This window comes from Micromonospora sp. CPCC 206061 (genome assembly GCF_036906915.1).
Taxonomy (GTDB): domain Bacteria; phylum Actinomycetota; class Actinomycetes; order Mycobacteriales; family Micromonosporaceae; genus Phytohabitans.
The window spans coordinates 1-57,671 of sequence record NZ_JBAKHX010000017.1 but is presented as its reverse complement, the minus strand read 5'-3'; the positions used below and the strand labels follow the sequence as shown (position 1 = coordinate 57,671).

Sequence of the window (57,671 nt, the reverse complement as noted above, 5' to 3'; positions counted from 1 at the left end):
AACTCGGTGATGACCAGCGTCAGCGTGGCGACGACCGCGGCCAGGCCGCCGATGACGACGAGCGCGGTAGCCAGTGACTTCGGAAACCTGGCCCGCAGCAGCGACTGCACGGCCGGCGCGAGCAGGGCGGTGAGCAGCAGCGCGATCACCAGCGGGACGACCACGATGTGCAACCTACTGATCACTCGGAGGAGCGCCCATCCGAGTACACCGATCACGATCAGCCGCCACGACCAGGCGGCGGCGATGCGAAGCCCGTGCGGGACGTCGGCGTCGTCGCGACTCGCCGTCGTCGGGTGCAGTTCGGTGGACGGGGCAACGTCCGGCGGCGGCTCGTCGCGGTATCCGCCGTTGCCGTTGCCGGCCTCGGCGCGGCGCGCGCGCACCGACTCCTTACCAGCCTCGTACGCCCGGCGCAGATTTGCCCGCACCCGCTCTACCCGGCTCAAGGGCTCCTCCTCGCTGGAGAAATCAGCTTCCTAACGTTAGCCCGGGGTAACCGGCCGATCCCGCCCATCAGACCCTGAGTCTTCCCCCACATCATCAGGGGCTACACCCGCAGCGGCCAGGTACTTGACACGGTAGCGTTCGGTCGTGACCGCCGATTCCGACATCGAGCACGGCCTGCCGATCCGGCTCCTGCACGACCGCGTACTCGTCCGACTGGAGGGCAACGAGGGAGAGCGCCGATCGAGCGTCGGCATTGTCATCCCCGCCACCGCCTCGATGGGGCGCCGCCTCTCCTGGGCGACGGCCGTGGGCGTGGGCCCGCACGTCCGGTCCATCGTGGCCGGTGACCGGGTGCTCTTCGACCCCGACGAGCGGTCCGAGGTCGAGTTGCACGGCCGGGAGTACGTGCTGCTGCGCGAGCGCGACGTGCACGCCGTGGCCGCCCAGCGCGTCGAGCCCGACTCGACCGGCCTTTACCTATAAGTCGGGTAAGGCGGTGGAGGCGGGGGCGGGGGCGCCATCACAACCGGGATCGGCACGACCGGCTCGTCGGGCGCGTCGACCATGCGGGTGACCCCGTCGGGAAACGTCAGGTGATACCGAGCGCCGTCCCAGACCGCACGTGGCGCCTGCGGGTCGCGGCCCACGAAGACGCTGCGGTACCCGGCGATCTCGTCGAGCAGCCGGCGCTCCTCGGCCGCTGCCCGGGCGGCGCCCTGTGGGGTGCGGTCGAGGCCGCGCCGCATCTCGTCGCGCAGCAGTGCCAGCCGGGTCGCGGCGAACTGGTACCCGCGCATCGCCCGGAGGCCCGCGTCACCCGCCACCCGGCGGGCCCACCGCCGCGCGGAGTGCCGCCGCCCGAGGCTGCCGAGCGCGGCGACCTCCGGCGGTGACAGCCACCCTGCCTTCACGTAGTCGGGCAGCGTGCGCTCGGTCAGCCGGCCCTCCCAGCCGCGCAGCCACACCGCGAAGCCCACCATCGCGAGGAAGATCGGCACCATCACACCGATGTAGCCGTACAGCAGGATCAGGTTCTCCCCCGTCACCTGCACCAGCGTCGGCACCAGGTTCCACGTGCCGTGCAGGATCATCGCGAGCAGCAGCCCGGCGACCGGGGCGAGCAGGCGCACGCGGCGGTCGCCGGAGCGGGCGGCTATGCCGAGCCCCACGCCGGTCATCGAGGTGAAGAGCGGGTGGGCGAACCCGAAGACCAGGATGCGGCCGATGAACAGCGCGAACACCATCTGTGCCCCGGTCGCCGGCCCGTACTCGTCAGCGCCGGCCGCATAGCCGTGCCCGCCCAGGTACAGGATGTTCTCCACCATCGCGAACCCGACGGCGGAGAGCCCGCAGTAGACGATGCCGTCCGTGATGCCGGACCACTCGCGGCGCCGAACGAGCAGCAACAGCAGCGGCCCGAGTGCCTTGGTGATCTCCTCGATGAAGGGCGCGACGAGCACCGCGACCAGCGCGTCCGGTATGCCCTCGCGCTTGAAGAGCCACGACATCGTCGAGTTCACCGTCAGTGACGCCAGGGTCGCTACGAACGCACCCCAGGTGAAGCAGAAGGCGAGATAGCGGACGGGCTCCGGCTCGTACCGGTCGAGCCACATGAAGCAGGCGATCAACGCGGGCACCGGCAGGATGGCCGCCACCAGGCCGACGATCAGGCCGGTGACCCCGATGTTGTATCCGAGGAACACCAGCATGCCGATCGCGCAGATCGCGATGAAGGCGATGACCGCCCCGATCTGGAGCCCGCGCTTCAGCCCGCGCCGCGCAGGCGTGGTCGGCAGCGGCGGCGGAAGGGGCGGAGCTGCGACGGCCATGCGGCCAGCCTAGCGAGCGCGCGCCGTCCGCAGACCGCACCAAGCGTCGGGAGCGAAGCGACCAGAGCGACTGCGGTCTACAGGACGGCCCCCAAGCGCGCGAGCGACCCGAGCGCAGCGAGGGCATCAGACACAGCGAGCGCGCGCCGTCCGCAGACCGCACCAAGCGTCGGGAGCGCAGCGACCAGAGCGACTGCGGTCTACAGGACGGCCCCCAAGCGCGCGAGCGACCCGAGCGACCCGAGCGCAGCGAGGGCATCAGACACAGCGAGCGCGCGCCGTCCGCAGACCGCACCAAGCGTCGGGAGCGCAGCGACCAGAGCGACTGCGGTCTACAGGACGGCCTCCGGGAGCCGGCCGGTCGCCCGAGCCGCAGGCTATGCTGGCCCTCAGGTCACGAGCGCCAGCGTCAAGCCCCGGCTTGCTGGCCGGCAACCCTCGTCGAGTTCGCGGTGGGGTGCCCCGGGTGATGACCGGGTCCGGCTGGACGGTCCGCCGGACAAGCGTGGACTCGGAGGCATCATGACCGCCGTTCTTGGCGTACCCGACCAGATCAACCTCGACTACGCCGCCACCGCGCCGTGCGCCCAAGCCGCCGCGGACGCCGTCGCCGAGCTCCTGCCCTGGTACGGCAGCGTGCACCGGGGCGCGGGCGCGCTGTCGCGCAGGTGCACGCTGGCCTATGAACGGGCGCGGGAGGCTGTCGGCGACTTCGTCGGTGCCCGGCCCGACGATCACGTGATCTTCACCCGCAACACCACGGACGCGCTCAACCTGCTGGCTCGCGCGCTGCCCGCGGGTACTCCGGTGGTGACGTTCGGCGCAGAGCACCACGCCAACCTGCTGCCCTGGCCGGTGGGTTCGGTGCGGCTGCCGGTACCCGACTGTCCCGGCGCGGCGATCCGCTCCGTCGATGCCGCCCTGCGCGAGCTGGACCGGCCCGCGCTCGTCGCGGTCACCGGCGCCAGCAACGTCACCGGCGAGCGCTGGCCGATCGCCAACCTGGCCACCATCGCACGGCGGCACGGCGCCCGGATCGCGGTCGACGCTGCGCAGTTGGCTCCGCACGCGCCGATCGACATCGCCGCGCTGGGCGTCGACTACGTGGCGCTGTCAGGGCACAAGCTGTACGCGCCGTTCGGCGCGGGCGTGCTCGCGGGGCGCGGCGACTGGCTGGACGCCGCGCCGCCGTACCTGGCCGGCGGCGGCGCCACGACGCATGTCGGCGCCGCGACTCACGACGTGCGGTGGGCGGCGGGTCCGGCCCGGCACGAAGCGGGTACCCCCAACCTGCTGGGCGCCGTCGCGTTGGCTGCCGTGTGCACCGCACTCGACTTCGAGGCGCTGCACGAGCGGGAGCAGGTTCTTCTGCACCGGCTGCGGTCTGGGCTGGCGGATATCCCGGGCGTGGCCGAGCTGCGCATGTTCGCGCCGGACGCCGACCGGGTGGGCATCGTGTCCTTTGTGGTCGCCGGGCGGGACTCCGCCGAGGTGGCCGCCGAACTGGCCCGTGACCACAACATCGGCGTTCGGGATGGGCTGTTCTGCGCGCATCCACTGGCCCGCCGGCTGATAGCAGAGGCCGCCGCGCGCGCCGGGCGCCGCGATCTCCCACCGACCGCGCTGCGCGCCAGCATCGGACTGGGCACCTCACCGTCCGATGTAGACGCACTGCTCGGCGCCCTGGACCGGCGGCGAGGGCTACGACTTGTCGCCTGAACGATCGGGCACGTGGCGGCCGACGGCCCGGCGGACCAGGCGGCGTGCCTCGTCGGCGCCGACGCCGGACGCGCGTACGAGGTCGATCGCCGTCGACCGCACCTGCGCCACGATCACGCTGCCGGAGAAGCCCACCCCGGCGGCGTACGCGAGACCGGCCTCGCTCGCCGCCCGCAACGCCCGCTCCCGGCACGCCACCGGTTCGGCCGCCTCGGCCAGTTCCTTCTCCAGCCAGGTCACCGACTCGCCGAGCGACCGGACGGCGTCCACCAGATGCTTGGGCGCGTCCTCACCGTCGCCGATCAGCGCGATCGCCCGCCGGACCAGTACCCGGCCGTTGCGCAGCGCCCGCGCAGCGTGTTCCGCCCCATCGACGTACTGGTTCAGGGCGCCCCTGGTCCGCCACCTCGCTGGCGCGAGCGCCGCCGTCTCGCTGGCCGCGTCGATGGCCTCCTGGAGGCGCCGCACGTCCCCCTCTGAGGTGCGCAACCGGGCCAGCACGGCCTCCGCCCGCTCGCCGTCGCGTGCCGCCAGCGCATCGGCGATTTCGATCAACCCATGAGCGAGTACGCCCAGCGCCGGTCGCGCCGCCCGACCGACGACCGTGAGCGGGTTGAGCGGCAGGAGCAGCGCCATCACACCCAGGCCGACGAGGCCACCGACCATGGCGTCCACGAACCGCCCGTACGAGATGCCGTTCGACGGCGGGGTGAGCGTCGCCACGAGAACCGCCGAAGAGGCGGCCTGGGTGATCAGCGCCGACCCGCTGCCGACGAAGATCGCGGTGACGATGGCCAGCGCCACCACCAGTCCGATCTGTGCCGGTCCGGTACCGATCAGGTAGATCAGCACGTCGCCGACCGCGATGCCGATCGCCACACCGAAGACGAGCTCGAACGCGCGCCGCAGCCGCTGCCCGACGGACACAGCGAGCGTGATGACCGCGGCGATCGGCGCGAAGAACGGCGCCCGGTGACCCACGACGTCGTGCGCCACGAACCACGCCAACCCGGCCGCGACACCGGTCTGCACCGCCAGCAGCAGGTTGACCCGTACCCGGCGCAGGCGGTCGCGCAGTCGGGCGCGGGTGCGCCTGACCAGTGTGTCCGTGCCTGCGGTCATGCGCCCTCTCCCGCAGCCGCCACCAAGCGCAGGGAGCACAGCGACCGGAGCGACTGGCGGCTACAGGGAGACCCAAAGGGCGCATGACCTGCGCGAGCGCAGCGAGCGCCGGTTAGCTCGGCCATGCCGGCACCCTACCCGGCATGATCGGGTAATGACCCTGATCGACCGGTGGCGGACCGCGCTGCGGGACGCCGGTTGCCCCTCGATTTCGGTGGACGGCGCCGGCGAGGCCCTGCTCGACCGATGGCGCGAGCCCCACCGCCGGTACCACGCGGTGGCTCACCTCACGGCCATGCTGTCCATTGTGGAGTCGGATCGTGGCTCGGCTCCGGTGCGGCTGGCAGTCTGGTATCACGACGCGGTGTACGACCCGCGGGCGCCAGGCGACGCCAACGAGCGGGCCAGCGCCGCACTCGCCGAGCGCGAGCTGACCGCCCTCGGGCTGCCGGCACCCGTGGTGGCGGAGGTGAGCCGGCTGGTCCTGCTGACCGCCACGCACGCCGCCGAGCCGGGCGACGCCAACGGTGCCCTGCTCTGCGACGCCGACCTGGCGATCCTGGCTTCACCACCGGCGGACTACGACGCCTACGCCGCCGCGGTCCGCGAGGAGTACGCCCACGTCCCCGACGACGCCTTCCGCGCGGGCCGGGCGGCCATCCTGGAGGCGCTCCTGTCACTTCCCGCGCTCTACCGGCTGCACACGGATTGGGAGGAGCTCGCCCGCGCCAACCTGGCACGCGAGTTAGCGGTGCTTCGGCCTTCGTAGTCCGGCGCCGTGCAGCAGACGGACGATCTCCCGACTGGGTACCACTTGGGCGCCAAGCCACACCGCCGCCGCGAATCGCTCCGACGGTATGTCGTAGTGGTCCCGGTCGAAGCCACGCCGAGGCGCGCCCAGCATCTCCGCGAACGCGTGCAACTCGGCGTACGACACGTCACTGATCAGGTGTGACCACAGCCGTCCTCGGGCCGGCCAGGCGGGTGGGTCGACGTACACCATGGTCGTCACCGTAACGCGAAGGCTAGCCTGCGAGACATGGCCGACCTCATCGACGATCTCCGCGCGGCGCTGCCGGACGGTGCCGTCCTGACCGACCCCGACCTGCTGCGCGGGCACCAGCGCGACGAGGCCGACCTGTGCGAGTACGGCACGCCGGCCGTGGTCGTCCGGCCGCGGACCACCGAGGAGGTGGTCGCGGTGATCCAGATCGCGGCTGCCCTTGGCGTACCGGTCGTTCCGCAGGGCGCTCGCACCGGGCTGGCCGGCGCCGCCAACGCGGTCGACGGCGCGATCGTCCTATCCACCACCGCCATGGACCGGATCATCGAGGTCGACCCCGTCAACCGGATCGCGGTCGTCCAGCCCGGCGTGATCAACGCGGCGCTGGCGGCCGAGGTGGGCCGGCACGGGCTGCGGTACCCGCCCGACCCGGGCTCGTGGGAGTCGTCGACGATCGGCGGCAACGTGGCCACCAACGCGGGCGGCATGTGCTGCGTCAAGTACGGCGTCACCGGCGAGTACGTGCTGGGGCTGGAGGTCGTGCTGGCTTCCGGCGAGGTGCTGCGCACCGGCCGGCGCACCGCCAAGGGCGTGGCGGGGTACGACCTGACCCGACTGTTCGTGGGCTCCGAGGGCACGCTGGGCGTGATCACCGAGATCACTCTGAGCCTGCGGCCGGCTGCCGAAGACTCGCTGACCCTGGTCGCGGTGTTTCCATCCACGGCCGCCGCGGGTGCCGCTGTCGCCGCGATCTCCGCCCGAGGGCTCACGCCCAGCCTGCTCGAACTGCTCGACCAGACCCATCTGATCGCGCTGGAGGCGTACCGGCCGATGGGGCTGCGGACGGACGCCAAGGCGCTCCTGCTCGCAGCCTCCGACACGGGCCTGCGAGCCGCAGCCGACCTCGAACGGATCGCGGAGCTGTGCGGGGAGGCCGGGGCCGACGAGGTGTACGCCGCCACCGACGCCGACGAGGCAGCCGCCCTCCTCCAGGCCCGCCGAAACGCGCACGGTGCGATGGAGAAGTACGCGGCGGAGGCGTTTCCGGGCGGCAACGGCGGTCTGATCATCGACGACGTCGCGGTGCCGCGCTCCGCGCTGGCGGCGCTGCTCGACGGCACCGAGAAGATCGCCGCCGAGCACGGGGTGGCCATCGGCGTCGTCGGTCACGCCGGCGACGGCAACATGCACCCCAACATCGTCGTCAACCGCGCCGACCCGGCCAGCGTGACCCAGTGCCGCCGCGCCTTCGACGACATCATGGCCCTCGGCCTGTCCCTCGGCGGCACCTGCACCGGCGAACACGGCGTCGGCCTGCTGAAACGCGACTGGCTAGCCCGAGAGTTGGGTCCGGTGGGCGTGGGCGTCCACAAGTCCATCAAGGCGGCACTCGACCCGGCCGGCCTCCTGAACCCCGGCAAGATCCTGACCTAGAGCGGCGTCGCGTCCGCCAGGAGCGTGACGATCTTCGTCGCCGTCGGCGGGGTGGTGCCGCCGCAGTCGCTCCAGATCACCCGGGTCGAGCCGGTCACCAACGTGTACGAGAAGGCGTCCGCGCAGCTCCGGTCCAGGCCGCCGCCGGACTCCCGGCGCAGCGCTGGGTCCGCGAGCAGCTTCCGCAGCTCCGCACGCTGTGCCGACGTGAGCTGGCCGGTCGCGGGGCCGGCGCCACCCCCGTCGCCCTGGTACTTCCACGCGCCGGCGGAATCCACGACAACGGCCTGCGTGACGCCCGCGAACCCTCCGCTGCGCTCAACCGCCACCCCGGCGGCGCCGCCAGGCTGCGCGGACGGCGAACTACTTGGTGTCGCGGACGCGGTTGGAGCCGGGGTGGTCGGCGAGGCTGGCGTCGCCGCAGGCGGCCACGCCGAAGGGGAGGACCAGGTCGGTGACGGCGTCGCGGCATCCGAGCCACCACACCCCGCGAGCGCGACCAGACCCGCAGCCGCTACCAGGACAACCCACCGCACGCCCATCCGACGCACCGTACGCCGCCGTCGTTCCCGTTCCCCGCTGCCGTCCGGCCGCTCGCGCTCGCCGATCAAGGGCAACCTCATCGATCAAGGGCAAATGCACGCGGAAATGAGATCAAATCACGTGCATTTGCCCTTGATCGGCGGGAGGGGGCCCCGCGCGGAGCGCAAGGGCCCGCGCGGAGCGCAAGGGCCCGCGCGGAGCGCAAGGGCCCGCGCGGAGCGCAAGCGCGCGCGGAGCGGAGCGGGGCCCGCCCGGAGCGCAGGGCGCGCGCGGAGCCGCGAGCGGTGCGCTACGTCGGGAGGGCGCCGCGGTCGGCCGCGAAGCCGCGCACGTCCGGTGCGCCCAGGCGGGCCGCGTCCGCGGTCGCGTCGTCGGGCATCGTCTGGGACTGCCGCTCCGCCGCCACCCGGGCCAGGTAGTGCTCGACCTCCCGAGCCCGCACAGCCGCGTCCCACCCGAGCACCCGCCCCATGATCTCGGCGGCGTGCTCGGCCGACTCGGCACCCCGGTGCGCGGTCTCGAACGAGATCCGGGTGCGCCGGGTCAGCACGTCGTCGACGTGGAGAGCGCCTTCGGCCTGCGCCGCGTACGCCACCTCGGCGGCCAGGTACTCCGGTGCCCCGGCCAGCGGGCTGGCCAGCAGTGGCTCGGCCTGGATCATCGTGAGCAGGTCGAAGGAGAGCGTGCCGTACCGCTCCAGCAGGTGTTCGAGGACGCCGGCCTGTATCCCGTGGCGCCGTGCCAGGTCGAGCCGGTCGCGCCACGTCGCCTCGAACCCGTCGGCGCCGAGCAGCGGCAGCTGGTCGGTGCGAGACGGCCGGTTCACGCCGAGCCGCCGGGCCGCCCGGTCGACGACGTCGGCGGCCATCACGCGGTACGTCGTGTACTTGCCGCCGGCCACCAGCATCAAGCCCAGCATCGGCTCGACGACGGCGTGCTCCCGGGACAGCTTGGACGTCGAGTCGGCCTCGCCGGACAGCAATGGGCGCAGCCCGGCGTACACGCCCTCGATGTCAGCGGTCGTCAGTGGCCGGTCGAGCACGGTGTTGACGTTGTCGAGCAGGTACTCGATGTCGCTCGCCGACGCGGCCGGGTGCGCCCGGTCGAGCCGCCAGTCGGTGTCGGTCGTGCCGATGATCCAGTGACCGCCCCACGGCAGTACGAAGAGGACCGACCGGGCAGTGCGCAGGATCAACCCCGCGTCACCGGTGATCGCCGAACGGGGCACGACCAGGTGTACACCCTTTGACGCGCGCACCCGCAGCCCGGGCCGCACGCCTACGTCGCCGAGCATGGTCGACATGTCGTCGCTCCACACGCCGGTGGCCGCGATGACGGTGCGCGCGCGTACTTCGAACTCGGTGCCGGACTCCATGTCGCGTACCCGCACACCCGTGACCTCACGCGCCTGCCGGACCATGCCGACGGCGCGCGTGCTGGTCACGACCGCCGCGCCCAGGCTGGCCGCGGTGCGCGCCAGGGTGACCACCAGGCGGGCGTCGTCGACCTGCCCGTCGTAGTACCGGATCGCACCGGTGACGACGTCTGGCCGCAGGCTCGGGAAGAGCCGCCGCGCGCCGTCGCGGGTGAGGTGCTTGTGCAGCGGCATCCCGCGCCCGCCGCCGAACACTCCCGCGAAGGCGTCGTAGGCCGCCACTCCCGCCCCGTAGTACGCGCGCCGCCACGCCCGTGCGGGCAGCTCGCGCACCGAGTGGTCGCCGGGCAGCGGCACGAGGATCGGCACCGGCCGCACGAGGTGCGGCGCCAGCCGGGTGGCGAGCAGGCCACGCTCGGTGAGCGCCTCGTGCACGAGCCCGAACTCGAGCTGCTCCAGGTACCTCAGCCCACCGTGGATCAGCTTGCTCGATCGGCTGGACGTGCCCGCGGCGAGGTCGCGCGCTTCGACGAGGGCCACCTTGAGCCCGCGCGCCGCCGCGTCGACCGCCGCACCGGCACCGGTCACACCACCGCCGATGACGAGCACGTCGAAGCGCTCAGACTGGAGCCGGCGCAGGTCAGCGGCCCGGCGAGCCGGGGAGAGCTGGCCAGCGACGTTTCGAGATACGGCTGGATCACGCACCCCACCACGGTATCCGTAGTCTGTCGGGCATGAGGAGCAGTCCCGGCTCGGTGGTCGCGGCTGTGCTGGTGGGGCTGTGGGCGGTGGGCGTGACGGTGGTCACGCAGACGGTCGGCTGGCTGATCGACCAGGTGCTGCTGGTCTCGGGATTTGCCACCCCCGGCTGGATGTGGCCGTTCATCGGTGTCGTCAACGCGGTGCTGGTCGGCGTCCCAGCCGCTCTTCTCGCCGCGATCCCGCAGGGGACGGCCGTGCGCTCGGCGGGCCGCGCCTGGCTGGCGGGTGCGGCGGCGCTCGGCGGCCTCGGGCTGCTCCGCGCGGTACCCATGCCACAGAACGAGATCTACCTCGCCGCGCTCGCGCTGCTGGCGCTGGTCGGCGCGGTCGCGATGCGCAGGCCGCGGCCGGAGATCTCCCTGCCGGCCGTGGCCGGCGGGCTGGCGATGCTGCTGCCGTGGTTCTGGACCGGCGCTCTCGGCGGCGCGCTGGAGACGACCGTCGCGGTGGCCGCGGCGGTCGCGGTGGGCTGGTTCGCCGCCAGCGTGCTCGACGGCGCCTACCAGGGCGTCTTCCTCAGCGGCCTGGTCGCGGGCGTCGCGCTGCTGCTGATCGCCGCCGGCGTCGGCCAGAGCGGCGCGCAGCTCGCCGCGATGCTCGTGCTGCCGCCGCTCGGCTTCGCGGCCGCCGCGCTCCGGCAGGCATGGGCGCTCGTCGCGCTCGCGGCCGTCGGCCCGCTCGCCTTCGTCGACCCGGAAGAGATCAGTCTGCTGCTCAGCACGAGCCGGGACCAGCCGGTCTGGAGCGCCATCGCCGCCGCCTGCTCGCTCGCCGTCGCGGTCCTACTAGCCATCCTGTACGCCTCGACGCGCCGCCTGCGGCCCCGGCGATGGGTCGCGGCGGCGGCGACCGTCGTGGTGGCCCTGGCCGGGGGCGCGGTATACATCGGGCTCGGCCAGCCTGGCCTGTACGGTGAGCGACTCTTCGTAATCATGAAGTCGCAGGCCGACCTGAGCGGCGTCGCCGGCACCCGCGACGCCCGGGTCGCCGAGGTGCACCGCCGCCTCGTCGCGCACGCCGAGCAGACGCAGGACGACCTGCGCGCCGATCTCGACCGCTGGCGCCTCGACTACACGCCGTACTACCTGGTCAACGCCGTCGAGGTCAGCGGTGGCCAGGCGGTGCGCGGCTGGCTGTCCCGCCGTGACGACGTCGACCGGGTGCTGCTCAGCCAGCGGCTGCGCCCGCTGCCCGCCGAGCAGGGCGTGCACCGCGGCGACGACGCGGCACCGACCACCCCACCGTGGAACATCACGATGCTCGGCGCCGACCGTGTCTGGTCCCAGCTCGGCGTGACCGGCTCGGGTGTCGTGGTGGGCACGTCCGACTCGGGTGTGGACGGTCAGCACCCGGCGCTGTCGAGCGGGTACCGGGGCGGCGCCGACTCCTGGTACGACCCGTGGAACAGCACCGGCACGCCCACCGACCGGGGCGGCCACGGCACCCACACGCTCGGCTCCGCCGTCGGCCGTACGGTCGGCGTTGCCCCCGGCGCGCAGTGGGTGGCCTGCGCCAACCTCGACCGCAACCTCGGCAACCCCGCCCGGTACCTGGACTGCATGCAGTTCATGCTGGCGCCGTTCCCGCTGGGCGGTGACGCGTTCGCCGACGGGCGGCCGGAACGGGCCCCGCACGTGCTGACCAACTCGTGGGGCTGCCCGCCGATCGAGGGCTGCGACACCGGAGCGCTGAGCGCCGCGACCGCCGCCTTCGAGGCGGCTGGGGTCTTCTTCGTGGCCGCCGCGGGAAACACCGGCCCGAGCTGTGACTCGATCGACGATCCGCCCGCCCCGTACGCCGACGTGCTCACAGTCGGCGCGGTCGACGAGGACCGCGCGGTGACCAGCTTCTCCAGCCGCGGTCCCGCCAGGACGGGCGCGTCCAAACCCGACGTGGTGGCCCCGGGCAACGACGTGCTCTCGGCGATGCCCGGCGGCGGGTACGCCCGGCAGAGCGGCACCTCGATGGCGACCCCGCACGTGGCCGGCGTCGTGGCGCTGATTTGGTCGGCGAACCCGGCGCTGGTCGGTGACCTCACGCGCACGCGCCAGATCCTGCGCGACACCGCCACCGACGCCACCCTCGGCGACGCCACCGACGACTGCGGCAATCCCGCCAACCTGACCGGTGCGGGCCTGGTCGACGCGTACGCCGCCGTGCGCGCCGCTCAGGCCGCCCGCTAGGGTCCACCACCGTGGACTTCTCGATCACGCCCTTGACCGACGAAGACGTGCCTCGCGTCATCGAGCTGTGCCGCACGGCCCTCGACCTGCGGGAAGACGCCGTCGAGGCGCGGCAGATCGTCACGCGCCTGCGCGAGCAGGCCGGCACGGGCTTCGTGGCGACCGTCGACGGCTCAGTTGCCGGCGTGGTGCTCGGATCAATCGCACATCGGGACAAATCCGTCGGTCACATCGACCTGGTGGCGGTACGGCCGGACGCCCGGCGCCGGGGCCTCGGGCGAGCGCTGATCGGGCGGGCCGAGGCGTCACTGGCCGGGCTGGGCGCGGCCGAGGTGCTGCTGGCCGGTAACCCGCCGTACTACGCCTGGCCGGGCATCGACGTCCGGTACACGCCGGCGGTGTGCGCGGCGATGGCGCTGGGGTACGAGCAGGACCGCACGGCGTGGAACATGACCGCCGACCTGTCGTACGACGAGTCCCCCGCGCTGCGCCCGACCGGGCCGGCCGAGCAGCGGCTGGCCGGCGAGGGCGTCACGGTACGCCGCGCGACGCCCGACGACGCGAACGCGCTGGTGGAGTTCGCGCGGAGCACATTTGGGGCGTCCTGGGCGGGCGAGGTCGCGCACTCGATCGACCGCGAGGGCGCCGGCCTCCACCTGGCTGTCCGGGGCGAGGGCGAGATTCTCGGGTTCGCCGCGTTCGGATCGTCCCGCCCGAGCTGGTTCGGGCCGATGGGCACCGCACCCACCGCACAGGGACTAGGCATCGGAGGCGTACTGCTGCGCCGTTGCCTGCGCGAACAGCACGATCTCGGCATCACCCGCAGCCAGATCGGCTGGGTGGGCCCCGTGCCGTTCTACGCCCGCAACGCCGGCGCATGGATCGAGCGAGTGTTCTTCCTGTACCGCAAACAACTCTAGCCCCGCCCTCTCCGCCCCTCTGCCCGTCGATCAAGGGCAAATGCACGTGGTTCGATCTCTTTTCCACGTGCGCTTGGCCCTGATCGATAGAGATCTCCTTGATCGACGCGGCGTGCACGAGGTGCGCCGCGCGGATCACCGGCGCCGGGCGGGCGAGGACCCGCACCGCGCACGGTCGCCGCGGCGCGCCCTCCATGTGCCGTCCATCACCGGCGCCCGCAGGCAGTTTCCCGGAACTGCGCCCTGACGGAGGATTGAAGGCCGCAAGCCAGAAACCTGCGCCCTACGGGCTGGTGAAGGCCGGAATCCGGAACTGCGCCCTCACGGAGTGATGACGGCCGCAATACCGCCAGGCCTGCGCGCTCCGCCGACGGGGCCCGGCACAGCCAGGGCGGCCAGGCGGTGCGACGCGGCCGTACGCCGCAGCCCGACGCGCGATGCCGGCGCGCGATGCCGGCAGCCCGCGCCCGGGCCGCGATCAAGGAGATCGGCATCGATCAAGGGCAAATGCACGTGGAAAAGAGATCAAAGCACGTGCGTTCGGCCTTGATCGACGAGGAGGGGCGGGACGCACGTGCGTCGGCCTTGATGGACGAGGAGGGGCGGGACGCGGACGCGGGGTGGTGAATGGGACGAGGGGAGCGGAAGGGATGTCCGGGTGGATAGTCGCGTTTCACCGCAGGCTCCGCCAGGTGGCTCATACGGTGTCGTATGGAAGGAGGAGATCATGGCCAAGGACAAGCGACCAAAGGACGATCTCCGTACGACAGCGAAGTCGCGCATGGCGCACATGCCCGCCGAAACAGCTGGTGGCACGCCCGACGAGCAGGCCACGGCGAATCGGCGCGACATGGACGCCAGACGCCCGATGGAGCGGATGGACCCGATGACCGACGAGCCGGTGGCGGCGCCCGACGTGCCGGCGCGGGAGCGGCAGACGATGACCAGGGCTGACAAGCAGCGCAACCAGCCCAGACGCTAGAAACGCGCACGAATAAGGGGCGAGCCGAACGGCTCGCCCCTTATTCGTCAGTGAAGGGATGGACTAGAAGTCCATGTCCCCGCCGCCCGGGGCGGCCGGGGCCTTCTCCTTCTCCGGCTTGTCCGCGACCACAGCCTCGGTGGTCAGGAACAGGGCCGCGATCGAGGCCGCGTTCTGCAGCGCCGAGCGGGTCACCTTGGCCGGGTCGATGATGCCGGCCGCCAGCAGGTCGACGTAGTCGCCGGTGGCGGCGTTGAGGCCGTGGTTGACCTCCAGGTTGCGCACCTTCTCCACCACGACGCCGCCCTCGAGGCCGGCGTTGACGGCGATCTGGCGCAGCGGGGCGTCAAGCGCGATCTTCACGATCTGCGCGCCGGTCGCCTCGTCGCCAACCAGGTCGAGCTTGTCGAAGGCGGACTTGCCGGCCTGTACGAGCGCGACACCACCACCGGGGACGATGCCCTCCTCGACGGCGGCCTTCGCGTTGCGCACCGCGTCTTCGATGCGGTGCTTGCGCTCCTTGAGCTCGACCTCGGTGGCCGCGCCGACCTTGATCACCGCGACACCGCCGGCGAGCTTGGCCAGCCGCTCCTGGAGCTTCTCCCGGTCGTAGTCCGAGTCGCTCTTCTCGATCTCGGCCCGGATCTGGTTGACCCGACCCTGGATCTGCTCCTGGTCACCGGCGCCGTCCACGATCGTGGTCTCGTCCTTGGTGACCACGACCTTGCGGGCCCGGCCCAGCAGGTCGAGCGTGGCGGCGTCGAGCTTGAGGCCGACCTCTTCGCTGACGACCTGGCCACCGGTCAGGATCGCGATGTCGGTCAGCATCGCCTTGCGGCGGTCACCGAAGCCGGGAGCCTTGACGGCAACCGACTTGAAGGTGCCGCGCACCTTGTTGACCACCAGGGTCGCCAGGGCCTCGCCCTCGACGTCCTCGGCGATGATCGCCAGCGGCTTACCCGACTGCATGACCTTCTCGAGGATCGGCAGCAGGTCCTTCACCGAGGCAATCTTGCTGTTCACGATCAGGATGTAGGGGTCGTCGAGGACCGCCTCCATCCGCTCCGCGTCGGTCCAGAAGTACGGCGAGATGTACCCCTTGTCGAAGCGCATACCCTCGGTGAGCTCAAGCTCCAGGCCGAAGGTGTTGCTCTCCTCGACGGTGATGACGCCTTCCTTGCCGACCTTGTCCATCGCCTCGGCGATGATCTCACCAACGGTCGCGTCACCAGCGGAGATCGACGCCGTCGAGGCGATCTGCTCCTTGGTCTCGACGTCCTTGGCGATCTTCGCCAGCTCCTCCGCGACGTTGGCGACGGCCGCCTCGATGCCCCGCTTCAGGGCCATCGGGTTGGCGCCGGCCGCCACGTTGCGCAGACCTTCGCGGACCAGCGCCTGGGCCAGGACGGTCGCCGTCGTCGTGCCGTCACCGGCCACGTCGTCGGTCTTCTTCGCGACCTCCTTGACCAGCTCGGCGCCGATCTTCTCCCACGGGTCTTCGAGCTCGATCTCCTTGGCGATGCTCACACCATCGTTGGTGATGGTCGGCGCGCCCCACTTCTTCTCGAGCACGACGTTGCGGCCCTTCGGGCCCAGCGTCACCTTTACAGCGTCGGCGAGGGTGTTCATGCCCCGCTCGAGGCCGCGGCGCGCTTCCTCGTCGAACGCGATCATCTTGGCCATACGGCGTTGTCCTCCAGGCTGGACATCCAGTGCGCCCCAAGCCTGTTGGCTCGAAGCGCGCACCTTCGAAAGGTCACCGCCTGGCGGCGGTGACGCTTCGTAGGCCGGGCCGGATAGCCCGCGACGACCGGCCCCGTGTCGCGTCTCCGCGACCGTGGGCCCCACCGTCCCGACCTTTGGCACTCACACACCGCGAGTGCCAATCACCTGTTTAGCACTCTGCCCTGGCGAGTGCAAGCGAAGTCGGTGAACGGGAAGCCAAGCTCCGGTGAGCGCGGGCGGCTTCCGAGCGCGCGAACAACCCGAGCGCAACGAGGGCACCAGACTCAGAAAGCCGCGAGGCGGGGCCGAATGTCGGTGCCCCGCCTCAACGCGTTTTCGACCGGTGGACTTAGGCGATAAGGCGAACTTTCTCCGCCTGCGGACCCTTCTGGCCCTGCGCGATCTCGAACTCCACGCGCTGACCGTCGTCCAGTGCCTTGTAGCCGTCCATCTCGATCGCCGAGAAGTGGACGAAGACGTCCTGCCCGCCGTCGACCGCGATGAAGCCGTAGCCCTTTTCGCTGTTGAACCACTTGACGGTGCCCTGTGCCACGGTGCACTTCCCTCACTTCGATGGTGCTGGGTCTTCGACAACCCCCGGTTGAGGCGTTCCCTAACCGGGGCCGCCGATCCGTGGTCCGGGGTGGTCCGTCGAACACAGCGGCCGAAATCGCACGCTACACGAGGACACCCTCCTGCGCACTACCCCAAACCGGACACCGTGGTCGTGACCCGGCATCCTGCCTGCGCCCACCAGGGCACCTGTCTCGTTGAGCAATCCGTGTCCACACCATCGATCGCGCGCATCGGCCGGCACCGCGCCGGACGGCACCGCGCTCACGGGCTGCGCCCCACTCACCGGGCGTTCGCGTGCCTCGGCATCGCGGTCGCGGGCGCGGCGGCGCTGGTCACGGCCGTCGATATCGGCGACCACCAGCCACAGCGGGCCAGCAGCAGACCACATCGGACGGAGATCACGAAACCGCCGGCACCGCGCACGGTCGCTCTCCATTCCGGACCGGTGTACATCGACAGTGCCGGCTTTCTCTCCTGGGCGTTGCTCGACAGGCGTACCGGGCAGATCAGCGGCTCGTCCAACCTGGCCGCGCCCAGCGACACCATGTCGATGGTCAAGTCTTGGATCGCGGCGGACTATCTGCGCCGCGCCACCGAGCGGGGCCTCAGGCCAGAGCAGACCCGGATGCGCCAGCTCACCATCATGATCCGCGACAGCGACAACGTGTCCGCGCAGACCATCTTCCAGGAGTTGGGGCGGCGCGCCTCGATCGTCCGGCTCATCAAGATCTGTGGGCTGACCGACAGCCGCCCCTACGGCGACTGGTGGAGCAACACGACGGTGTCCGCCCGCGACGTGGTCCGGATCGGAGTCTGCCTGGCCGACGGGCGGGCCGCCGGTCCACGGTGGACACCCTGGCTGCTGGAGCAGATGCGCCACGTGCGCGGCGTGGGCGACTTCGGCGTACGCAACGCCCTCCCGGCGCGCATCGCCACCACCGTCGCCATCAAGAACGGTTGGCTCCTGCGCGACGAGGACCGCCTGTGGCACATCGCGTGCCTCGCCATCGGTGACGGCTGGGTGCTCGGCGTTCTGGCCCGCTATCCGGGACGGCTCGGATTCGAATACGGCACCGATCTGTGCCGGCAGGTCGGCGAGCAACTTGTGTCTCCCGTCTAGCGGGGTCCCCGCGGAAACGTGAGCGCGGCGAGCGTTTCGTGGGGTGCTCTAGGGTGACGGGGTGACTACTCCAGCACCGGTGCGCCGGATCCGGGCGGAAGACGCCGCGCGCATGCGCGCCCTCCGGCTGGAGATGCTCGCCGACGCGCCGCTGGCGTTCCTGGAGACGATCGCCGACGCCGCGGCCCGCCCACACGGCGAGTTCACCGCGCGGGTGGCCCGCAACGCGAGCGGCGACGACTGCGCGCAGTTCGTGGCCGACGCCGGTGGGCGGCTGGTCGCACACGCCGGCGGCATCGCGTCGCCCGACGACCCCAAGGTCACCGTGGTCTTCGCGGTGTACGTGACGCCGGCCTACCGGGGCACCGGCGTGCTCGCCGATCTGGTCGACGGCGTGGCCGAGTGGTCGCGCGCGGCCGGCCGGCCCGAGCTGCTGCTCGAAGTGGTGGTCGGCAACGACCGCGCGCTGCGGGCGTACGAACGGCTGGGTTTCGTCGACACCGGAGTCCGGCTGCCGCACCCGACGATCGCGGTGCTGACCGAGCTCCAGATGAGCCGCGCGGCCTGAAATCAGGCGTGCCGGCGCGACTGGACGATCCGGAAGCGGCTGGCCACGTACGCGCCGTCGGTGAGCGCCGCGTTCGCCGCCGGGTTCGCCCCGCTGGCGTGGAAGTCCGAGAACGCCGCCGACTGGTTCACGAAGACCCCACCGGTGAGGTTGCACGACAGGTGGACGCCGACCTCCAGCGCCGCGGCCTCGGTCGCGTCGAGCACCTTCTCGTCGGTGGAGTACACCCCGGCGGTGAGCGCACCGTGCTCGCCCACCGTGGCCCGGAAGATCTCCAGGCTGTGCGCCGTCGAATCGGTGCCGATGACGAACGAGATCGGCCCGAACCACTCCCGCTCGTACGTCTCCGCGTCACCGGCGGAGAGCCGCACGACGGTTGGGGTGCGCACGACGGCGCCCTCGAATGCCGGGTGCTCGACCGGGTGGGACTCCAGCACCGGCTCGCCGACCGAGCGCACCTCTTCGAGCCGGGCCAGCACCCCGTCGTTGACGATCGCGCCCGTCAGCTCGACCGCGCGACCCGGGTCGCCGGTCAGCTTGCCCACCACGCCCGCGATGCCGGCGGCCACGTCGTCGAGGCTCTTGTGCCCCTGGTCCGTGGTGATGCCGGCGGCGGGCACGAGGATGTTCTGCGGCGTGGTGCACATCTGTCCGCTGTAGAGGGTCAGCGAGAAGCCGATGTTGCGGCACATGCCGGCGAAGTCGTCGGTGGAGTCGACGACGATCGTGTTGACGCCGGCCTTCTCCGTGTAGACGGCGGCTTGGCGTGCGTTCTGCTCCAGCCAGTCGCCGTACGCGGTCGAGCCGGTGAAGTCGATGATCCTGACCTCGGGCCGCAGGGCCAGCTTGGACGCCAGCGCCTCGCCCGGCTCCTCGACGGCGAGCAGCACGAGGTTGGGGTCGAAGCCGGCCTCGGCGAGCACCTCGCGGGCGTACTTGACGGTGACGGCGAGCGGCAGCACCGCGCGCGGGTGTGGCTTTACCACCACCGGATTCCCCGTGACGAGCGAGGCGAACAGGCCCGGATACGAGTTCCAGGTGGGGAACGTGTTACAGCCCACGACAAGCGCCACGCCCCGCGGCACCACGTGGAAGGTCTTGGTCATCCGGAGCGGCTCGCCCTTGGCCGGCTTTTCCCACTCGGCCGTCGCGGGGTGCCGGGTCATCTCGGCGTACCCGTAGGCGATCGCTTCGAGGGCCCGATCGAGCGCGTGCGCCCCACCCGCCTGGAACGCCATCACGAACGCCTGCCCGCTGGTGAACTGCACCGCGTTGGCGAGCTCGAAGATGTGTGCGTGCAGCCGGGCGAGGATCTCCATGCATACACCGGCGCGCACCTGTGGCCCAGCGTCGCGCCACGCCGGCAGGGCGGCGGTCGCGGCGGTCAGCAGCGCGTCAGGGCCGGCGTGCGGGTAGGTCACGCCCAGCTCCACGCCGAATGGGCTGGCCTCGGTGGCCACCCACCCGTCGGTGCCGGGCTGGTCGAGCGGGAAACGCTGGTGCAGGTAGCCGCGGAAGGCGGCCTCACCGTCGGCGGCGGCGGTCTCGCCGTACACGCGGGGACTGGGCGACTCGGGGTAGGCCGACCAGTAGCCGCGCTCAGCTATCGCCGTCAGCGCCCGCGAGAGGGTGTCGGCGTGCTTGTCGTACAGATGATGCGGGGTCTCCGTCATGCCCGTCATCATGCCGCAGAAACGGTGGGATGCTCAGAGCTATGCCCGCGTGGCCTCTGATCCGCACCACCCTGACCTGGATCAACGGCACCTCACTGGCCGCCGTGCTGATCTGCGCGGTCACCCGCACCCGCCTGACCCGGGGGTCCGGCGGCGTGTTGGTGGCACACGGGTATCGCCTCAAGGTGCCCAAGCAAAGCTGCTTCACGGTCGGCTCGGTGGTCTTCACCAAGCGTCCCGCCGAGTGGCTGCTGGACCCGGAGCGCGCCGAGCTTCTGCACCACGAGACCCGGCACGTCGCCCAGTACGCCGTGCTCGGCCCCGTCTTCTGGCTGGCGTACGCCGCCGCCTCCGGCTGGTCGTACCTGCTCACCGGCGCGTACGGCAGCCGCAACTTCTTCGAGCGGCACGCGGGGCTCGCGGCCGGCGGCTACCGCGAGCTTCCGCTGCGCCCATGGGCGACCCGGTTCACACGGAGAGCTGCCAGTTCTGCCAGCCATCCACCGGACGGAAACCCATCGCCTCATTGATCGAGATCATGTGGTCGTTGACGCCGGCGTTCCAGGTGTCGATGACCCGCAGCTCCGGCTCGTGCGCCAACGCGAACCGCAGGTTCTCCACCTTCACGAGCGCGCCCAGCCGGTGACCGCGATGGTTGGGCTCGACGAGGGTGATCTGCTGGAACGCGTGCCAGGTGAGGTCGCCTGAGTCGATCGTGGTGAAGGCGACCAGCCGCCCGCTCTCGTCGTGGCGCGCGCCGGCGTTGTACTGCCGCCGCCCGCGGGCCGACTTCACCGCCTCGTTGGCCCGGACGCGGGCGGCGTCGATCTTCTCCGCCTCCCACTCCAGCTCACCCATGGGCGCGTCCGACAGCAGGCGGCCGTCAAGGTACGCGACGTCGTCGATGAGATCGTCGGGCGTCGCGTCTCGCCACAGGACGAGGGAATAACCGGCTGACTTGGCGCGCGCCGCCGCGAGCATCGCATCGAGCGCCTCGTGGTCCAGTGTGGTGACATCGAGCCGCCGTCGAACCTCCTGGAGCGCGGGCTTGGCACCCATCGCCTCCGCGAACGCCCCACCGGCTGGGTCGCGGGCCACACCGCCGGGAAGAGGCTCCAGCGCCATGCCCGCGATCCGCTTACGGCCGAGACCGCGGGCCACGCCCATCGCGTACTCGAACAGGGCCCGCCCGACGCCGCGCCGCCGGTGGTCGGGGTGTACCGCGAGTTCGAGCTCGGCGTTTTCGAGGTTGTCGAGCTGCGGTAGCCCGATCTCCACGTATCCGGCGGGCACGCCGTCGAGGTACGCCAGGGCGTGTTGGAAGCTGTTGCCCGGCCAGGGATGGCGGAGCATCCCGAAGAACCGTTTCTCGGTCATCGGCGGGAAGTCTGGGATGTCGGCGGCGACCGCCGCCGCCATGATCTCGCACGCCTTGTGGGCGGCTGCGTCATCGGCGGGGTCGAGTGGCGTGACGGCGATGTCCATGCTCACGAGGGTCTCGCCTGAGCCGACTGTTCGCGACCGAATTAGTCCGAGGAGGAGGTGGCTTAACAGTTTGGTCGGGAGGGACGGACGCACAGCGCCTCCGGCGCTGGGACGTTAGAACTACGAAAGCCTACGGCGACCGCCCTCCCGCACGGAGCATCCTGCGTCGTCCCGATGGCGCCGTCAAGTCCTCTGAGCGGTGTTTCTCCACGGACGGCAAATTCATGGCTACGGAATGCAACTCCCATCCCGGTGACTCCGCGTCCACCTGCCGGTTGCACTAATGCAGCAGGCCAGCCTCACGGGCGCCGCGCAGCGAGGGCTTGATCCGGTACGTCGGGCCGACCTGAGCCGCGACCGCGTCGAGGGTCTTGAGCCCCTCGCCGGTGTTGTAGACGACGGTCTCGGCCTCCGGGTCGAGCTTGCCCGACTCGACCAGTTTGCGCAGGACGGCCACGGTCACGCCGCCGGCCGTCTCCGCGAAGATCCCGGTGGTGCGGGCGAGTTGGCGGATGCCGTCCCTGATCTCGTCGTCGTCGGCGTAGTCCATCCAGCCGCCGGTGCGCCGCACCGCCTCCAGGGCGTACAGGCCAGCGGCCGGGTCGCCGATGTTGAGCGACTTGGCGATGCCGGTCGGCTTCACCGGGGTGATCTCGTCGACACCGCGGTGCAGCGCGTCGGCGATCGGGTTGCAGCCCAGCGACTGGGCGCCGAAGACCCGCCACCCGTTGGCCGGCGCCTCGACGAGGCCGATCTCCACCAGCTCGCTGAACGCTTTGTCGATCTTGGTGAGCAGCTCGCCACTGGCCATCGGGATGACCACCTGCTCGGGGAGTCGCCAGCCGAGCTGCTCGGCCACCTCGTACCCGAGGGTCTTGGAACCCTCCGCGTAGTACGGCCGGACGTTCACGTTGACGAACGCGGTGTCTTCGAACTCGTCGGTCTCCACGAGCTCGCTGCACAGGCGGTTGACGTCGTCGTACGAGCCGTCGATGGCCACCAGGTCGCCGCCGTACACCGCGGTCGTGATGATCTTGCCCGGCTCAAGGTCGCCCGGGATGAAGACGATCGACGGGACGCCCGCGCGCGCGGCGTGCGCGGCCACGGAGTTCGCGAGGTTACCGGTGGAGGCGCAGGCGAACCGCGAGAAGCCGAGCCCGCGTGCCGCGGTCAGCGCCGCCGACACGACCCGGTCCTTGAAGGAGTGGGTCGGGTTGGCGCTGTCGTCCTTGACCCACAGCGGCCCGCGTACGCCAAGCTCGGCGGCGAGGGCGGGCGCGGCGACCAGGGGCGTGAAGCCGGGATCGAGCGTCACCCGGGTGGCCGGGTCCTGCCCCGCGGGCAGCAGCGCGGCGTACCGCCAGATGCTCTTCGGACCGGCCTCGATCTGCGCCCGCGTCACCCGCGCGAGCGCGGCCTGGTCGTAGCCCACCTCCAGCGGGCCGAAACACTCGTAACAAGCGTGCTGCGCGACGAGGGGGTACTCAGCACCACAGCCGCGACAGACGAGCGCGCGGGCGGGGCTGGGCGGTACGTGGGTGTCGGTGACCGGAGCGCCGAGAGTCGACGTCATAGCGAGGCCCTTCTCTCATCTTTCCCAGCGCCGCACCGTGCGGCCGGGGACGGAATTGGCACCTGCCACGCGTGGCCTCGTCGTCGAGTCACATGCGCGGTGGTTGCCGGGGCGTCATCGGGCCGTGTCCCTCAGCCCCTCTGGATGAGGTGTTCAGTTGTGGTGCAAGTGTAACGGCCGCTTGACCCGGCCGGGCTTTCTCAGTGATGCCGATCACGCTATGAGACGACGTCCTTACGCGTGAAGCGCCAGAAGGCCAGCGACCAGAATATCGTCGCGTACGCCACCGCTGAGATGGTGCCCTTGACGATGTCATCGGACTGCACCGGCGTCGAGAGCATTCCCAGCCAGGCATCGCCGTAGTGGGTCGGCAGCAGGTTGCGCAGCCCGCCCAGCGCCGTGATCTGGTCGAGGATGCTCGACACGATGAAGAGCAGCACGGCCCCGCCCACCGCGCCCAGCGGCGCGTCGGTCGACACCGACAGCAGGAACGCCAGCCCGGCCACGACGAGCAGCCCCACCGCCAGGTACCCGAGGATGCCGAGCAGCCGCAGCAGGCCCTCCCCGGCCGGGATGTCGGCGGCCACCGTGCTGCGCAGCGGATCCCAGCCGTACCGAAGCGTGCCGATCAGCAGAGCGGTGCCGGCGAGCGTCAGCAGGGCGACCGCCGAGTAGGCGAGCGCCACGACCAGCTTGACCGCGAGCAGCCGCGCCCGCGGCACGGGCACCGCCAGCAGGTACCGCAGGCTCCCCCAGCTCGCCTCGCTGGCGATCGTGTCGCCGCAGAAGAGGGCGACGACGACGGTCAGCAGGAAGCCGGCCGATACGAAGAGGGTGAAGAGCGTGAAGTTGAGCCCACCGCTGGTGGCCAGCTCGACCAGGCTCGAAAACTCGCCCCCGCCGTTGTCGTCGTCACCGGTACCCCCGAACTGGAACGCCGCCAGGATGACCAGTGGCAGCAGCACCACGAACGCGAGCGCTAGCTGCGTGCGCCGGCGAGACGCCTGCCGGCGCCATTCGCTCCGGATCGTCAGGGTGCGACCGGGCCGGTAGCCGGTCGCCGCGCCATCGAGTACCGCCATCACCGGTCACCGCTTCCCCGGGTCTCGGAGCCCACCAGGGCCAGGAACGCGTCTTCGAGCCGCCGCCGCGGCACCACCCGGTTGACCCCGACGCCGGCGCGGACCAGCTCGGCCACCACCTCGCTGCGTGGGCTGCCGTCGATGTCGACCACCAGGCCGCCGTTGCCGTCCCACGCCACCGAACGCACCCCGTCGAGCCGGTCCAGCACCGCCTCGGCGGCGTCGACATCGGTCACGTCGAACTGGACGGTCGGCGAATCGCCCACGATGTCCTCCACCGGGCCGGACGCCACGATCTCGCCCTTGTTGACCACCACCGCGTGGGTACAGGTCTGCTCCACCTCGGCCAGCAGGTGGCTGGAGACCAGCACCGCCCGGCCGTCCGTGGCGTACCGCTTGAGCACCCGGCGCATCTCCGCGATCTGCGGTGGATCCAGCCCGTCCGTCGGCTCGTCGAGCACCAGCAGCTCGGGCAGGCCCAGCATGGCCTGTGCGATCGCGAGGCGCTGCTTCATGCCGTGGCTGTACTTGCGCACCTTGCGGTGGATCGAGTCACCGAGCCCGGCGATCTCGACGGCCTCGTCGAAGTGGGCGTCCGCCAGAGGGCGGCCGGTGGCCCGCCAGTACGCCTTCAGGTTCTCGACGCCATTGAGGTGCGGCAGGAAACCGGGCCCCTCGACGAGCGCGCCCAGCCGGGACAGCACCGGCGAGCCCGGCACCAGGCGGTGGCCGAAGACGTAGATCTCGCCACCACTTGGCTGGGTCAGGCCCATCAGTACCCGAAGCGTGGTGGTCTTGCCGGCGCCGTTCGGCCCGAGCAGGCCCACGACCTGCCCGCGCTCGACCGTGAAGTCGACGTCGGACACCGCGACGAAGCCGTCCGCGTACTCCTTGCGCAGATGGTCGACGACGAGCGGCGTGTCCGCGTACTCCTCGCGGACGGAGGTGTCGGTGCGGCGATGCCTGCGCCGCGCGATCGCCACGACCACCGCCAGCCCGAGCGCCACCGCCGCGAGCAGCGCGGCGAGCACCCAGCGCCACAGCGCGGCGGTAGTGGCGATCGGCTCCGCCGCCGCGATGGTCGGCAGGGTGACGCTGTCGCCTGCGCCGAGCGCGACGGTGTAGACGGCCGGCTCGACCGGTGTGGCGTAGCCCTGGTCGGAGGTCGCCACTGAGACCCGCAGCGTGTGGCCGGCCTCGATCCGGCGCACGATCGCCGGCAGCGTGACCGTGATCGGCTGCGCCTCGGCGATGGTGGTGGGTAGCCCGGTCAGGCGAACCGGGGCGATGAGGCCGCTGGGCAGCGTGGCCGTCCCATTCGGATCGACGTCGTACAGCTTGACGAAGACCACCGCCTCGCCGCTCGGGGACGCCGCCCGGATCGACACGGTCGGCGAGCCCGCCACGTCGATCGCCGCGGCCAGAGGCTCGGACTCGAAGTGCGTGTGCTGGCCGGGCAGGTCCATAGCCACCCCGGCCACCGACGCCAATCCACCGAACGAGCCTGCCCCGGGCAGCGTGGAGATGGCGGCGGGGTTGCCGCCGGGCGGGTTGGCGATGAGCTGCGGCGGCCCGGCCAGCGCCACCTGCCGCGTGGCGGTGCCACCGAGACCGGGGTACCGGTCGACCGAGAACCCGTTCGTGACGAGGCCCCGGTCGAGCGCGTTGAAGCCGGCGACCCGCGACCAGGTGAAGCTGTTGGACGGCGCGTCGCCCTCGCCCTTGACGTAGTGGTCGAGCCACTGCGCGGTCAGGAACCGCATTCGGTCCCGGTCGCTCGCGGGGCCCTCGCCGCCGTCGTGGCCGCCGGTGAACCAGGCGACCCGCACCGGGGTGCCGGTGGCGGCGATGCCCCGCGCGTTGGCGTCCGCCTCGGCGAGCGGGAAGAGGCTGTCGGCCTCGCCCTGGATGAGCAGGGTCGGCGCCTTGATCCGGTCGAGCACGGGCGCCGGGCTGGAGCGGCGCAGCAGCTCGACGCCCTCGGTCGTCGCCCGGCCGGTGGTGGCCATCGCGAGGTACGCCTGGCAGACATCCGGGGCGAACCGCCCGCAGGTCGGGTCGCCCGTGGTGCCGCCGAAGAAGTAGCCGGCCCAGCCCTTCTTGAACACGCCGTCGACGTTCTGCTGGCCGGTCGACTGCGGCAGGAAGGAACGGGACAGGTCGTTCCACGTGATCATCGGGACGATCGCGTCGACCCGCGGGTCCTGCGCGGCGAGCAGCAGGGCGAGCGCGCCGCCGTACGAGCCGCCGACCACGCCCACCTTCGGGTCGTTGGGCGCGTCCTTACCTACCTCCGGTCGCGCGGCCAGCCAGTCGAGCAGGCGCTGCGCGTCGCGTACCTCGTGGTCCGGGCTGTCCAGATGGATCTGCCCGCCGCTGCGTCCAAACCCCCGCGCCGTGTACGCCAGCACGGCGTACCCCTGCTCCGCGAGGTCCTTGGCGTCCTCGGCGACGCTCCGCTTGGTACCGCCGAAACCGTGCGCCAGCAGCACCGCCGGCACCGGGCCGTCGGCGTCCGCCGGCAGGTACAGCGTGGTGTCCAGGTCGATCGGCTCGTCGCCGTTCGGGCCGGAGCGCACCGTGACCGTGGTGTCCTCGGTGGTGTAGGCCGGCGAGTCCGGCCACGCCACCCAGACCACCGCGCCGGCCACCACGGCAGCGACGGCGACGGCCGCGGGCAGGGCACGGCGGAGCCGCGCCGGAAGGCGTGCGAGCATGCGCAAACGGTACGTCCTTGCTGGGCCCGCAGGCTGAGAGCACTCTCAGGTGCGGGCGCTGCCTCTACGGGATGCCAGCGCGGGCTACTCTCGGCGCGTGGCCGAACGCGATCTCACCCTGACCGCGAGCATGCGTCCAGCGGCGCTGGATGCCCGGCGCGGCATCGTCCGGCTGCATCCGGAGGTCCTGACCGCGCTGGGCCTGCGCCCCGGCGACCCGGTGCACCTCACCGGCCGCCGCGGCACCGCCGGCATCGCCGCCCGCGCCGAGCCCGGAGCCAGCCGGGCGCTGCTCTACGCCGACGACCTCATCCTCGGCAACCTCGGCATCCGCGACGGCGGCCAGATCACGATCACGCCCGCGCCGGTCGTCGCCGCCGGCCGCGTCACGCTCGCCGGCCCGGTGGAGATCGTCGCCGCGGTGTCGCCGGAGATGCTGAGGCTCGCACTCCTCGGCAAGGTGGTCACCGCGGGCGACAACGTGTCGCTGCTGCCGCAAGACGTCGTGCCCCAGTCCGAGGCGCGCACCCTCATCGAGGGGGCGCGGCGCAGCCTCGCCAACACCGTCGGGTACGCGTGGACGAGCACCCTGCTGACCGTCGAGGCGGTCGAGCCGGCGGACGCCGCACTGGTCACAATGGACACCGTGGTCGCCTGGGAGGGCGGCCAGGCTACACACGCACCCGGCACCACACCCGCTGCTGCCTCGGTGGCTCCTACCGCGCCTGCCGTCACCGTCGATGACCTCCCCGGACTCCGCGCCCAGGCTCAGGAGCTGACCGAGCTGCTCGACCTCGGCTTCCACCACAGCGAGGTACTGGGGCGCCTCGGCACCACGGTCTCGCTCGGCGTGCTGATCACCGGCCCGGCCGGCTCCGGGAAGTCCTCGCTCGTCCAGGCGGTCGCCGGGGCGGTCGGCGCGCGGGTCGAGCAGCTGTGGGCACCAGAAATAGCGGCGCTCACCAACAACGACGCCGCCGCCCGGCTCCGCGCGGCAGCCGGCGCCGTGCGGTCCCGCGGTCCGGCGATCCTGCTCATCGCCGACGTCGAGGCGCTCGCGCCGCGCGAGCAGCCCGGTCCACTGTCGACGGTGTTCCGTCAGGTGCTCGCCGAGACGGTACTCGCCGGGGCGGCCGTCATCTGCACGACCAGCCGGCCCGAGTCGGTCGACCCCGCGCTGCGGGCACCCGATCTGCTGGCGGTGCAGCTCGCGGTACCCCTGCCCGACGCGGCCATGCGCCGCGAGCAGCTCACCGTGCTCACCAAGGGCATGCCGCTCGCCGACGACGTCAAGCTCGACGACGTGGCTGGCCGTACCCCTGGCTTCGTAGCCGCCGATCTCGGCGCGCTCGCCCGCGAAGCCGGCGTGCGCGCGGCGCTCCGCATCCGATCCGGCGCGACCGGCGCCTCGCCGGTCGTGACGATGGTCGACTTCGAGGCCGCCCTCGAAGTGGTCCGGCCCACGTCGATGTCGTCGTCCACACTGGAGCTCGCGGCGGTGACGCTCGACGACGTCGGCGACATGGCCGAGGTCAAAGAGGTGCTGACCGAGACCGTGCTGTGGCCACTCACGTACCCCGACACGTTCGCCCGCCTCGGCGTGCAGCCGCCGCGTGGCGTGCTGCTCTACGGCCCGCCCGGCTGCGGCAAGACCTTCCTCGTCAAGGCGATCGCCGGCACCGGCAAGGCCAACGTGCTCTCCGTCAAGGGCGCCGAGCTGCTCTCGAAGTGGGTGGGTGAGAGCGAACGGGCGGTCCGCGAGCTATTCCGCCGTGCTCGGGAAGCCGCGCCCACGCTCGTGTTCCTCGACGAGGTGGACGCCCTGGCACCGATCCGCGGGCAGGCCACCGACGGCGGCACCACCGACCGGGTCGTGGCGGCCCTGCTCACCGAGCTGGACGGCGTCGAGACCCTGCGCAACGTGGTGGTCATCGGCGCTACCAACCGACCCGACCTGGTCGATGCCGCCCTGCTCCGCCCCGGCCGGCTGGAGCGACTGGTCTACGTCCCACCGCCGGACGCCTCGGCGAGAGTGGAGATCCTGCGGGCCTCGTCCCGCAACGTGCCGCTCGCCGACGACGTCGACCTCCCGGCGCTGGCCACGTCGCTCGACGGCTTCTCGGCCGCCGACTGCGCCGCCCTGATACGCGAGGCCGCGCTGGCCGCGATGCGTGAGTCGCTCGAAGCGTCGTCTGTGACGGCGGCACACGTGGCGACGGCCCGCGAGCGCATCCGGCCGTCCCTTGACCCGGGCCAGGTCGCCTGGCTCGAAACCTACGCGACGGCCCGCGAAACCCGGTGAACCCTCGTCCGCGCGGCGCGCTCATCGCGGTCGCGATCGTGGCGTCGGTGCTGCTGTGCGGGTGCGGCGGCCTCTGGGCCGCGTACGCACTGTCCAGCGACGACCCCGCACCGGCCGAGGTGGCCTGCGCGACGCAACCCGGTGACACCTACGGCTACTGCGACCGCCTCGACGAGATCGAGGTCGGCCGCCGGGCGCTCAACGCCGAGCAGTGGGCAGCCGCCTCGGCGGTGGCTCGCTCTATCCGCGAAACCCTGGCCGGCGCTCCCGCCGACGCCCGCCCGAACGGCATCGCCCGCATCCTGCTCGACGCGGGCTACTCGGGCGCGGTGGTCCGCAAGGCCCGCGAGAACGACCCGGCACCGCCCGGCTCAATCGCCTACGGCGTACCGGCCGGCGCCGCCTGCGTCATCGGCTACCGCACGCCCGACGCCAGCGCCAACATCCCCGCCGGCCCCCTCCCCACCCAAACCTGCCTCCTCCCATAACCCCCGCATCGCCCGCTCCGCCCCGCGCCGCCTCTCCTTCGCCGCGCCCGCCCCGCCTCTCTTTCGCCGATCAAGGGCAAACGCACGTGCTTTGATCTCAAATCCACGTGCGTTTGCCCTTGATCGATGCAATCTCCCTTGATCTGTGCCACCGGCGCCGGATGGGGCGCGCCGCAATTTTCGTCAAGAGCTAGCCGCAGACGAAGCCGAGATACTCCACCTCCGACGGCGACAGCGCCGTGCGGTCCAGCGTGCACAGCGCCTCGGCTGCAGGCCGCGCCACCGGATGCCACTCGACAACCTCGGCGACCGCATGGAGCGCCGACTCACGCTCACGCGCGGGGAGCCCAGCCAGCACGAGGTCGGTCAAAGTCACGGTCACGAGCGCGGCCTGCTCGTCAGTGAACGCGCCCAACTGGTCAGTGATCGAGTCGAGCCACCGGTCCTGGTCTGTGCCGGGGGTGCTGGCTCCTGCCAGCATCGCGTCCAGTAGTGCCGGATCCACCACTACTTGCTCCACGGGTATGGCACGCCCGGCGGCCAGGGAATGTGTGTAGCGTTCGCCGCCGCCGGATCGTAATTGGAACTGTCGGGATTGTGCACGCCTCGCGGGTGCAGCCGCCCATCTCGGTCAAAGTAACGCTGCCCTACCTGGAGCCGGTACGTGACCCCGGTGGCGGCATTCGACCCAGGCGGGGCGGTGCCGTCGGGACCGTGCACCCGGAGCCGGTAGGTCTGCCCGTCCTGGGTCCACTTGTATTCGACCCCGTACTGCGCGCCGCCCCCAGAGTGCGGTGTGAGCGTGCGGCTCTGCGCATTCGCCGGCACCAGCGTCATCGGGTTTTCGGGCAGCGGCGCCCCCGGGCTGATGCGCACGCCTGGGCTGGCTCCGACTGTTGGAGCTGGAGTCTGGGTACCGGAACGAGACCTCCGTGCGGCCTCCAACTCCTTCTTGACGTCTGCCGCCAGGCGCGTGATGTCTGCCTGCGCCACCGCTCGGGCGACCGCGCTGAACTGGGCCTGGACAAGATGCGTCCGTGGATTGCGCGATGGTGGGATGACGTATGCGGCCCGGCAGGTCGCGGTCGCGCTGCCGTTGGGCTGCATCGACTTCGTCGTCACGCAATTCGCGATCGGCCGGCCGTCCAGCGTCATCTGGATCGTGATCGACGCGGTGACCGGTTGCCGTACGGCCAGATACTGGCTCGTGGAGTCGACGCGATTGCTGAGCCGGACGTTAGCCGTGCAGCCGGAGGTGGAGCAGGGCGCCAGCGTGATGGAGCCGTTCAAGGAGAAGCGGACCTGAGAGTCCACCGAGTTCTTCAGTTCGCGGATCTTCTGGTCCAGTCGGCTGTAGAAGTCCTCGATTTCGGTGTTGGACAGACCACTCAGGTCGAACTGAAAGCCCGCGTCTCCCGGCGCACGTACCTCATGGAAGGTGCCTTGCCCACGCCGCACACCAGTGGTCTGGTAACCACTGGGCTGCGCGGACGCGGTCTCCATGCCGGGCGATGTGATCCGCAGGATGCGCTTCGGAGGATCGGCGCTGACATACACCACCAGGTCGGATGTACGCACCGCACGAGCCCGCACCCCGTCGATCGTGGTTTCAGGCCCGACGCGGGTCTCGCCGCGGTCAGCCGCCCAGTCGAGCTGCCCGGCGAGCGCCGCCGGGGCGAGCATCTTGGCGAAATCGAAGCCGAACTCGTCCGGTGTGATCTTGACCCACTGCTTGCCGAACTCGGCCAGCACGTCGCTCGGCGTACCGCGCGAACGCCAGTACGCCTGGTCGGCGCGGACGAAGGTGCGGCCGCCAGCGGCCAGCAGCTCGACCTTGCGACCAGAAACGGTAAGTGTGGCCAGCGTCGCGCCCTTCGGCGATACGCGTACATCGACGGGTATCTGGCGGCGACGGTCGTCGATGACGAAGCCGGTGTACCGCGTGGCCGAGACTTGCGAGAGCGCCTCGGCCGCCTCGTACATGTCGTACTCGGCAGCCTCCGCCGCGGCTACCTCAGATGGATCGTCTTTGGTGAGACGGTCGGCCAGCGACGCAAGGGTGAAAACCGCGATGCTCACCATCGCGAGGAAGCCGGCAATACCCGCAGCGACGATCAAGGCGAGCGTGCGGTTGTCAGAAGGACGCTCTCTGGGCGGACCGGGGCGCGCCCCGCCAGCCTCCGGCATGGTGGTATCCACGATCGCCTCCCCAGGCACGACGGCTTTCGCCAGTCGTCAGTGTGACAGAGAGGTGGATCGCTCGTTGCCCTCCGTATGGCAGGACGGGTCAGCGGCGGCGGGTGCGGGCTCTCGTGGAGCGGAGGCGGCGCAGCCGGCCCACGACCACAGGATCGTGGGCCAGCGCCGCCGGGTTGTCGAGCAGTCCATTGAGGATCTGGTAGTACCGGGTCGCGGACAGGTCGAACGCGTCCCGAATGGCCTGCTCCTTGGCGCCAGCGTGCTTCCACCACTTGCTCTCGAACGCGAGAATCTGCACCTCGCGTTCGGTGAGCTCAGGCTCGGGCGCCACCTCGTCGGAGGCGGGGGCAGGCACATCGGTGTCGAGATCGGAGTCCGGCTCGGATTCCACCAGCTCGAGGTCGTCATCGGCCGGAGCGTCGGCGTGGGGCTTCATGGCGCTCCTTGCGGACATCGACTAGCACGGAAGTCCTAAAAGGTTACCTCACGTCACGTCACGACTGCGCATAAGCCACGTCGCGGCGATCAACACCACGGCGGTGCCCAAGCCGAAGAGCAGGGCGGACTGCTGCCAGGTGACGACGAAGACGTCAGGCTTGCACTCTCCAGCGGAGAAGTTGCAGGCGTTCCAGTCCTCCAGGGTCCACCGTTTCTCGAACCAGGCCAGCACGTACGTCGACAGGGTGTAGCGGTCGGCGAACTTCACGCCGGCGATGTTGAGTGCGATCCGCAGCCCGATCTCGCTGACGACACCCACGCCGATCGCGACGCCGAGGGCCATCGCGGTGTGCCGGCCGACCGACGCCAGCCCGTACGCGATGGCGCCTACCGCGAGCACCAGGCCGATACCGCGGGCGCCGCTGATGGCGAACGACTCCCACGCGCCCTGCGTCATCTTCCCGGTCTGCCCGTCGTATTTGCCGATCAGCCACAGCGCCGCGGTCCACAGTGCACCGAGCACCACGCTGACGCCGAGCAGGCTGGACAGCAGGACACCGAGCTTGGTGAAGAGCACGGAGAGCCGCCGTGGTCGCCACAGGAGCAGGTTCATCATGCCGCCGCTGTGCCACTCGGCGCCGACGTACGAGGCGCCGATGATGTAGGCGGCCAGCGCCGCGATGCCGGCGAACACCGATATGAAGACGCCGAACTCCTTGCGGAACTCGAACTGGTAAGGCAGGAACCACTCCGTCTCGAACTGCTCCCGCTGCGGCGCGAACTCCCGGCCGCAGTCCGGCGGGTACCGGTCGGTGATGGTCTCGCCGCGCCCCTTGGCGGCCTCGCACTCGGCCACCATCTGCTCGTGGTAGCGCATCGACGTCTCGTACTCGGACTGCGCCTTGGCCTCGGCGGCGGCCACCTCCGAAGGGCCGATCTTGTGGCTTGCGAGCGCGAACGCCGTGATGATCGTGCCCAGGCCCAGCACGAGCAGGGCCAGCATCAGCCGGGTGACGCGCCGCTTGAAGAGGCGACGGAACTCGGCGCGTACAAGGCCCTTCATGCCGGCACCTCCGCGGACTGGTCGACCTGGCGGTGCTGGCCGGCCACCGGTGTGGTGCCGGTCAGCTCCAGGAAGACGCTCTCCAGATCGACTGTGATGGGAGCGAGTTCGCTCACGTAGAGGTCGCGGCCGGCGAGCATGCGGGTGACCGAGGACGGCTTGTCGACGCCGGTGACCAGCAGGTGGTCGGGCTGAATGTCGACCCGCGCGCCGGAGGCGACCAGCACCTGCGCGGCGGCTGGCAGGTCGGCGGGGCTTTCCAGGCGTACCCGGACGCCGCCGCTGGAGTGCTGGGCGAGCACCTCGGCGACCGGCCCGGCAGCGACCCGGCGCCCAAGCGAGATGATCGTGACGGAGTCACAGATCTGCTGTACCTCGCCGAGGATGTGGCTGGAGAGCACCACGGTCATCCCCGACGCCGACAGGTCGCGCATGAGATCGCGCATCTCGCGGATGCCGCCCGGGTCGAGGCCGTTGGCGGGCTCGTCGAGTATCAGCAGTTGCGGGTTCTTGAGCAGCGCGGACGCGACGGCGAGCCGCTGCTTCATGCCCAGCGAGTAGGTCTTGACCCGTTCCTTGGCTCGGTCGCGCAGCCCGACCAGCTCCAGCACCTCGGGCACTCGCTGCTGGGCGAGGTTGCCAGCGTCGGCGAGCAGCGAGAGCGTGTCGTTCGCCGAGAAGTGCGGGAAGAACTGCGGGCTCTCGACGATCGCGCCGACCCGTGCCACGACCGTGGGCAGGTTGGCCGGCACCTCTCGACCGAGGAGCGCCATCCGGCCGCCGTTGGGGCGGATCAGCCCCAGTAGCGTGCGGAGCGTCGTCGTCTTGCCGGACCCGTTCGGCCCCAGAAACCCATGTACCTGCCCCGCCTCGACGACCATGTCGAAGCCGTCGAGCGCCTTGCGTTCGCCGCGCCGTCTACTCCGGTACGTCTTACGCAGGCCTTCTATCTCCAGCACCGCAACCATGGCGCACACCATACTGGGTATGCACAAGCTGCACTGTCCCCCCGCCTTAGGCGCGGATGACCTGTACCCCGGCGGCCTCGAAAGCGGCGGTCGTCTCCTCGTCGGCTCCCGAGTCCGTGACCAGCGTTTCCACCCTCTCGATGGGGCAGATCCGCGCGAACGCGTGCCCGCCCAGCTTCGACGCGTCCGCGATGATGACGACCCGCTTGGCGCGCGCGACCATGAGATTGTTCATGGAAGCCTCACCCTCGTGGTGGGCCGCCGCGCCGAGGTGCGCGTCGATCGCGTCGACCCCGAGCAGCGCCACATCGAGCGTCACTTCGCGCAGCAGTGCGCTTCCCAGCGGGCCCACCAGCTCGTACGACTGTGGCCGCACGACACCACCGGCCACCACGATCTTCATCCGGGAGCGCACCAGCAGTTCGTTCGCGATATTCAGCGCGTTGGTCACCACGGTGAGCTGGGCGCCGTCGGCACCGCTGTTGAGGTCGGGCCGCACGGCCAGGGCCCGCGCCACCTCGGTCATCGTCGTTCCGCCGTTGAGGCCCACCACCATGCCGGGCGTGACCAGGGCCGCGGCGGCGGCGCCGATGCGCTGTTTCTCCGCCGAGTGCTTGGCCGTCTTGTAGCGCAGCGGCAGGTCGTACGACACGCCGTTGGCGACGGCGCCACCGCGGGTGCGGGTGATCATCTGTTGCTGCGCGAGCTGGTCGAAGTCGCGCCGGATGGTCGCCTGCGACACATCGAGCCGGGCGGCGGCGTCTTCCACGCTGACCCGCCCGCTCTCCGTCAGCAGCTCGAGCAGGGCGTTCCAGCGCGCGTACCGGTCCACCGTAGCCTCCGATGCACGGAACGTGAGTTTTGCGTGCACAATAGTGCTCAAAACCCCTCTACGCAAAACCGGTTATTGCGCGAAGCTGCGCACGGTTGCCACGAGCAGCGAGAAGCGCGCAGAATGGCGCTCGAAAGAGGGCGCTAACGAGCCGTAACGCGCAGGAGTTGCCGTGTCGTACGTGGACGAGGAGATCGCCAGCCAACCCGATTGCTGGCGCCGCGCTGAGACGGTCGCCGCCGGCGCCGCCGGGCTCCCAAGCCGTGGGGAGCGGGTCGCCGTCGTCGGTTGCGGCACGTCGTGGTTCATGGCCATGTCATACGCCAGGCTGCGTGAGCGCCTCGGCGTTGGTGAGACCGACGCGTTCCAGGCGTCCGAGTTCCCCACCGGCCGCCGCTACGACCGCATCGTGGCGATCACCCGGTCGGGCACCACGACCGAGGTGCTCGACCTGCTCCGGTCGGTCGACACCCCGACCACCGCGATCGTGGGCGACCCAGCCGCACCCGCCGCCGAGCTGGCCACCAACAGCGTGCTCCTGCCGTTCGCCGACGAGCGTTCGGTGGTGCAGACCCGGTTCGCGACCAGCGCGCTTGCGCTGCTCCGCGCCCACCTCGGCGAAGACCTGGACCCGTTGGCCGCCGACGCCGAGGTCACCGTGCGGGCACCGTTGCCAATCGACCCCACTCGGGTGGAGCAGGTGACGTTCCTCGGTCGAGGCTGGACGGTCGGGCTGGCCCAGGAAGCCGCGCTCAAGTGCCGTGAGGCCGCCGGCTTCTGGGCGGAGGCGTACCCAGCCATGGACTACCGACACGGGCCGATCTCGATCGCGGCGCCCGGTCGGGTGGTGTGGGCGTTCGGCGACGTGCCCGAGGGCCTGGCCGAAGACGTCGAGGCGACCGGGGCGGCATTCGTGCACAGCCGGTCCAGCGGCGGCTATGCGGTACTCGGCAACTGGGCCGCCGGTCGCCAACCCCTCGACCCGATGGCCGACCTGATCCTCGCGCAGCGCTTCGCCGTGGCGGTTGCGATCAGCCGCGGCCTCGACCCCGACGCGCCCCGCCACCTCACCCGGTCCGTCGTCCTGACATGAGTGGCGTGCTCGTCGCGCTCGACGTCGGCGGTACTGGAATGAAGTGCGCGCTGGTGTCCCCGTCGGGCGAGATCGTGCACGCCGAACGGCACCCGACCGGCGCCGACCGCGGCCCCGAGGCGGTGACCGCCGCGATCCTCGACATCGCCGAGGGCCTCGCGGGCAAGGCGCGCGCCGAGGGCCTGCGCCCGGTCGCCGCCGGCGTCGCGGTCCCCGGGGTCGTGGACGAGGACCGGGGCGTGGCGGTCTGGTCGTCGAATGTGGGCTTCCGCGATGTACCCCTGCGTGATCTGGTGGCGGCGCGGCTGAACCTGCCCGCGGCGCTCGGCCACGACGTGCGTGCCGGCGGTCTTGCCGAAGCGAGACTGGGCGCCGGTCGCGGGGCCGCACACGTCCTCTTCGTCGCCATCGGCACCGGCATCGCCGCCGCGCACATCGTGGCGGGCCGCGGCTTCACGGGCGCGCACGGCGCGGCCGGCGAGATCGGCCACGTCGTAGTCCGGCCCGGCGGCGCACCCTGCGGGTGCGGTGCGAGGGGCTGTCTGGAGGCCGAGGCGTCGGCGGCGGGCGTGGCCCGGCGGTATGCGGCGCTCGCGGGCACCCCGGCGACTGCCGCCGAGGTGGTCGCGAAGGCGGCTGCCGGCGACCAGCTGGCCCAGCAGGTGTGGCGCCAGACGATCGAGGTGCTGGCCGACGGACTGCTGACCGCCCAAGCGCTCTGCGACGCGGAGGTGATCGTGCTCGGCGGAGGCCTGGCGGAGGCCGGCGACGCCCTACTCGACCCGCTACGGACCGCGCTGCGCGACCGGCTCACGTTCCACCGCGAGCCGGTCTTGGCCCGCGCCACGCTCGGCGACGAGGCCGGCTGCGTCGGCGCGGCACTTCTGGCGTTGGACGTGGCATGAAGCGCCCCATGAGGATCGAGGGCCGGGTGGTGACGCCGTCGCGCGTCATCGAGCGGGGGTTCGTCGAGGTCGACGGCCCGTCCGTGACCGCGGTCGGTGCCGGCGGCGACGGTGGCGATACGTGGATCGTGCCGGGCTTCGTCGACATCCACACGCACGGCGGCGGCGGGCACACCTTCACCACCGGTGACCCGGCAGCCGCCCGCGGCGCCGCCGACTTCCACCTGCGCCACGGCACCACGACACTGCTCGCGAGCCTGGTCAGCTCACCCTTCGAGCTGATGCGTGACGCCACGCTCGCATTCGCGCCCCTGGTCTCCGAGGGTGTACTGGCCGGCGTCCACTACGAGGGCCCGTACCTGTCGCAGATCCGCTGCGGCGCCCAGAACCCGGCGTTCCTGCGCGACCCGTCTGTCGACGAGTTGGCCGAGCTGCTGCCGCTGGGCGGAGTGCGGATGGTCACGATCGCGCCCGAACGCCCCGGTGCGCTGGACGCGATCAAGCTGCTCGTCTCGCACGGCGTCGTGGCCGCCATCGGGCACACCGACGCCACATACGACGAGACCCTGGCCGCGGTGGCCGCCGGTGCGACGGTGGGCACGCACGTCTTCAACGGCATGCGCCCGCCGCACCACCGCGAGCCCGGCCCGGTGTTCGCCCTGCTCGGGGCGCCCGGCGTGGTCTGTGAACTGGTAGCCGACGGCGTACACCTGCACGACGGCACGCTCGCGTTCGCCGCGACGGTCACCGGGCCCGACCGGGCCGCCTTGATCACCGATGCGATGGCCGCGGCCGGCATGGCGGACGGCGAGTACGAGCTGGGCGGCCAGACCGTCGTGGTGGCGGATCGAGTGGCCCGGCTCGCCCGCGACGGCTCCATCGCGGGCAGCACCCTGACTATGGACGCCGCCCTCCGCCAAGCGGTGCAGGCGGGTGTGTCCATCGTGGACGCGGCTCGCATGGCCTCGACGACCCCAGCGCGCGCGATAGGGCTGGCGGATGAGCTGGGCGCGTTGACCCCCGGCCTCCGCGCCGATCTCGTGCTCCTCGGTCCCGACCTCCACGTCCAGCGCGTAATGCGCGCCGGCACCTGGCTCTGACCCGTCCCAACCCGCCACCGCCCGTGTGCCCTTGATGGACGAGGGCAGCCAGTACGGGCTGTAAGGGGATTACGGGCGAGGGCGGAGGAGGCGGCGAAGCGCCCACCACGCGGCGCCGGCCAGCAGGACGGCGAGGCCGGACAGGACGCTGGGCAACGGGAGGGTCAGAGCTAGGACGACACAGCCGGTCAGGCCCAGGGCGGGCAGGATGCGTGTGCCGCTCAGGGTCAGGGCGGACGCGTTCGTGATGGCGTAGTAGGCGAGCACGGTGCAGCTGGAGAAGCCGATCGCGTCGCGGATGTCACCGAGCGAGACCAGCACGATGACCACGACGGCGACGGCCAGCTCGGCGCGGTGGGGCACCTGGCGGTGCGGGTGGACAGCGGCCAGGGCGGCGGGCAGGTCGCGGCGGCGGGCCATCGCGAGCGTGGTGCGGCCGACGCCGGCCACGAGTGCCAGTAGTACGCCGGTGACGGCGACCGCCGCGCCTACGCGTACCACCCAGGCAAGTCCGGGTACGCCGGCCGCCGATACGACGTCGGCCAGCGGGGCGGGTGACGAGGCGAGCCGCGCCGGGCCCAGCACGCCGAGGGTCACCACCGCGAGTACCAGGTAAATGGCCAGCACCAGACCCAGTGCGAGCGGCACGGCGCGCGGGATCGTGCGCTCGGGGTCTCGCACCTCCTCGCCCAGCGTGGCGATCCTCGCGTATCCGGCGAACGCGAAGAAGAGCAGCCCAGCCGCCGCCAGAGTGCCGCGGATCCCGGTACCCGAGCTGTCGGACAGGTGGGAGAGGGTGGGGTGGCCGGCTGCCAGGCCCACGACGGCGACCGTGCCGAGTACGGCCAGGGTGGCCGCCACGAGCCAGCGGGTAGCGCGGGCGGTCTTCCGGATGCCGCCGAGGTTGACGGCGGTGAGCGCCACGACCGCCGCGACGGCGATGGGGCGGGCGTGTGCTGGCCACAGGTAGGCGCCGATGGTGAGGGCCATCGCGGCGCAGCTCGCGGTCTTGCCGGCGACGAAGCCCCAGCCGGCGAGGAAGCCTGCGAAGTCGCCGAGGCGTTCGCGGCCGTAGACGTAGGTGCCGCCGGATTCCGGGTAGAGGGCGGCGAGCCGGGCGGAACTGTTCGCGTTGCAGAACGCGACGAACCCGGCCAGCAACAGCGCGATCAGCAGTCCCCGACCGCCCGCCTCGGCGGCAGCGGGCGCGAACACCACGAAGACCCCGGCACCGAGCATCGACCCGAGGCCGATGACCACCGCGTCGGCCGTGGTCAGCCGGCGCGCGAGTTCATTCACGTGGAAGCTTCGGCCAGGCGACGCGGTGGAGCAGGCGGTCGAGGACCACGCCCAGCATCAGGCCGGCGACCGAGTCGGTCACCCAGTGATAGTTCAAGAAGACGGTGGTGCAGAAGACGATCGCGGGCGGCGCGATGCGCAACCACCGCTGGGCCGCGCGGCCCAGCCACGGGCACAACAGGAGCACGAGTACTCCGTACCAGACCACGGTGTTCACCATGTGGCCTGATGGATACGACAAGCTGTATTCGCCGGGTGGCAGGGTGTTGAAGAGTTCGACCTTGTCGGCCAGCGTCGAGGCGGGCGCCGCGCGGTCGGTCCACAACTTGAGCGGCATGATGGCGAACCCGGTCACCAGAAACGCCGCGACCACCGGCGCCACCGGCCATACCGACCGGCGGCGCACGGCCAGCCAGACCGCGATGACCAGGCAGATCAGGGTGAGCGGGCCGCCGTTGCCGAGGAAGTTCAGCACCCTGCAGAGCCACCAGAGCGCGCCGCCCTTCTGGTCGGCCACCCAGTCGGAGACCGCCGTGTCCAGGTCAAGCAGCCAGCCGGCCGTGAGCATGGCTGTCAGCGCGGCGAAGGCGGCGAGCAGCAGCCCGTCGAGCCACCACCCGCCGGGCGCGACCCTGTTGCGCGTGGCGGTCTCCTGCACGCCCCCAAGCTACAACTGCGACTTGATCTTGTTGTAGATCAGGTCAGCCCGCACGCCCGAGTTCGGGCAGCCGCCGAAGTGGTGCAGGGCGACGACCTTGTCCGTCGACTTGGACAGCACGGGCGAGCCGGACGAGCCGCCCTCGGTGTCGCAAAGGTACGACACGTCGGTGGCCTTGGCGTACCCGGTGTAGGTCGGGTTGTCGACCGCGCAGGTGCCGTTGGCGTCCTCGTCGCTGTCCATCGCGATCATGGTCGGGTCGCCACTGGGGTGCTGTGGGATGTACAGCTCCTCGCCGCGCGCCGGCCGCCGCAGGTCGAGCTGGAGGTAGCCGAACTTCTTGACCGCCTCGAAGTCCTCGACGGTGAAGAGCGTGTAGTCGAGCGTCTCGTCGGTGCTCAGCACCCTGTCGCCCCACACCTTGGTCGACCGGAACACCGAGTGCCCGCCGCACTGTGCGCACTGGTAGTTGAACCACACCTCGGTGTCGTAGGCGTCCCTCGAGGTGACGAGGCAGTGGTTGTTGGTGAGGACCCGGTTGTTCGGGCCGATCCGCCAGCCGGTGCACAGCTCGTTGCCGTTGATCAGCAGCCGGGTGACCGCCTTGGACCGCTCGTACGCCACCGGGTCACTGGACCGGTAACAGACCGCGTCGGACTTGTCGTCGCCGCCGCACACGCTCTCGGTACGCGGCTCGGTCGCCTTGCGCTCGTCCGCCGTGTACCCACGGGCCACCTTGTCGACGCCCACGCCGAGTTGGGCGAGCGTCGAGCTGAGACCCAGCGGGTCGGGGCGGGAGGTGTGCAGCTCGACCACGGCCGTGTCGCCGGAAACCGACATCGCCCACCGGCCGGCGCTGTCGAGCAGACCGCCGTCGACGCGGTGCACCTCCTGGCCGCTCGGGTCGGACACGGTGAGGTAGTCGCCGGGCAGCAGCAGGAGGCGGTTGAAGTGCGGCTTCACGTACGCCGCCCCCGGGTACCGGAAGGTCATCGTGCGCTCGGTGTCGAGGTACCCGAGGACCCGCTGAATCGGCTCGATCACGCCGATCCGCTCCCGGCCGACCTGGCGCGGCGCCTGGCGTTCCGGCTCGCCGGCCGCGGCCCGGGGCGCGGCGCCGCCGTCGGCGGCCACGACACGCCGCGGAGCCGGCGCGTCCTGCGTGGGGTCGGCTGCCGCCGCGTCGGCGGGCTTCTGGACCGCCGGTGCGGTCTCCCGCCCTGTCAGCGCGTACGCCGTCGTGCCCGCCGCACCCGCCAGCACAGCCGCACACACCCCCGCGACCAGCGCCACAGTCCGCCGCATACGTGTCCCCCATGTGTCGTAGCCAAGACATTCGGTTTCCGACACTGTGTAACGAGCCACGGTTGGCAGCGACGCGCGCCGCGAGCCGGCATGCTTGTCACCGTGCGGATCACTTCGGCCCTTGTCGACCCGGCGCTGCTCGACCTCCCTTGGTCGACACCGCTGGAGGAGTGGCCTGCCGACCATCTGGTGGCGTTGCCACAGGGCATCTCGCGGCACGTGGTGCGCTTCGTCAAGCTGGCCGGCACGGTCTACGCCGTCAAGGAGACCGGCGAGCGCGTGGCGGAGCGGGAGTACGACCTGCTGCGCGCGCTGGAGCGCATCGGCTTCCCGTCGGTCGAGGCGGTGGCCATCGTCGCCGACCGGCACGCACCCGACGGCGAGCCGCTCGACCCGGTGCTGATCACCCGCCACCTGCAGTTCTCGCTGCCGTACCGGGCGCTGTTCTCCCACACGCTCCGCCCCGAGACGATGGCACGGCTGCTCGACGCGCTGGCCGCCCTGATCGTGCGGATGCACATCACGGGGTTCTTCTGGGGCGACTGCTCGCTGTCCAACACGCTCTTCCGGCGCGACGCGGGCGCCTTCGCCGCCTACCTGGTCGACGCGGAGACCGGCGCCCTGCGCAACAAGCTCTCCAACGGCCAGCGCGGCGAAGACCTGGAGATCGCGCGCGTCAACATCTTCGGCGAGGCGCTCGACCTGCAGGCCGCCGGGCTGCTGCACGAGTCCATCGATCCGGAGGTGGTCTCGGAAGAGGTCGTGCAGCGGTACGAGCGGCTGTGGCACGAGATCACGTACGAGCAGGAGTTCCAGCGGGAAGACAGGCACCACGTCGAGAGCCGCATCCGGCGCCTCAACGAGATGGGCTTCGACGTCGCCGAGGTGGCGATGTCACTGGCCGACCGGGGCGCGTTCAAGGTGCGACCGAAGGTGGTCGACGCCGGCTACCACACCCGCCGGCTGCTGCGCCTGACCGGCCTGGACGCCGAGGAGAACCAGGCCCGCCGGCTGCTCAACGACCTCGACACGTACCGGGCCGAGAGCGACCTTTCCGACGAGCAGCAGGCGGCACATCGCTGGTTGACCGAGGTGTTCGAGCCGGTGGTCCGGGCGGTGCCGGGCCACTTGCGCCGCAAGCTCGAGCCGACCGAGCTGTTCGTGCAGGTCATCGAGCACCGCTGGCGGCTGTCCGAAGAAGCCGGCCGCGACGTGGGTCTGGCACTGGCGGTGCAGTCGTTCCTGGCTGACGTGCTCGTGCACCGCCCCGACGAGCAGGCGGTGCTGGGCATCGAGGTCACGCAGGCGGTTCCGTAGGGATCGGCGTCGTCTGCTTGACCAGCCATCCCAGGCCGGCACGGCGGGCCACCACGGTCAGCCGGTCGCCGCCCTCGATCCGGTACGCGGTCTGCGGACTCCAGATCGGGCGCGGCTCACCGAACTTGTGCAGTGCGATCACCCGTACCGCGTCGGGGCGGGTGGCCTGGTCGATCACCTTGCCGTCGAGGGCGGATCCGTGCGCCACCGGCACCTCGGCGACCAGCAGCGCGTGCCGGTCGACGGGGATGGTGGCGATCACGTCGCGGTTCATCATCGCGCCGGCGAACGAGGGTGCGGCCAGGTACGACACGCTTCGCGAGACGGCGATGTCGAAGGCGCGCTGGATGCGCTTGGCCAGGTCGCCGTCGAAGAGTCGCATGACCACGCGCAGGTCGGCGCGGAGCGCGCGTCCGTTGAGCGCGGCCTGCAGGTTCGACACGTCGTCCGTGGACACCACGACGAGGGCCTGGCAGGTCTCGACCGAGGCGGAGCGCAGGACCTCCTCCTGGGCGACGTCGCCGACGATCAGCGGGATCTCCAGCCGCCGGGCGACCGCCGCGCCGCGCGCCTCCGGGTCCTTGTCGATCGCGACCACCTCGACGCCGAGGTCGTTGAGCTGCCGGATCACCCGTGTGCCGACGTTGCCGAGGCCCACCACGACGACGTGGTCGACGCGCGGGGTACGCAATCGGCCGACGTTGAGCGCGAGGCGGGCGTTGACGACCGCCTCGACCACGGCGGCGGTGATCAGCGGTATCAGCGCCAGTCCGGCCACGGTGAGGATCACCTGCATGACCTGGACGCCCCAGCTGGCGTCCAACTCGACGTTGGAGCCGGTGATCGTGGTGAGGAGCGTGAAGTACAGGGCCTTCCACAGGTTGAGGTCCTGTGATCGGGCGAGCAGAGTGCCGAACACGGCGACGACGGCCAGTACCGTGATCGTGGCGACGCCGATCTTCCGGTTCACGAACGCCCGCAGGCCGCGTACGGCGGCCGCTATCGGCTGACGCCGGCGGCGGTGCCGCGCCAGTTTGCGCGCGGCGAGCACGGTGCCGGACGGCTGGCCGGTGGCCTCGGCCAGTACGAGGTCTGCGTCAGCCGGGTTGACAGGCAGCACCCTCGGGTTGTTGCGCTGCCGGGTGTCGGCGAGGCCGCACACGACGGTATCGGGGCGCACGTCGTCGCGCCGGGCCACGTACAGGGTGCGGCCGGCGTGCCGGAAGTGTGTCGGCGCCGGCTCGCCCAGCGCGGCCGCAACGAACGCGGGCGCGGCCATGGCCGAGTCGGACATCACGTCACAGTCGGCGAAGAGCCGCTTCACGCCGCTGCCCAGCCGGCTGCTGAAGATCCGCATCACCAGCCGTATCCGTGGCTCCACCGCCTGCGCGCAGAGAGCGGCGTGGATGTTGCCCACGTCGTCCTGGTGCACGAGGGCGAGGCATTCGGCACCGGCGAGACCGGCGGCGCGGAACGTCTCCTCGGTGAGCCGGTCGGCCCGCACGATCTGGATTCCTTTGATGCGTGCGAGATCGTCGACCTCCGACCGCCGCCTGTTGGGCACGATGACGGTCACCCAACCGGCGGACGCCGCCATCAGCTCCTTTACCAACCGGTACGTCAACGCGTCGTTACCACAGACGACGTAGTGGGGACGCGTTTCGCCGTTGGGGCGCAAGCGCGAGGCGACCGCGCGGCGGGCCCTGTATCGCCACGGGTCCACCGACATGACCGGGATGGTAGCTATCGCGATCAACGATCATGAACTTCGGCGGAGCCAGGAACGGTTTTGGGCAAGCGTCGTTGACCACTTTGGCGTACTTAGCACCTATTGCGCGGTGCTACCGGTAAGCACCTGAATGGATGAACATGAACAAGTGGTTCTATCGCGCAGTCGGGACGGTCGGCATGGCCGGCGGCTTCCTGCTGCTCGGCGGCGGTGCGGCCCACGCGGAGGACGTCGACGCCATCCCGGCAACGGACCCGTTGGAGTTGCAGGGCCTGCTCGACGACTTTTTCACCCCCACCGCGGGCCAGATCTCGCAGGTTGCCCTCGGGTCCAACGCCCAGGCCGCCCCGCCCGACATCATGATGCGCGGCCAACTCTCTGATCTCCGCGGCGACGTTTCGCCGACCCGCGACCTCGGCTTCCTCGGCTCGGCCCCGTTGTTGCCGAACGCCGCCATCGACCCGTCCGCCCTCGGCACCGCTCCTGGAGACAACGAGGCCGTGCTGACCGAGAAGCCGCAGCTCATCTCGACGCTGCCGGTCGCCGGCTCCTTCACCGACACCATCGGCGCGGACCGCGCGGTCGACGCGGTCGGTGTGGCCGGGACGACCCAGTCGATCCTCAACGGCGGCAACGGCATCAGCACCAACGCCGGCAACATGCACGACCTCGTGCCCGCCACGTCCGATGTGGACGCTTCGCGGGCCGGAGCGGCCCTGCCCGCCGCGCTCGGCGCCCTGCCCGCCGACGCGATCCCCACCGTCCCCATACACAAGGCGGCGAAGGGCAACGTCAACGGCTTCACCCGCTCGACCAACTCGCAGGCGCAGGACATGGTGCCGGCACTGATCGGCGACGCGATGGTGGCGCAGCGCCCCGAGCTGTTCCAGCCCGAGGCGCTGCCCCCGGTCGCCACGCTGCCGCTGGTCGGCGACCTGAACCTCAAGGGCGTCCCCGGTGCGGCCGACAACCCGCAGAACGAGATCCCCGTCGTGAGCGCGCTCGGCTCGCTCGGCCTGCCCGGCATGGGTGGCGCCACCACGCTGCCGGCCGACGCGAACGACGACAGCGGCAGCCAGACCCGCACCAAGCGGCACAGCACCACCGACCGCCCGGTGGCGGGCGAGGACGCCGACTACGCCGAGGCAGCCAGCGTCGGCCTGCCGCTCATCGGTGACCTGAGCAACCTGACCAGCGTCCTGCCGACCAACGGCACGCTGGCGGGCATGCCCGGCATGAAGCACATGGACATCTGAGCGACACAGCTGACGTGGCGGGCGGCGAAAGCCGCCCGCCACTTGCTTTGGGATCGCAACGCTTTGAGTGGAGCCCCCGGCCGGACTCGAACCGGCGACCCTCCGCTTACAAGGCGGAAGCTCTGGCCAACTGAGCTACAGGGGCTTGCCCGACGCCAGCATAACGACCGAGTGGCATCGCCGGTGATCGGTGTCTCATCAACGCGCGCGTCGTTCGTGCCGGGCCGTGCCCCGATGACCGAAAGATCCGCTCGGCGCCGTCTGGAGAAACCACGTCGCACCTTGGCACGCAGCCGGAAACCGTTTACCGTTGCGTGACGCGGATGACACCTCGGTGCGCCGCTGGCCGGCGCCATTCCGCGCCGGTCGCTCCTTCACTCGGATCGTCCGGCACGTTCCTGCCGGTGAAAGGAAGCGCTCCACCATGGCTACGGTCACGTACTCCAAGGCGACCCGGATCTACACGGGCACCGAACGTCCCGCGGTTGACCACCTCGATCTGGAGATCGGCGACGGCGAGTTCCTCGTACTGGTCGGCCCCTCCGGCTGTGGCAAGTCCACCAGCCTGCGGATGCTCGCCGGTCTGGAAGATGTCGACGAGGGTTCGATCTACATCGACAGCCGCGACGTCACTCACCTGCCGCCCAAGGCCCGCGACATCGCGATGGTCTTCCAGAACTACGCCCTGTACCCGCACATGACGGTGTACGAGAACATGGCGTTCGCGCTCAAGCTCCGCAAGACCCCCAAGGCGGAGATCGACCGGCGGGTCAAGGAGGCGGCGGCGCTGCTCCAGCTCGAGGAGTACCTCGGCCGCAAGCCAAAGGCCCTCTCCGGCGGCCAGCGCCAGCGCGTCGCGATGGGCCGCGCGATCGTCCGGGAGCCGCAGGTCTTCCTCATGGACGAGCCGCTGTCGAACCTCGACGCGAAGCTCCGCGTGCAGACCCGTACGCAGATCGCGACGCTCCAGGCCAAGCTCGGCATCACCACCGTCTACGTGACCCACGACCAGGTCGAGGCCATGACGATGGGCCACCGCGTGGCGGTGCTCCTCGACGGCGTGCTCCAGCAGGTCGACACGCCTCGGGCCCTGTACGACACCCCGTCGAACGTCTTCGTGGCCGGCTTCATCGGCTCGCCCGCGATGAACATCAAGACCGTCCCGCTCACCGAGCAGGGCGGCGTCTTCGCCGAGATGATCATTCCGCTGACCCGTGAGCAGGTCGCCGCCGCCCAGGCCAACGGCGGCGAAGGCAAGATCACGGTCGGCTTCCGGCCGGAAGACTGCGACCTCGTAAGCGCCACCGAGGGCGGCCTGCCCGTCGTCGTCGAACTGGTCGAAGACCTGGGTTCGGACGCCAACGTGTACGGCCACGCCGCGCTCGACGGCGGCTCGGAGCGGTTCACCGTGCGTACCGACCGGCGTCACATGCCCAACATGGGCGACACCGTGTTCGTGAAGCCGCGCACCGACCAGCACCACGCGTTCCACGCCGTGACTGGCGAGCGCGTCTGATCCAGCGCTACTGAAAGGGGCGGGCCCGGTCGGGCCCGCCCCTTTCTGTGTGGGAACCGCAAAGACTCTGTTCGAGATGGACCGGCCGGGGCGGGACGCGAGAGGCCCGGGCTGTAAGCCGCCCGTGCCCCGTCCCCGACCGGGTGTGGTGCCCGCGGGCGGTGTCTGCCCACCGCCCGCGGTCACATCTCGCGTGCCACGGCGCTCAGAAGTTGAGCTTTGTACCCGCTCCCGCCGTGACAACCGACTTGATGGTGTTGGGGTCGGCGACGGTGTAGCTGTAGTAGGAGCTCGGCTCCTGCACTGTGCCGCCGCAGTCGGGCTGGCCCGACTCACCCACGAACACGTTGTTGCGCGCCACGCACCGGCCCGTCGGACCCGCGTAGCTGTTGCTGACGGGCTCTTCGACGTCTTCGAAGTAGTTGCCTTCGACCACACAACCCGCGTTCGCCTGGCAGGCCACGCCGACGTCGGTGTTGTAGACGTAGTAGTTGTTGAACACGTGCACCGGCTCGCCGAAGCGGACCCGCGGGTTGCGCTGCGGGGTCCGGTTGAACCAGTTGTTGTGGTAGGTCACCTTGAGGTTTCCGGCGTCCTGGGCGGCATTGCCGTCGTCGTGCCCGAGCAGCATCGTCTTGGTGTGGTTGTGGAAGTGGTTCCACGACACCGTGATGTACGAGGAGCCGCGCTTGATGTCGAGGGCGCCGTCGTAACCGTTCGAGATGTCGTTGTGGTCGAGCCACACGTGGTGCGAGAACATCTGCACGTTGATCCCGTCGTCCGGGAAGTCGCGGATGTTCAGGTTCCTGATGACGACGTTGTGCACGGCGTTGGCGGGCGGCGTCGTGACGTCGCTGATCGGCAGGCCGATGTTGAAGCCGCCGCCGGTGACACCGGAGCTGGCGCCGATACCGACGATCGTCTTGTCGGACGTCACGTCGTGCATCGGGCCAGGCAGCGCGATCATGCCACTCACCCGGATGTTGAGCGGGCCGGTCTGGGCGATCGCGGCCAGTAGCTCGGCCGCGGTGTCCACCGTGACGGTGGGTCCGCCGGCACCGCCTGTGGTGCCGTTCTGCCCGAGCGTGTTGACCGAGGCGAAGCCCTTGGGTGGCGCGCCCGGCTCGATCGGCGGTTCAGTGGGTGGCAGGGTCGGCCGACCGCTTGTCGGGCCGGGGGTCGGCGTGGCGACACCGGTCGCGACCGTGACGTCGTCGACGGTCACGCTGGCGTAGCTGGCCACGATGCCCGGACGGCCGCTGGCGAACGCCGTGTCGGTCGCGCTGGCCGCGAGCGCCCCGTTGACGTACCCGCGCAGCGAGCTGCCCGCCACGTCGAGGCGCAGCGTGGTCCAGGTGCCGACCGCGCCAGCTCCGGTGCCGCTGCCCAGCACGATCGGGCTGCCACCCGCTCGCTTGATCAGTTGCACGCCACCGGAGCTGGTGATCGCGAGCGCGTAGTAGTTGCTGCTGCTCTGCGCGCGGGCGATCAGGCCGGCGAACCGGCCCGAGCCGTTGAAGCCGGTCGGCTTCACCCGCGCCTGCACCGAGTAGTCGGTCCAGCTCGTGGACCCGGCGAGGCTGCGGGAGTCGCTGCTGGTGCCTGACTGGCGGTATGCGAGCGTGCCGTCGGTGACGACCGACCAGGTGCCACCGGACGTGGACCAGCCGCTCGCGTTGCCGTCCTGGAAGTCGTCGGAGAGCAGCGTGTCGGCGAAGGCGTACGGCGCGCCGATGACCACGAGTGCGCCGGCGGCGACCGCCGCGACCGCGCCGAGATACTTGCGCTTCACGTGCCAGACCTCCTCAGCAGAGCCGTCCGGCACCGGCCAGTACCGGCACCAGGATGGATACGAACTGGGCCGGCAGTACCGGACCGTTGCGCAGGGTCGGCGTCCAGCCCGAGTCGGCGCCCAGGTCGGGGTCGTGCTCGGCGTTGTACGCGTCGAGCAGGTCGACCGCCGCCGGCCGGCCCTTGCCGGACCGCACCCAGGTGCCCTTCTCGGTGATCGCCGTGCCGCCCCAGTCATAGATGATCTCGGCCGCGCTCACGTCCGCACCGAGCGCGAAGAAGTTGTTCTCCGCGTAGATCGACGACTGGACGCCGACGCCCCAGGCGTACGAGAAGCCGTCGCCGGCGACCTTGTAGTAGTTGTTGTAGATGTCGACCTGGCCGAAGCGCACCCGCGGGAGGCGCTGGAGGCTGCCGTCGAACACGTTGTGATGCAGCGTGACGTTGAGCCGGCCGACGTCCGGGCCGACGGTGTTCGAGGAGCCGATCAGCATCACCTTGTCGCGCGCCGAGAACCGGTTGTACGACGCGGTCACGAGGCTCGCGGTGTGTGTGATGTCGAGCGCGCCGTCGTGCACCTGGTACGGGCGTCCGAAGTAGACAGGCTGTTCGCTGTCGGGGTTGTCGCCGTCGGTAAACGTGTTGTGGTCGACCCACACGTTTTCGCTGCGCCGCACCGACATCAGGTCGAACTGCGAGTTCCAGTTGCCGAGGTCACCGTCGGTCGGCGACCAGGCGGGGAAACAGTCCTGAGCGTCGACGAAGGTGAGGTTGCGGACGATCACGTTGTTGACCCGGTCGACCATCAGCGTGAGGTGCTTCAGGGTGGCGCCGCGCAGCCCGATGATCGTGGTGTTCGCGCCCACATTGATCTGCGTGTGCCGCGTCTGGTTGGCCACCGAACGCACCCGCGCTTCCTCCAGCGGGCCGCTCGGGTTGACCCTTCCCCAGACCGCGGGGTCGTACGCGGCGAGGTACGCGTCGAGCGAGTACGCCGGGTCGGCCAGCGCGGCACAGCCGCCATCCAGCCCGTCGAAGCCGTCGACCGTGCCTTTGACGTACACGATTTTCGGTGTTGCGCCAGCGACCGCGGCGACGAGCTCTGCGCGGTTCTCCACGACGTGGATGTTTTCCTCGGTGGCGGTGGAACCGCCGGTGGTGCCGGGCCCCGATGCGGCCCAGCCGTCGTTCGCCGGCAGCGCCTGCCGGCCCAGTTGACGTGCTCCCCAGGACACTTCGCCTTCGGCGCGGGCCGGTGCGGCGAACGCCGCTACCATGCCGAGCCCGGCCGCTACGGCGGCCAACTGCCTCAGTTGCATCGCACTCTCCGCGCGGGATCTCGTAACGCGTTCTTAACAAGAAAGCTACGGATCTGCTCTCAAGAGAGTCAATGCCTTATGTTTGCAGGTATTTTGCAAGAAAAGCAGGCAAAGGAGAATTACCCGGCCACTAAATGCCGAGATGATGGGCGTTCGGTCCGAATTTTACCGAACGATAGTTACCAATGTTTGCAGTTCGTTTTCCGTCGATACCCGACGGCACAGGTCAGGCACCGGCTACCTCCTCGGTCAGGGCGACCCGGAGCGGCTGTTCGGCCCACGGGACGGCCAACTCGGAGAACAGCGCGAGCCGCTCCGTCGCCTGGCGGAGCGCGGCGTTGATCCCCTTGATGATCAGGAAGCGCTCGGGCGGCACGCCCTCGACGGAGAGCAGCTCGTCGCCCAGCTTCGATGGAACGGGTGCGGCGTGCAGTACGTCCAGCACCGCGGTGAACGGCTTGGTGCGCGCGAGAGGCGCGATCAACGGCTCGCCCGTCTCGCGGTGCGCCAGCAGGTTCTCCAGCAGGCTCGTGCGACCGGGCACCTCGCGCAGCTCGGAGTCGCCCGGCAGTCGGAGCCGGTCGGTCGGGTACTCCAGCACCGCCGTACCGGCCGTGCCGTACACGATTACCTCGCCCTCGATCTTCTCCTCACCGCACAGCGTCACGGCCACCAGGATCGGCAGGCCCGACTCCAGCGTGATACGCATGCAGGCGGTGTCGTCGACCTCGATGTCCCGGCAGCGGTACCGCTCCAGCTCCACTGTGGACGGCGGCAGCCCGGCGACCGCCAGGCACTGCATCCAGGCATGCGCCAGCGGGTTGGCAAGCGCACCGTCGAGCGACGGGTGACCGTTGACGGTACGCCGGCCGGCCCATGCGGACCGCTGGTAGTACGAGTCGGCACGATGCCACGAGGCGACCGCCGCGATGCCGGTGACCACGCCCAGCCGTCCGTCGGTGACCGCGGCCATCAGCTCGGCGAGCGCCGCCGAGCCGAGCGCCTGGAACCCGACCTGGCAGGCCCGGCCGGTCTCGTCGACCACGTCGCTGAGCGCGCGGTGCTCGTCGAGCGAGAGCACCGGCGGCTTCTCCAGCAGCACGTCGGCACCGGCGCGGAGCGCGTCGGTGGCGATCGGCAGATGGGTCTGCGGCGGCGTGCAGATCACCACAACATCGGGGCGCACGGCCCGCAGCATCTCGCGGTGATCGGTGAACAGTCCGGTGCCATCGGGTACCGAAGCACCCGGCGCCGGCTCGATCGGGCGCACGTCGACCAGGCCGACGAGCCGCACCCGCCCGGCCTCGTGCAGGGGAGTGATCTGCCGGCGGTGCCAGAGACCATGCCCACTCGCACCGACCAGTGCCACCCGCGGCTCACTCATGCTGCGCCCCCTGACATGCGGCCACCTCCGGGGAAGTGATCATAGTGCCGTCTCACGCAGCGTCTGCTCGACGCCGTGCTGCTCAAGGGCGGTGAGCCAGCCGGTCACCAGCTCCCGCACCACGTCGTCGCCGACCAACTCGGCCGGGAAGACCTCGGTCAGGCCGAGGAGCGCGTCGACCACGCCCTCCGGAGAGTCCTTGCCCTCGGAGAGCGCCGTCCGGATGCGCTCGGCCAGCGGGTCGTCGAGCGGCAGCGATGCGCCGTCGTCGGCCTGCCCCTGCACGAAGCGCATCCAGGCGGCGAGCACGAGAGCCCCCCAGCGCGGCACCGCACCGGTTGCGCGCCGGTCGATGAGGGTGTGAAGCACCCGCTGCGGCAGCTTCTGCGAGCCGTCCATGGCGACCTGGATGGTCCGGTGTCGGATCGCCGAGTTCGCGAACCGTTCCAGGACCGAGTCGCCGTACTCGACGACCGACACCCCGTCCGGCGGCTGGAAGCTGCCGGCGACATCCTCGGCGACGAACCGGCGCAGCGCCTCCCGCATCCCGGGGATGGCCAGCGCCTCCGCGATCATCTCGCGGCCGGCGAGCGCGCCCAGGTACGCGAGCGCGGAGTGCACGCCGTTGAGCGCGCGCAGCTTCAGCCGCTCCCACGGCCCGGCATCGTCGGTCAGCACGGCGCCGGCGCGCTCCCACGCCGGTCGCCCGCCGGGGAACGCGTCCTCGATCACCCATTCCCGGTACGGCTCGGCCGCCACCGCCGCCAGGTCACTCACGCCCAGCAGCCCTTCGGCTGTGGCGAGCGTCTCCGGGGTGGTCGCCGGCACGATCCGGTCGACCATCGTGCACGGGAACGTCACGTTGGCGCGCACCCAGTCGACAACCGGTCCGGGGGCGCCGCCGTACTCCAGGGCCTGGGTCACGAGGCCGTGCAGCCGCTTGCCGTTGGACGGCAGGTTGTCGCAGCTCAGCAACGCGATCGGGCCGGCGTCGGCGGCGGCTCGCGCGATCAGGCCGCGCATGAGCAGGCCCGGCACGGTGGCCGGTGGCCCATCGCCGGTGAGGTCGGCAGCGACAGCGGGATCCGGTCGCAGCCGCCCGGTGGCCGGGTCGAGCTGGTACGCCTTCTCGGTCACCGTCAGCGTCACGACCCGGATAGCCGGGGAGGCGATCAGGTCGAGCACGCCGTCCGGGTCGCTCGCCGCGTGCCGTACCTCGGTGAACGCCCCGACCACCTCACTGTGCGTGCCGTTGCCGCCCAGCGAGGTGACGCTGAACAGGCAGTCCTGCTCGGTCAGGTTGCGCACCACGTCGAGGCTGCGCGGCGCGACGCCGACGATTCCCCAGTCGCCGCCGGCCAGCGCGATGGCCGCCTCGGTGTACACCGCCTGGTGCGCCCGGTGGAAGGCGCCCAAACCGAGGTGCACGATGCCGGCGGGCACGGTGCCGGGGCGTACCCGGGGCCGGCTCGCCGCCGGCACCTGGCGCAGGCCACCCAGCGAGAGCCTCACTGCCGCCATACCGGCCCGTCCGGGAACGAGTACTCGGCGATCGACTCCGGCTTCATGGTGGCGCTGTACCCGGGCTGCTCGGGCAGTAGGTACCGGCCGTCGCGGGTGCGCACCGGGTCGACGAAGTGCTCGTGCAGGTGGTCGACGTACTCGACCATGCGGCCGTCGAGCGACGTCCCCACCCGCAGGTAGTCGAAGATCGCCAGGTGCTGGACGTACTCGCACAGGCCCACGCCGCCCGAGTGCGGGCAGATCGGCACGCCGAACTTGGCGGCCATCAGGATCTCGGAGAGGACCTCGTTGACGCCACCCACCCGGCACGCGTCGATCTGCATGACGCCGATCGCCTCGGCCTGGAGGAGCTGCTTGAAGATGACCCGGTTGGCGGCGACCTCACCGGTCGCGACCCTGCATCGGCCGTTTGTAAGCTGCGTGACGGACCGTTGAATCCTGGCGTGGCCGAGGATGTCGTCGGCGTGCGTGGGCTCCTCGATCCAGTACGGGTCGAACTCGGCGAGCCGCGCCATGTTGGCGATCGCCTCGTCGACATCCCAGACCTGGTTGGCGTCCATCATCAGCAACGCGTCCGGCCCGATCTCCTCGCGGATGATCCGGGCGCGGCGGACGTCGTCGTCGATCGGGCCGCCCACCTTCATCTTCATCGCCCGCCAGCCCTCGGCGTACGCCTGGCGGGTCAGTGCGCGCACCTTGTCGTCGGGGTAGCCGAGCCACCCCACCGACGTGGTGTACGACGGGAAGCCGTCCCGCTCCAGCTCACGGAGCCGGTCGTCCATGCCGACCAGGCCCTTGTCGAGGATCGCGGCGGCCTCGGCCGGCGTCAGCGCGTCGGTGATGTGGTGGAAGTCGATGCTGCGCACCAACTCTTCGGTCGGCATCTCGGCGAGCAGCCGCCACAACGGCTTGTCCGAAAGCTTGGCGCGCAGGTCCCACACCGCGTTGACCACAGCTCCGGTGGCCATGTGGATGACGCCCTTCTCTGGCCCGAGCCACCGCAGCTGTACGTCGGCGCTCAGCGACCGCCAGAACGCGACCGGCTCGGCGAAGATGTCCTCAATGGACCGTCCGACCACGTGGTGCGCCAAGGCCCGGACCGCCGCACAGGTGATCTCGTTGCCCCGCCCGTTGGTGAAGGTGAACCCGGCGCCGGTCTCCCCGCCGTCGGTGCCGAGGGAGACGTAGGTCGCCGAATAGTCGCCGCGGTTGATCGCATCGGATCCGTCGCCGGCGGCGGCCGTCGGGAACCGTACGTCGTGGACGTCCAAGGAGGTAACGACAGTGCTCGCAGTGTTCACAGTTTGAAGATCCTCTTGGGCAGTCGGTAGGCGAGGTCGACGATCGTCTCGGCCGCCTCGTCGAGTGGCAGGCGGTGCTCGGCGACCAGTCTGGCCAGGAAGCCGGCGTCGATCCGGCGCGACACGTCGTGCCGCACCGGGATGGAGCAGAAGGCGCGCGTGTCGTCGACGAACCCGGCCGTGTTGTAGAAGCCCGCGGTCTCGGTGACCGCCTCGCGGTACCGGCGCAGCACCTCCGGCGAGTCCAGGAACCACCAGGGCGCGCCGAGGAAGAGCGAGGCGTACCCGCCGGCCAGCGGCGCCAGCTCGCGGGTGAACGTGTCCTCGTCCAACGTGTACAGCACCACCCGCAGGCGAGGGTCGTTGCCGTACTTCTCCAGCAGCGGCATCAGGTTGTACACGTACTCGGTCGCCTGCGGGATGTCGCCGCCGACGTCCCGCCCGTGCGAGGCGTACAGCCACCGGTTGTGGTTGCGCACCGCACCAGGGTGCAGCTGCAACACCAGTCCATCCTCAATGGACATCTTGGCGAACTCCACGATCATGTGGGCGCGGAACGTCTCCGCGTCGCCTTCGGTCGCTTCGCCCCGCAGCCCTCTCACGAAGAGCGCCGCGGCCTCCGGCTCGTCCAGCAGCACCGTGCGAGCTGTCAGGTGGCCGTGGTCGGACGAGGTCGCGCCCGCCGCGATGAACGCCTGCCGCCGGCTGCGCAGCGCGGCCAGGTACCCGCTGTACGTCGTCGTGTCCTCGCCGGCGATCTCGCCGAGGCGGGCCACGTTTTCGGCCCAGCCGTCGAACTCCATGTCGACCACGTTGTCCGGCCGGAACGTGGTGATCACCCGGCCACCCGGGCCGCCCCAGCCGTCCGCCGCCAGCTTCGCGTGCCGGCCCAGATCGTCCAATGGGGACTCGGTCGTCGCCAGTACCTCGATGTTGAACCGCTCGAAGAGGGCCCGCGGCCGGAACTCCGGCTCGGCGAGCTTCGCCGCGATCGCGTCGTACACCTCGTCGGCGGTGTCCGGACCGAGCCGGGTCGTCACGCCGAACACGTTGGCGAACGTCTCCTCCAGCCACAGCCGCGACGGCGTGCCGCGGAAGAGGTGCCAGTGCTCGGCGAACAGGCGCCAGATGGTCCGCCCGTCGGTCTCGTACGGCTCACCGGTGCGGGTCGGTACGCCGAGGGAGGCCGGCGAGACGCCCTGGCTGAGCAGCATCCTGGTGACGTAGTGGTCTGGGCAGATGATCAGCTGCGCCGGATCGGGAAAGGGCGTGTCCTCGGCCAGGATCGCCGGGTCGATGTGCCCGTGCGGGGAGATGATCGGCTGATTCTTGGCGAGGGCGTACAGCTCCCGGGCGATGCCCCGCTGCGTGGGTTCGGCGGGAAAGAGCAGGTCGGCTCGCGACACGGACGGCTCCTAGGGGATGGTGAGCAGGTCGGCGACCTTGACCGGCTGGCCGGTCTCGAATGAACGGTTGGCGGCCAGGCCGGTGAGGAGGGCCAGCGCGCCATCCCGAGCGGAGGCGCCGCGACCCATTGGATCATGCACGCCACCAAACAGGACCCCGGTCATGCGAGCGTCCGCACCACCATGACCCGCTCGGGTGTACCCGGGCACCGGCACCTGCCGCGGCTGCGCCCAGAACGGCCGCAGGGTGATCCGTGCCCAGCCTTCCTCCACGGCCGCCTGCACGCCGTGCAGAGCCGCGCCTTTCAACTCGGTGGCAGCGTACGGGCTGACAAAGTCGCTCTCCACGACCTCCAGCTCGAGCCGCCCCTTGCTGCCATTGAACATCACCCGGTAGCCCTCCCACGGGGCGTACGCGGTGAGGTGGTACGTCATCGTGGCGCCGGTGGAGTACTTGGCCAGTACCGCCATGTCGTCTTCGATGGTGACACCGGGAGCGAAGACGTTCTGGTCCCGGTGGTACCCGTCCTCGGCCTCGGCGTCCAGATAGAGCGCGCGCAACTGCGGGTTGGCGGCGAGATGAAGGGCGAACGGGTCACCGGCCGCCTCGGGGCTGCCGTGCGCGCGCTCGTAGTCGCGGGCGTACCCGTGCCGGCGCCCCTGCTCGCCGTAGAAGAACAGCCCTCCGTACGCGAACACCTCGACCGGCACCGCGCCGAGCCACCAGTTGACGAGGTCGAAGTGGTGACTGCTCTTGTGCACCATGAGACCGCCGGAGTTGGCCTTGTCGCGGTGCCACCGCCGGAAATAGTCGGCACCGTGCCGCACGTCCAGCAGCCACTCGAAGTGCACCGAGCCCACCTCGCCGATCTCACCGTCGGCGAGCACCTGGCGCACTTTCTCGTGCAAAGGGTTGTAGCGGTAGTTGAAGGCGACGGTGACGTGCCGACCCGTCTCGGCGACCGCGTCGAGGATGCGCTGGCAGCGCGGAACGTCGGTGGTCATCGGCTTCTCGGTCACCACGTCGCGGCCGGACTTGAGCGCGGCCACGATGTATTCGTCGTGAGTGCGGTCGACGCTAGTCACCAGCGCGACGTCGACCCGCTCCTTGTCGAGCATGGTGGTGAACTCGCCAGCCTGGTACGTCGGCACCGCGTCCGCGCCAAGCTCCTCGAGCCAGGAGTTGTGCGCGTCCATGCGGGCCTGGTTGACGTCGGCGAACGCCACCAGCTCGGCCCGGTCTGTGTGGTCGCGGACGATGGAGCGCACGAACATCTCGGCGCGCGACCCGGTGCCTACGAGGGCGTAGCGGAGCCGCCGCTGCGGCTGATCCGACATCGAGGCTTCCTCCAGAAGGTGCAAAGGTTTGCAGCAGAAGGATTCCCGAGCGCCCGCTGTGCGTCAACGCTTTCCGGGAAAGTGACCTGATAAATCCCTTTAGCCCAGGGTTGGAGCGCTCCCGGCGCTGGTCGTCGCAACGAAGCCGTAATCAAAGCCCGTTGACACGTGAGCAACCGTTTGCATTAATTGGCCGATCCCAGTGACGGCCACCACAGCGTGGATCACCGACCAGAACGGAGAACGACTGTGCCCGCCACCATCCGCGACGTCGCCCGCGCGTCCGGCGTGCACATCTC

Annotated in this window: 50 protein-coding genes, 1 tRNA gene and 2 riboswitches (1 of these 53 running past the window's edge); of the genes, 18 read left to right on the top strand and 33 right to left on the bottom strand. The window is 70.8% G+C overall.

Features of this window, described 5'->3' with window-relative positions:
- Positions 1-449, bottom strand: the start of a protein-coding gene (locus V6V89_RS14900) for an AI-2E family transporter (protein ID WP_334619695.1). It extends 808 nt beyond the left edge of the window; 449 of the gene's 1,257 nt are visible here — the first part of the coding sequence; its start codon is at positions 447-449; the stop codon falls past the left edge of the window.
- Positions 450-594: 145 nt separating this feature from the next.
- On the opposite strand from V6V89_RS14900, the gene V6V89_RS14895 reads away from it, so the two are divergent.
- Positions 595-933, top strand: coding sequence for a GroES family chaperonin (locus V6V89_RS14895; RefSeq protein WP_334619694.1), 339 nt, complete (start codon positions 595-597; stop codon positions 931-933).
- Here the strand turns inward: V6V89_RS14895 and V6V89_RS14890 are convergent.
- Positions 924-2,279 carry a PrsW family intramembrane metalloprotease gene (locus V6V89_RS14890; protein ID WP_442935139.1) on the bottom strand — a complete coding sequence of 452 codons (1,356 nt, stop codon included), beginning with the start codon at positions 2,277-2,279 and terminating at the stop codon, positions 924-926. The genes V6V89_RS14895 and V6V89_RS14890 overlap by 10 nt on opposite strands.
- A 392-nt stretch (positions 2,280-2,671) precedes the next feature.
- Positions 2,672-2,791: riboswitch (SAM riboswitch) on the top strand.
- A gap of 10 nt (positions 2,792-2,801) precedes the next feature.
- Between V6V89_RS14890 and V6V89_RS14885 the strand changes: the two genes are divergently transcribed.
- Positions 2,802-3,998: an aminotransferase class V-fold PLP-dependent enzyme gene (locus tag V6V89_RS14885; RefSeq protein ID WP_334619693.1), complete on the top strand. Its 1,197-nt coding sequence runs from the start codon at positions 2,802-2,804 to the stop codon at positions 3,996-3,998.
- On the opposite strand, the gene V6V89_RS14880 is transcribed toward V6V89_RS14885, so the two are convergent.
- On the bottom strand, positions 3,981-5,120 hold the full coding sequence (locus V6V89_RS14880) for an FUSC family protein (protein WP_334619692.1): 1,140 nt from the start codon (positions 5,118-5,120) through the stop codon (positions 3,981-3,983). The genes V6V89_RS14885 and V6V89_RS14880 overlap by 18 nt on opposite strands.
- Before the next feature lie 154 nt (positions 5,121-5,274).
- Between V6V89_RS14880 and V6V89_RS14875 the strand changes: the two genes are divergently transcribed.
- Positions 5,275-5,889 (top strand): HD domain-containing protein, encoded by a 615-nt coding sequence (locus tag V6V89_RS14875; protein WP_334619691.1) that lies wholly within the window; start codon positions 5,275-5,277, stop codon positions 5,887-5,889.
- Here V6V89_RS14875 and V6V89_RS14870 read toward each other — a convergent pair.
- A complete protein-coding gene (locus tag V6V89_RS14870) occupies positions 5,866-6,123 on the bottom strand; it encodes a DUF4031 domain-containing protein (RefSeq protein WP_334619690.1) in 258 nt (85 codons plus the stop codon). The two genes, V6V89_RS14875 and V6V89_RS14870, sit on opposite strands and share 24 nt — an antisense overlap.
- Before the next feature lie 36 nt (positions 6,124-6,159).
- Here V6V89_RS14870 and V6V89_RS14865 point away from each other — a divergent pair, with 36 nt between their 5' ends.
- On the top strand, positions 6,160-7,557 hold the full coding sequence (locus tag V6V89_RS14865) for an FAD-binding oxidoreductase (protein WP_334619689.1): 1,398 nt from the start codon (positions 6,160-6,162) through the stop codon (positions 7,555-7,557).
- Here the strand turns inward: V6V89_RS14865 and V6V89_RS14860 are convergent.
- The 3 genes from V6V89_RS14860 to V6V89_RS14850 all read right to left on the bottom strand — a co-directional run bounded on the left by V6V89_RS14860 (position 7,554) and on the right by V6V89_RS14850 (position 10,180).
- The gene (locus tag V6V89_RS14860) at positions 7,554-7,886 is read right to left on the bottom strand and encodes a hypothetical protein (RefSeq protein WP_334619688.1); all 333 of its coding nucleotides are present in this window, start codon (positions 7,884-7,886) and stop codon (positions 7,554-7,556) included. The genes V6V89_RS14865 and V6V89_RS14860 overlap by 4 nt on opposite strands.
- 34 nt (positions 7,887-7,920) lie before the next feature.
- Positions 7,921-8,043, bottom strand: coding sequence for a hypothetical protein (locus V6V89_RS14855; RefSeq protein ID WP_334619687.1), 123 nt, complete (start codon positions 8,041-8,043; stop codon positions 7,921-7,923).
- A gap of 346 nt (positions 8,044-8,389) precedes the next feature.
- Positions 8,390-10,180, bottom strand: coding sequence for a glycerol-3-phosphate dehydrogenase/oxidase (locus tag V6V89_RS14850; RefSeq protein ID WP_334619686.1), 1,791 nt, complete (start codon positions 10,178-10,180; stop codon positions 8,390-8,392).
- 29 nt (positions 10,181-10,209) lie between these two features.
- On the opposite strand from V6V89_RS14850, the gene V6V89_RS14845 reads away from it, so the two are divergent.
- From V6V89_RS14845 to V6V89_RS14835, 3 genes are all read left to right on the top strand, one after another.
- Complete coding sequence (locus V6V89_RS14845) at positions 10,210-12,420, top strand: S8 family serine peptidase (protein WP_334619685.1); 2,211 nt, start codon at positions 10,210-10,212, stop codon at positions 12,418-12,420.
- A gap of 11 nt (positions 12,421-12,431) precedes the next feature.
- Positions 12,432-13,340, top strand: a complete 909-nt coding sequence (locus tag V6V89_RS14840) for a GNAT family N-acetyltransferase (RefSeq protein WP_334619684.1) — start codon at positions 12,432-12,434, stop codon at positions 13,338-13,340.
- A 727-nt stretch (positions 13,341-14,067) separates the two neighbouring features.
- Complete coding sequence (locus V6V89_RS14835) at positions 14,068-14,322, top strand: hypothetical protein (protein ID WP_334619683.1); 255 nt, start codon at positions 14,068-14,070, stop codon at positions 14,320-14,322.
- 63 nt (positions 14,323-14,385) lie between these two features.
- Here V6V89_RS14835 and groL read toward each other — a convergent pair whose 3' ends face one another.
- Together groL and V6V89_RS14825 are read right to left on the bottom strand one after the other, a co-directional pair.
- Positions 14,386-16,005: a chaperonin GroEL gene (gene groL, locus V6V89_RS14830; RefSeq protein WP_334619682.1), complete on the bottom strand. Its 1,620-nt coding sequence runs from the start codon at positions 16,003-16,005 to the stop codon at positions 14,386-14,388.
- Between the two features lie 391 nt (positions 16,006-16,396).
- Entirely contained in the window at positions 16,397-16,600 is a 204-nt protein-coding gene (locus tag V6V89_RS14825; RefSeq protein ID WP_173040429.1) for a cold-shock protein, read from the bottom strand.
- A 228-nt stretch (positions 16,601-16,828) separates the two neighbouring features.
- Here V6V89_RS14825 and V6V89_RS14820 point away from each other — a divergent pair, with 228 nt between their 5' ends.
- Positions 16,829-17,743 (top strand): serine hydrolase, encoded by a 915-nt coding sequence (locus tag V6V89_RS14820; RefSeq protein WP_334619681.1) that lies wholly within the window; start codon positions 16,829-16,831, stop codon positions 17,741-17,743.
- A 112-nt stretch (positions 17,744-17,855) separates the two neighbouring features.
- Positions 17,856-18,311: a GNAT family N-acetyltransferase gene (locus V6V89_RS14815; RefSeq protein WP_334619737.1), complete on the top strand. Its 456-nt coding sequence runs from the start codon at positions 17,856-17,858 to the stop codon at positions 18,309-18,311.
- 2 nt (positions 18,312-18,313) lie between these two features.
- Here V6V89_RS14815 and paaN read toward each other — a convergent pair whose 3' ends face one another.
- Positions 18,314-19,984 carry a phenylacetic acid degradation protein PaaN gene (gene paaN / locus V6V89_RS14810; protein WP_334619680.1) on the bottom strand — a complete coding sequence of 557 codons (1,671 nt, stop codon included), beginning with the start codon at positions 19,982-19,984 and terminating at the stop codon, positions 18,314-18,316.
- Between the two features lie 41 nt (positions 19,985-20,025).
- Here paaN and V6V89_RS14805 point away from each other — a divergent pair, with 41 nt between their 5' ends.
- Positions 20,026-20,514, top strand: a complete 489-nt coding sequence (locus V6V89_RS14805) for a hypothetical protein (RefSeq protein WP_334619679.1) — start codon at positions 20,026-20,028, stop codon at positions 20,512-20,514.
- Here V6V89_RS14805 and V6V89_RS14800 read toward each other — a convergent pair.
- The 4 genes from V6V89_RS14800 to V6V89_RS14785 all read right to left on the bottom strand — a co-directional run bounded on the left by V6V89_RS14800 (position 20,453) and on the right by V6V89_RS14785 (position 26,841).
- Entirely contained in the window at positions 20,453-21,469 is a 1,017-nt protein-coding gene (locus V6V89_RS14800; protein ID WP_334619678.1) for a GNAT family N-acetyltransferase, read from the bottom strand. The two genes, V6V89_RS14805 and V6V89_RS14800, sit on opposite strands and share 62 nt — an antisense overlap.
- 280 nt (positions 21,470-21,749) lie before the next feature.
- Positions 21,750-23,042, bottom strand: a complete 1,293-nt coding sequence (thrC, locus tag V6V89_RS14795; RefSeq protein ID WP_334619677.1) for a threonine synthase — start codon at positions 23,040-23,042, stop codon at positions 21,750-21,752.
- 12 nt (positions 23,043-23,054) lie between these two features.
- A riboswitch (SAM riboswitch) is annotated at positions 23,055-23,193 on the bottom strand.
- Between the two features lie 67 nt (positions 23,194-23,260).
- Entirely contained in the window at positions 23,261-24,124 is an 864-nt protein-coding gene (locus tag V6V89_RS14790) for an ABC transporter permease (protein WP_334619676.1), read from the bottom strand.
- Positions 24,124-26,841, bottom strand: a complete 2,718-nt coding sequence (locus V6V89_RS14785) for an alpha/beta fold hydrolase (RefSeq protein WP_334619675.1) — start codon at positions 26,839-26,841, stop codon at positions 24,124-24,126. Before V6V89_RS14785 ends, V6V89_RS14790 begins: the two co-directional genes overlap by 1 nt.
- 130 nt (positions 26,842-26,971) lie before the next feature.
- On the opposite strand from V6V89_RS14785, the gene V6V89_RS14780 reads away from it, so the two are divergent.
- Positions 26,972-29,143 carry an AAA family ATPase gene (locus tag V6V89_RS14780; protein WP_442935145.1) on the top strand — a complete coding sequence of 724 codons (2,172 nt, stop codon included), beginning with the start codon at positions 26,972-26,974 and terminating at the stop codon, positions 29,141-29,143.
- Complete coding sequence (locus tag V6V89_RS14775) at positions 29,140-29,631, top strand: hypothetical protein (RefSeq protein ID WP_334619673.1); 492 nt, start codon at positions 29,140-29,142, stop codon at positions 29,629-29,631. The genes V6V89_RS14780 and V6V89_RS14775 overlap by 4 nt, the downstream gene beginning before the upstream one ends.
- 190 nt (positions 29,632-29,821) lie before the next feature.
- On the opposite strand, the gene V6V89_RS14770 is transcribed toward V6V89_RS14775, so the two are convergent.
- The 6 genes from V6V89_RS14770 to V6V89_RS14745 all read right to left on the bottom strand — a co-directional run bounded on the left by V6V89_RS14770 (position 29,822) and on the right by V6V89_RS14745 (position 35,131).
- Complete coding sequence (locus V6V89_RS14770; protein ID WP_334619672.1) at positions 29,822-30,151, bottom strand: hypothetical protein; 330 nt, start codon at positions 30,149-30,151, stop codon at positions 29,822-29,824.
- Positions 30,139-31,830, bottom strand: a complete 1,692-nt coding sequence (locus V6V89_RS14765) for a polymorphic toxin type 30 domain-containing protein (protein ID WP_334619671.1) — start codon at positions 31,828-31,830, stop codon at positions 30,139-30,141. The genes V6V89_RS14770 and V6V89_RS14765 overlap by 13 nt, the downstream gene beginning before the upstream one ends.
- 88 nt (positions 31,831-31,918) lie before the next feature.
- Positions 31,919-32,284, bottom strand: a complete 366-nt coding sequence (locus tag V6V89_RS14760) for a DUF3263 domain-containing protein (protein ID WP_334619670.1) — start codon at positions 32,282-32,284, stop codon at positions 31,919-31,921.
- A gap of 30 nt (positions 32,285-32,314) precedes the next feature.
- The gene (locus V6V89_RS14755) at positions 32,315-33,331 is read right to left on the bottom strand and encodes an ABC transporter permease subunit (protein WP_334619669.1); all 1,017 of its coding nucleotides are present in this window, start codon (positions 33,329-33,331) and stop codon (positions 32,315-32,317) included.
- Entirely contained in the window at positions 33,328-34,299 is a 972-nt protein-coding gene (locus V6V89_RS14750; protein ID WP_334619668.1) for an ABC transporter ATP-binding protein, read from the bottom strand. The genes V6V89_RS14755 and V6V89_RS14750 overlap by 4 nt, the downstream gene beginning before the upstream one ends.
- A gap of 46 nt (positions 34,300-34,345) precedes the next feature.
- Complete coding sequence (locus tag V6V89_RS14745; protein WP_334619667.1) at positions 34,346-35,131, bottom strand: DeoR/GlpR family DNA-binding transcription regulator; 786 nt, start codon at positions 35,129-35,131, stop codon at positions 34,346-34,348.
- A 172-nt stretch (positions 35,132-35,303) separates the two neighbouring features.
- Between V6V89_RS14745 and V6V89_RS14740 the strand changes: the two genes are divergently transcribed.
- The 3 genes from V6V89_RS14740 to nagA are packed head-to-tail and all read left to right on the top strand — an operon-like array spanning position 35,304 to position 38,229.
- Complete coding sequence (locus tag V6V89_RS14740) at positions 35,304-36,224, top strand: SIS domain-containing protein (RefSeq protein WP_334619666.1); 921 nt, start codon at positions 35,304-35,306, stop codon at positions 36,222-36,224.
- Positions 36,221-37,129: an ROK family protein gene (locus V6V89_RS14735; protein ID WP_334619665.1), complete on the top strand. Its 909-nt coding sequence runs from the start codon at positions 36,221-36,223 to the stop codon at positions 37,127-37,129. The genes V6V89_RS14740 and V6V89_RS14735 overlap by 4 nt, the downstream gene beginning before the upstream one ends.
- An 8-nt stretch (positions 37,130-37,137) precedes the next feature.
- Positions 37,138-38,229 carry an N-acetylglucosamine-6-phosphate deacetylase gene (nagA, locus tag V6V89_RS14730; protein ID WP_334619664.1) on the top strand — a complete coding sequence of 364 codons (1,092 nt, stop codon included), beginning with the start codon at positions 37,138-37,140 and terminating at the stop codon, positions 38,227-38,229.
- Between the two features lie 69 nt (positions 38,230-38,298).
- On the opposite strand, the gene V6V89_RS14725 is transcribed toward nagA, so the two are convergent.
- From V6V89_RS14725 to V6V89_RS14715, 3 genes are read right to left on the bottom strand one after another with little or no spacing between them, the layout of a single operon-like run.
- Entirely contained in the window at positions 38,299-39,528 is a 1,230-nt protein-coding gene (locus V6V89_RS14725) for an APC family permease (RefSeq protein WP_334619663.1), read from the bottom strand.
- Positions 39,521-40,186: a phosphatase PAP2 family protein gene (locus V6V89_RS14720; protein ID WP_334619662.1), complete on the bottom strand. Its 666-nt coding sequence runs from the start codon at positions 40,184-40,186 to the stop codon at positions 39,521-39,523. Before V6V89_RS14720 ends, V6V89_RS14725 begins: the two co-directional genes overlap by 8 nt.
- Before the next feature lie 9 nt (positions 40,187-40,195).
- Positions 40,196-41,491, bottom strand: coding sequence for a trypsin-like serine peptidase (locus V6V89_RS14715; protein ID WP_334619661.1), 1,296 nt, complete (start codon positions 41,489-41,491; stop codon positions 40,196-40,198).
- Between the two features lie 90 nt (positions 41,492-41,581).
- Between V6V89_RS14715 and V6V89_RS14710 the strand changes: the two genes are divergently transcribed.
- Positions 41,582-42,808, top strand: coding sequence for a DUF4032 domain-containing protein (locus tag V6V89_RS14710; RefSeq protein ID WP_334619660.1), 1,227 nt, complete (start codon positions 41,582-41,584; stop codon positions 42,806-42,808).
- On the opposite strand, the gene V6V89_RS14705 is transcribed toward V6V89_RS14710, so the two are convergent.
- Positions 42,789-44,537: an NAD-binding protein gene (locus V6V89_RS14705; RefSeq protein WP_334619659.1), complete on the bottom strand. Its 1,749-nt coding sequence runs from the start codon at positions 44,535-44,537 to the stop codon at positions 42,789-42,791. The genes V6V89_RS14710 and V6V89_RS14705 overlap by 20 nt on opposite strands.
- A 140-nt stretch (positions 44,538-44,677) precedes the next feature.
- Between V6V89_RS14705 and V6V89_RS14700 the strand changes: the two genes are divergently transcribed.
- On the top strand, positions 44,678-45,793 hold the full coding sequence (locus tag V6V89_RS14700; protein WP_334619658.1) for a hypothetical protein: 1,116 nt from the start codon (positions 44,678-44,680) through the stop codon (positions 45,791-45,793).
- 68 nt (positions 45,794-45,861) lie between these two features.
- Here V6V89_RS14700 and V6V89_RS14695 read toward each other — a convergent pair.
- Positions 45,862-45,938 (bottom strand) — tRNA-Thr (locus V6V89_RS14695).
- 279 nt (positions 45,939-46,217) lie between these two features.
- Here V6V89_RS14695 and V6V89_RS14690 point away from each other — a divergent pair.
- The gene (locus V6V89_RS14690) at positions 46,218-47,309 is read left to right on the top strand and encodes an ABC transporter ATP-binding protein (RefSeq protein ID WP_334619657.1); all 1,092 of its coding nucleotides are present in this window, start codon (positions 46,218-46,220) and stop codon (positions 47,307-47,309) included.
- A gap of 205 nt (positions 47,310-47,514) precedes the next feature.
- Here V6V89_RS14690 and V6V89_RS14685 read toward each other — a convergent pair whose 3' ends face one another.
- From V6V89_RS14685 to V6V89_RS14650, 8 genes are all read right to left on the bottom strand, one after another.
- Positions 47,515-49,101, bottom strand: a complete 1,587-nt coding sequence (locus V6V89_RS14685) for a pectate lyase family protein (protein WP_334619656.1) — start codon at positions 49,099-49,101, stop codon at positions 47,515-47,517.
- A 13-nt stretch (positions 49,102-49,114) separates the two neighbouring features.
- Entirely contained in the window at positions 49,115-50,419 is a 1,305-nt protein-coding gene (locus V6V89_RS14680) for a pectate lyase family protein (RefSeq protein WP_334619655.1), read from the bottom strand.
- Positions 50,420-50,645: 226 nt separating this feature from the next.
- On the bottom strand, positions 50,646-51,803 hold the full coding sequence (locus V6V89_RS14675) for a Gfo/Idh/MocA family protein (RefSeq protein ID WP_334619654.1): 1,158 nt from the start codon (positions 51,801-51,803) through the stop codon (positions 50,646-50,648).
- Positions 51,804-51,842: 39 nt separating this feature from the next.
- Entirely contained in the window at positions 51,843-53,324 is a 1,482-nt protein-coding gene (locus V6V89_RS14670; RefSeq protein WP_334619653.1) for a mannitol dehydrogenase family protein, read from the bottom strand.
- Entirely contained in the window at positions 53,312-54,598 is a 1,287-nt protein-coding gene (locus V6V89_RS14665) for an enolase C-terminal domain-like protein (RefSeq protein WP_334619652.1), read from the bottom strand. Before V6V89_RS14665 ends, V6V89_RS14670 begins: the two co-directional genes overlap by 13 nt.
- A gap of 26 nt (positions 54,599-54,624) precedes the next feature.
- Positions 54,625-56,034, bottom strand: coding sequence for a glucuronate isomerase (uxaC, locus tag V6V89_RS14660; protein WP_334619651.1), 1,410 nt, complete (start codon positions 56,032-56,034; stop codon positions 54,625-54,627).
- Positions 56,035-56,043: 9 nt separating this feature from the next.
- Complete coding sequence (locus V6V89_RS14655; protein ID WP_334619650.1) at positions 56,044-57,372, bottom strand: Gfo/Idh/MocA family protein; 1,329 nt, start codon at positions 57,370-57,372, stop codon at positions 56,044-56,046.
- A 99-nt stretch (positions 57,373-57,471) separates the two neighbouring features.
- Positions 57,472-57,671 (bottom strand): hypothetical protein (locus tag V6V89_RS14650; RefSeq protein WP_334619649.1); only part of this gene is annotated, 200 nt, incomplete at its 5' end.

Coding starts and splice junctions, on each gene's coding strand:
- V6V89_RS14690 (WP_334619657.1), top strand. CDS start 46,218: ATGGCTACGGTCACGTACTCCAAGGCGACCCGGATCTACACGGGCACC.
- V6V89_RS14705 (WP_334619659.1), bottom strand. CDS start 44,537: ATGTCGGTGGACCCGTGGCGATACAGGGCCCGCCGCGCGGTCGCCTCG.
- V6V89_RS14890 (WP_442935139.1), bottom strand. CDS start 2,279: ATGGCCGTCGCAGCTCCGCCCCTTCCGCCGCCGCTGCCGACCACGCCT.
- groL (WP_334619682.1), bottom strand. CDS start 16,005: ATGGCCAAGATGATCGCGTTCGACGAGGAAGCGCGCCGCGGCCTCGAG.
- V6V89_RS14875 (WP_334619691.1), top strand. CDS start 5,275: ATGACCCTGATCGACCGGTGGCGGACCGCGCTGCGGGACGCCGGTTGC.
- V6V89_RS14845 (WP_334619685.1), top strand. CDS start 10,210: ATGAGGAGCAGTCCCGGCTCGGTGGTCGCGGCTGTGCTGGTGGGGCTG.
- V6V89_RS14835 (WP_334619683.1), top strand. CDS start 14,068: ATGGCCAAGGACAAGCGACCAAAGGACGATCTCCGTACGACAGCGAAG.
- thrC (WP_334619677.1), bottom strand. CDS start 23,042: ATGACGTCGACTCTCGGCGCTCCGGTCACCGACACCCACGTACCGCCC.
- V6V89_RS14780 (WP_442935145.1), top strand. CDS start 26,972: ATGCGTCCAGCGGCGCTGGATGCCCGGCGCGGCATCGTCCGGCTGCAT.
- V6V89_RS14885 (WP_334619693.1), top strand. CDS start 2,802: ATGACCGCCGTTCTTGGCGTACCCGACCAGATCAACCTCGACTACGCC.
- V6V89_RS14880 (WP_334619692.1), bottom strand. CDS start 5,120: ATGACCGCAGGCACGGACACACTGGTCAGGCGCACCCGCGCCCGACTG.
- V6V89_RS14655 (WP_334619650.1), bottom strand. CDS start 57,372: ATGTCGGATCAGCCGCAGCGGCGGCTCCGCTACGCCCTCGTAGGCACC.
- V6V89_RS14715 (WP_334619661.1), bottom strand. CDS start 41,491: ATGCGGCGGACTGTGGCGCTGGTCGCGGGGGTGTGTGCGGCTGTGCTG.
- V6V89_RS14760 (WP_334619670.1), bottom strand. CDS start 32,284: ATGTCCGCAAGGAGCGCCATGAAGCCCCACGCCGACGCTCCGGCCGAT.
- V6V89_RS14755 (WP_334619669.1), bottom strand. CDS start 33,331: ATGAAGGGCCTTGTACGCGCCGAGTTCCGTCGCCTCTTCAAGCGGCGC.
- paaN (WP_334619680.1), bottom strand. CDS start 19,984: ATGACGGAGACCCCGCATCATCTGTACGACAAGCACGCCGACACCCTC.
- V6V89_RS14790 (WP_334619676.1), bottom strand. CDS start 24,124: ATGGCGGTACTCGATGGCGCGGCGACCGGCTACCGGCCCGGTCGCACC.
- V6V89_RS14680 (WP_334619655.1), bottom strand. CDS start 50,419: ATGCAACTGAGGCAGTTGGCCGCCGTAGCGGCCGGGCTCGGCATGGTA.
- V6V89_RS14865 (WP_334619689.1), top strand. CDS start 6,160: ATGGCCGACCTCATCGACGATCTCCGCGCGGCGCTGCCGGACGGTGCC.
- V6V89_RS14675 (WP_334619654.1), bottom strand. CDS start 51,803: ATGAGTGAGCCGCGGGTGGCACTGGTCGGTGCGAGTGGGCATGGTCTC.
- V6V89_RS14815 (WP_334619737.1), top strand. CDS start 17,856: ATGCGCGCCCTCCGGCTGGAGATGCTCGCCGACGCGCCGCTGGCGTTC.
- V6V89_RS14805 (WP_334619679.1), top strand. CDS start 20,026: ATGCCCGCGTGGCCTCTGATCCGCACCACCCTGACCTGGATCAACGGC.
- V6V89_RS14735 (WP_334619665.1), top strand. CDS start 36,221: ATGAGTGGCGTGCTCGTCGCGCTCGACGTCGGCGGTACTGGAATGAAG.
- V6V89_RS14785 (WP_334619675.1), bottom strand. CDS start 26,841: ATGCTCGCACGCCTTCCGGCGCGGCTCCGCCGTGCCCTGCCCGCGGCC.
- V6V89_RS14800 (WP_334619678.1), bottom strand. CDS start 21,469: ATGGACATCGCCGTCACGCCACTCGACCCCGCCGATGACGCAGCCGCC.
- nagA (WP_334619664.1), top strand. CDS start 37,138: ATGAGGATCGAGGGCCGGGTGGTGACGCCGTCGCGCGTCATCGAGCGG.
- V6V89_RS14750 (WP_334619668.1), bottom strand. CDS start 34,299: ATGGTTGCGGTGCTGGAGATAGAAGGCCTGCGTAAGACGTACCGGAGT.
- V6V89_RS14670 (WP_334619653.1), bottom strand. CDS start 53,324: ATGGCGGCAGTGAGGCTCTCGCTGGGTGGCCTGCGCCAGGTGCCGGCG.
- V6V89_RS14870 (WP_334619690.1), bottom strand. CDS start 6,123: ATGGTGTACGTCGACCCACCCGCCTGGCCGGCCCGAGGACGGCTGTGG.
- V6V89_RS14700 (WP_334619658.1), top strand. CDS start 44,678: ATGAACAAGTGGTTCTATCGCGCAGTCGGGACGGTCGGCATGGCCGGC.
- V6V89_RS14710 (WP_334619660.1), top strand. CDS start 41,582: ATGCTTGTCACCGTGCGGATCACTTCGGCCCTTGTCGACCCGGCGCTG.